Genomic DNA, 51,049 nt, shown 5'->3' on the forward strand with positions numbered 1-51,049 from the left:
GCGGGGGCCGGATTTGAACCGACGACCTTCGGGTTATGAGCCCGACGAGCTACCAGGCTGCTCCACCCCGCGTCCGATTGAGCGCACTATACTCTGGATGAGATCTGTTGCAAGTAGTTTTGCCACTTAATTATGGTAAAAATGGTTTTTCGATTAATTTATCAACTATCTGTTTCCTTTTTCCCCACAGCAGCATCAAGGGATTTTTTTCTGCATGCTGATTCCTTTATCTATAGGCGTTTGTTATCGTTCGCCGGTAGATAAAATCCGGTAGATAAAAGTAAGTAAGAGAAGAGAAGGCGTGAAATGACAAGTCGTTGGGGCAAATACCTACTGAGTGGAATAATGATTACTGTTCTGGCCGGTTGCCAATCTCGGCCAACCGATCGTGGGCAGCAATATAAAGATGGGCGTTTGGAGCATCCACTGGAGTTAGTGAATGAACCACACGCAACAGGTAAGCCAGTCAACGCCAAAGATTTCTCTGATCAGGTGAAAGTGATTAACCAATCTTCACCGGGTTTGTATAACCGCAACAGCAGCACATTCAATGCGGTGGAAAATTGGATGTTAGCCGGAGCAGATACCAGTAAGTTAAGTCTGTTTGGTTTGAATGCTTATCAGATGGAAGGTGTGGATAATTTCGGTAATGTACAATTTACCGGTTACTACACGCCGGTGCTTCAGGCTCGCTATACCCCACAAGGCGAATTCCGCCACCCACTTTATCGTATGCCTGCGAAAGGAAAACGTCGCCTACCTGATCGCGCAGCTATATATGCGGGCGCATTAGATGATAAAAATTTAGTTATCGCCTACACCAATTCGCTGGTAGATAACTTTATGATGGAAGTGCAGGGCAGTGGATATGTTGATTATGGTGATGGGCGACCACTGACTTTCTTCGGTTATGCAGGGAAGAATGGTCATGCTTATCGCAGTATTGGCAAAGTGCTGATTGACCGTGGGGAAGTGGCAAAAGCGGATATGTCGATGCAAGCTATCCGTCATTGGGCTGAAACTCACAGTGAAGCTGAAGTCAGGGAGTTATTAGAGCAGAACCCATCCTTTGTCTTCTTCAAACCGGAAATGTATGCGCCGGTAAAAGGAGCCAGTGCTGTGCCATTGATTGCTAAAGCCTCGGTTGCCTCCGATCGTTCACTGATTCCGCCGGGCACGACCCTGTTGGCCGAAGTTCCTTTATTGGATAATCAGGGTAAATTCACCGGACAATATCAGATGCGCTTGATGGTGGCACTGGATGTCGGTGGCGCGATTAAAGGCCAACATTTTGATATTTATCAGGGGATTGGTCATGAAGCAGGTCAGGCCGCTGGTTTCTACAACCATTATGGCCGCGTTTGGGTGTTAAAAAATGCACAAAGTAATGGGCCGCTGTTTACTGCTTATCAAAGTGGCAAAGCAACAGCTCAATCAGGTGATGGTTCCTCACTATTAGTCAGGAATCAAGGCCAGTAGGTCAGCGGTTGATGTGATTGATTCTACTCTTTCTCAGGCGGCCAATTGGCCGCTTTTGTATTCGTATTATTTCTACAGGTTATAAAGGTAAGTAAGTTATGAAGGTAGCAAGTCTATGAACACAGCCTATTCCGAATCTTATCAACAGCGATTTGGTGGTATTGCTCGTCTTTATGGGCAGCAAGCGCTGACACTTTTTTCGCAAGCGCATATTTGTGTTATCGGTATCGGTGGCGTGGGTTCATGGGCAGCTGAAGCACTGGCACGTACAGGTATTGGTGCGATCACCTTGATTGATATGGATGATGTTTGCGTCACAAATACTAATCGTCAGATCCATGCTTTACGCAGCAATGTCGGGCAGGCCAAAACAGAAGTGATGGCAGAGCGTATTTTAGCTATCAATCCTGAATGCCAAGTGACTTGTATTGATGATTTTATTACTGCTGATAATGTTGCCGAGCTTTTAGATAAAAACTTTAGCTATGTTATTGATGCTATTGATAGTGTTCGCCCCAAAGCAGCACTGCTGTCCTATTGCCGTCGGTATAAAATCCCGGTAGTGACCACCGGTGGTGCCGGCGGGCAAATTGATCCGACTCGCATTGAGGTAGTGGATCTGGCGAAAACCATTCAGGATCCGTTAGCGGCGAAGTTGCGTGAAAGGCTGAAGAATGATTTTAACGTGGTGAAAAACAGCAAAGGCAAATTGGGAATCGACTGTGTGTTCTCCAGTGAGCCATTAGTTTACCCGCAAAGTGATGGTTCGGTGTGTGCGTCGCGCAGCACTGCTGAAGGGCCGAAGAAGATGGATTGTACCTCCGGTTTTGGTTCGGCCACGATGGTCACCGCCACGTTTGGCTTTGTTGCCGTTTCTCATGCATTGAAGAAAATGATGGCGAAAGCCGCCCGTCAGGGGCAGTAGCCATCATTGCACATATTTAGCCGCAATCGCCCGCACACCCTGCGCCAGTGCTTGTAAACCGCTGGCGCGCGAGGTACTTAATTGCTGCCGTAACCCCAATTGGTCAAACAGTGCCAAGGGATCTTCTGCCAGTACCTGTTGGGGAGTTTTGCCTTCCACCGCTGTCAGAATAACGGCCAGCAACCCACGAACAATGCGGCCCTCGCTATCACCGTAGAAATGTAAGCGACCATCCGATAAGAGCTCATATCCCAGCCACACGCGGTTTTCACACCCCTTTAGTTCCAGTTCATTTTGCTTTAATGATTCGGGCAATGGCGGTAGTTGTTTGGCCAGCAAGATTAACTGGCGGTAGCGGTCTTCCCACTGTTTATAAGCGCTGAATGTCTCAAGCAGATGAGCGGCAGTGATATCGTGACCAAACGGGTGTGGGGCAATCATTATTTTTTCTCTTGTTAACGACGTTAATCTTGCAATAATTCCAGTGCCTTAGCGATCGCCGTGCACAAAGTTTCAATGTCGCTTGCTGTATTATAAGGCGCAAATGAGGCGCGCAGGCTACCGCTTATCCCCAATGCTGCCATTAATGGTTGAGCACAATGTTGTCCAGCGCGTAGCGCGATTCCTTGTTCTGCCAATAAAGTCACTAAATCGCTGTGATGAACGCCATCAAAAGTGAATGCCAGCAAACTTGATTGCTGGCAACGGAAACTACGAAAACCCGGCAATTGAGCCAGTTTATTCTCCGCTAATGTCGCCAGGTTTTGGCTATAAATTTCGGCTTCGTCCAGGTCGATATGTTCGAGCCAACTAAGTACTGCCGATAAACCAATCACGCCAGCAATATTAGGAGTCCCGGCTTCAAAGCGGTAGGGCACTTCGTGGGGGGTAAAACCGCCGAATGAGGCATGGGTTAGCATTTTACCGCCACCTTGCCAGGCAGGCATTTCTTTTAGCAGTTCAGATTTGCCATACAGTACGCCAATACCGGTTGGCCCATACAATTTGTGGGCGGAAAAAGCATAAAAATCAATATCAAGCGCTTGAACATCTGCTGGACTATGAACAATGCCTTGCGCGCCATCGACCATAACGACGCAGCCATGTTGATGAGCGAGTTCAATGGCTTCTGCTAATTGTGGACGACCACCTGTCACATTAGACATCTGACCTAACGCCAGGATACGGGTTTTATTGCTAAATAACTGCGGCAATAACGATAGGTTGGGTAGATGATCCATACCGATAGGCAACTTAATGATTCGAGCACCCGTTTGTTCGGCAACCATAAGCCAGGGTATTAAGTTGGCATGATGTTCTGCCTCGCTAACAATAATTTCATCCCCAGCGCGTAGGTGAGGGCGTGCATAGCTTTGCGCTACCAGATTAATGGCTTCAGTCGTACCGCGAGTCCATATGATATTTTCTGCGTCTGGCGCATTGATAAAGTCAGCTACCTGCTGGCGGGTCTCTTCAAAACGAGCGGTCAATGACAACGCCGATTGATGTTGACTACGATGCACCGTTGCGGCGTCTTGCTGATAAAATAACTGGGTCGCTTCAATCATAGCGTGCGGTTTCAGAGCCGTCGCTGCGCTGTCCAGATAGATTATTTCATCGTTAATTGCCGGGAATTCCTGGCGAAAATCCGTTGGATTAAAAGACTTCATTCTGTTGTTCGCATCCTTTGGTTCACTTCGGAACTGTCTCATTTTAGCCACAATTAGCCCACTAATGGCCTTGGTAGCTGGCAATATGTCTCAAGCGGGTTATGCTGAATAGTAACGGACATAACCATTTGTCTGGTAATGGAAACGATTTTTTTAGCATTTTAATCTGCAAGGAGTCACCCATGAAAAAGACAGCTGCCGTAATCTCTGCACTTATGCTCACTTTTACCTTAGCAGCGTGTTCAAGCAACTATGTCATGCACACTAATGATGGTCGCACTATCGTTGCTGATGGTAAACCTAAAGTAGATGATGAAACTGGGATGATAAGCTATACCGATGCCAATGGCACCGAACAGCAAATTAATCGTTCAGAAGTCAAAGAAATGGCTGAGGGCAAATAGTTAGACTGCGAAGTTGTTCTCAAAAAGAAGCCTGATCCGGTTTGGAAACCCGCTACAACAACTTAAATTTAAGCATAACTATGTGCAATGCAAAGTGGCGCTTACATTTAGTTTTTGAAAAAATAAGCAGGCTCTGAAAATAAGGCAAAAAAAAAGCACCGCGAAAATAGCGGTGCTGCATAAAATCACTATGGACAGACAGGGTAAATGTACAGGAAGTGAAAAAAAACAGTAGCATAGCTACTATGTCTGGCACACCAGACCATTTGCAAACACAACATCACAACCACAAAGCCAAAAGCAATTCAGTACCTGGATACTAAACCTACTTTTCGTTCCGGCTTGGGAAGTGCCGCCACTATAGGTATTTGCTGGCGCATCATCAACGGACAATTTATAATGTCTCGGATTACAAAAACTAATAAGTAAACAAAGGGTTTCATCTGAAGATGAGCCGTTATAAAAAAGTATCCAATTCATGTCAAAACGATTACCACCACTGAACGCCTTGCGGGTCTTCGATGCGGCCGCACGCCACCTGAGTTTTACTAAAGCGGCTGATGAATTATTTGTCACGCAAGCCGCTGTTAGCCACCAGATAAAATCACTGGAGGATTTTCTCGGACTAAAACTGTTCCGTCGGCGTAACCGTTCTTTGCTGCTGACCGAAGAAGGGCAGAGTTATTACCTCGATATCAAAGAGATTTTTACCTCCATCAATGAAGCCACTCGTAAATTGCAGGCACGTAGTGCTAAAGGTGCTCTGACCGTCAGTCTTCCCCCCAGTTTTGCTATCCAATGGTTGGTTCCTCGTCTGTCTGGATTTAATGCGGCTTATCCGGGCATTGATGTCAGAATTCAGGCGGTAGACCGAGAAGAGGATAAACTTGCTGATGACGTCGATGTGGCGATATTTTATGGTCGGGGAAATTGGACAGGCTTGCGCACTGAACGCCTGTATGCCGAATTCTTGCTTCCTGTTTGTGCTCCCAGCCTGTTGATGGGCGAGAATGGATTAAAAGTACCGGCAGATCTGGCTAATCACACACTATTGCATGATACTTCCCGCCGGGATTGGATGGCATATACCCGTCAATTGGGTGTACCGCAGATTAACGTACAACAAGGCCCAATATTCAGCCACAGTGCGATGGTAGTTCAGGCCGCTGTTCATGGGCAAGGTATTGCGTTGGTGAATAACGTTATGGCGCAATCTGAGATTGAAGCGGGCCGATTGGTGTGCCCGTTTAGTGATGTGCTAGTGAGTAAAAATGCTTTTTATCTGGTTTGTCATGACAGTCAGGCAGAACTGGGTAAAATAGCCGCCTTTCGTCAGTGGATACTGGCAAGAGCAGCTAGCGAACAGGAAAAGCTGCGCTTTCGCTACGAAAACTAATTTTAATGATTCCCAAACGATATTAATTCAAGGTTAATGGCGATGAATGGTCGTTTAATGCTGATATTTGCTGCCCTGAGCGGGTTTTTCTATGTTGCTTTTGGTGCCTTTGGGGCGCATGTATTGAGTGCCTCTTTGGGGGCGAATGAAATGGCTTGGGTTCATACCGGGCTGGAGTATCAGGGATTCCATACACTGGCTATCCTGGCACTCGCTGTTGCCATGCAACGGCAGATAAGTATTTGGTTTTACTGGAGTGGAGCCTTGTTAGCGCTCGGAACGCTACTCTTTAGTGGCAGTTTATACTGCCTGGCTCTATCGCACCTGAAACTATGGGTATATATCACGCCAGTAGGCGGAGTATGTTTTCTGGCGGGATGGATTTTGATGTTGATTGGCGCGCTGCGTCTAAGAAAAAGGGCAGAACGCCATGAATAATAAAATTGCTTTATATTGCCGCTCAGGTTTTGAGAAAGAGTGTGCGGCGGAAATTACCGCCAAAGCAGCACAGCTCGAAATTTTTGGTTTCGCGCGGGTAAAAGAAAATAGCGGTTATGTGCTGTTTGAATGTTATCAGTTGGAAGATGCAGATCGTTTGATTCGTGAAGTGCCATTCCGCGAATTGATTTTCGCCCGCCAAATGATGGTTGTGGGCGAGCTACTGAAAGATTTACCGCCGGAAGATCGCGTATCACCAATTGTTGGTATGCTAACCGGTGTTGTCGAGAAAGCCGGTGAGCTGCGAGTTGAAGTTGCTGACACCAATGAAAGCAAAGAGTTACTTAAGTTTTGCCGTAAGTTGACGGTGCCATTGCGTAATGCAATGCGTGAGCAAAAAATTCTGTCTGCTCGTGAGAATCCTCATCGGCCAGTGGTGCATGTATTCTTTATTGCATCGGGTTGCTGTTATGTCGGTTATTCTTATAGCAACAATAATTCCCCGTTCTATATGGGGATCCCGCGCCTTAAGTTCCCATCTGATGCCCCAAGCCGTTCAACTCTTAAACTGGAAGAAGCATTCCATGTGTTTATCCCTGCAGACGAATGGGAAGAGCGTTTAGCCAGTGGTATGCATGCTGTCGATTTAGGAGCTTGTCCCGGTGGTTGGACTTATCAGTTAGTCCAACGAAGCATGATGGTTCAGGCCATTGATAATGGTTCTATGGCGCAAAGTTTGATGGATACCGGGCAGGTTACGCATCATCGTGTGGATGGCTTTAAATATGAACCAACACGCAGCAATATTTACTGGTTAGTATGCGATATGGTGGAAAAACCAGCCAAAGTCACCCAACTTATTATCAAATGGCTAGTTAATGGTTGGTGCCGCGAGGCGATCTTCAATCTGAAATTACCAATGAAAAAGCGTTTTGAAGTTGTTTCGGAGAATCTGGAAATGATTGATGAACAGCTAAAAGAAAATGGTATTAATGCCCATATTCAGGCTAAGCAGCTCTATCATGACCGCGAAGAAGTTACTGTGCATGTACGGCGTATTTGGTCTGGTGTGCCAGGCCGCCGTGATGAGCGTTTTTAAAATTTGGTGATATATACCCTAAATAATTCGAGTTGCAGGAAGGCGGCAAGGGAGATAACCCCGATGAGCTTACTGTCGTAAGTGATTCGGGTTATTGAGCGTAGCTAACGCACATGCAGCTTGAAGTATGACGGGTATACACGCAAGGGGCCAGATGGCCCCTTCATTTTTATGTAGATATCACCGATTCAAACGTAGCTGCTGTAAGTTGCCACTTAATGGCAAATCAGTTTTCAGTGTCGCTATTTGCTTGCAAATAAAGGCTATTTCTTGATGCTGTTGCAACTTTTTACGCCATTTCTCTGGCACCGAGTCTAGCTCCTGATAGAGTTCCTCGAGACTGCTGGCTTGTTGCAGTAACAGTGCGGCAGTTTTTGCTCCAATACCGGCGACTCCCGGAATTTTACTGCTACTGATCCCAGCGAGCCCCCAGTAGTCAGGTAATTGGTGCGGCAAAACGCCAAACTCCTGCTTTACAAATGGCATATCCAACCAGCGTTTTTGGAAGTAATCACGAATCTGAACATTCGGTGCCAATAGTTGGCAGTAGCCTTTGTCGGTTGAAACAATAGTAACCTGATGCCCGGCTCCGCCAATTTTTATCGCCAACGTTGCAGCAAGGTCATCTGCTTCATTGCCCGGCGAGCTCCAGCAATTAACCCCCAATGAGTGAAATGCTTCACGGATCAGCGGCATCTCTTGCTGCAGATTATCTGGCATTGGTGAACGGCCCGCTTTGTAATCTGGCAGAGATTGATGACGCCAGCTATCCGAACGATCATCTTCATCAAAAACGGCAACAGCATGTGTTGGCTGGCTATGTGAAATTAGCTGTTGCAGCGCATGCTGGCAAGCATTCACACAAGGTGAACCTTGCACCGCATGAATGCGGCGAATCAGATTAAGGGCATCGACAATAAGAAGGTGGATTTGCATGGACTGTCTTAAAACCTATCCCGTAAGGGCTATTTTATTGGTACTACTTTGCTATAAAGAGCGAAACTAACGGTGCTCAAATAACCTTCAGATAGCGCCAGCCGAAAGTCAGTGCCAACGCTACCTCTGAGGGCTATTTATTCTTTAACTACAGATTTCATAGCAAGGTGTATAAGCACTGCCTGGTAACTTCATCCGTTGTTGGGTAATAAAACCTTGCAACAGTTGGTCCATATGTTTCATCAGTAAAGGGTCACCATGTAACTTGAATGGCCCATGAGCTTCAATGGCATGGATACCCACTTCTTTGACATTACCCGCAACAATACCTGAGAAAGCGCGGCGTAATGCGGCAGCTAATCTCTCAGGGGGTTGATTGTGGGACAAGTCCAGATTAGCCATGTTCTCATGAGTCGGCTCAAAAGGAAGCTGCAAGTCCGGTTCGATACGCATAGACCAGTTGAAGCTATAAGCATCACCGGTATTACGGCGATTTTCTTTCACCAATGGCATCGCTTTTTTCATCTGACGAGCGACTTCATCCGGGTCATCAATAATTATCTGGTAGTATTTGCGTGCTTCATCACCCAGAGTGTTCATGATGAATTCATCCACGACGCTGAAGTAATCTGCACTCTCTTTTGGCCCGGTTAGGATTAGGGGTAAAACCTGCTCCTTATTATGCGGGTTCATTAGAATACCTAACAAATAGAGCAACTCTTCTGCTGTTCCCACGCCACCCGGGAAAATAATGATGCCGTGGGCGATACGAACAAAGGCCTCTAACCGTTTCTCAATGTCTGGCATGATAATCAGTTCATTGACTAATGGATTTGGTGGCTCTGCAGCAATGATTGACGGTTCGGTCATACCGATAAAGCGGCCTTGTCTGTAACGTTGTTGGGCATGACCCACAGCCGCACCTTTCATTGGTGCTTCCATGGCTCCCGGCCCACAACCGGTGCAGATATTTAATTCACGCAAACCCAATTGGCTGCCGACTTTACGGGCATACAAGTATTCGGTTTCATTGATTGAATGGCCGCCCCAGCACACAATCATATTCGGATCTTCATCAAGATGTAGGGCTCGGGCATTGCGCAAAATTGAAAAGACCAAATTGGTCAAATGGCTGGAGCTTTCCATATTCAGATGTTGGAAACGCCCGGCGTTTACGATTTGACCATTCACAAACAGAATGTCACGCAAGACTGCGAACAGGTTTGCCTGCAAAGAGCGAATAATTTTACCATCAACAAAAGCATGCTCTGGTGGATTAACCAGTTCGAGTTTTACACCGCGTTCGCGGCGCAGCACATTGATATCAAAGGTTTCATTGCGAGATAAAAGCTCTTTACTGTTATCGGTCAGGCTACCTGAGTTGAGAACAGCCAATGAGCAATTACGGAATAAGCGGTACAGATCACTGCTGGCTGTACGTTTGAGCATATCCACTTCAAGCTGTGATAACAGATCCATTGAGCCGAGTGGGCTGACATGTGTAATCAAAGTTACTCCTTTACACCCCTGAGGGTGGTAGTGCCTGTGTATCAGAGTGCTGCTTTCTGTTTTCCGTGGAATATCAGAGAGGCCACTAAGTATCCATTACTGATTTTTATACTGAAAATAGCATAAGGAACCTATAAATAACCTTAACGTTGTCGCTCACTTTTTGCCAATACTAACGTGCTGCTGGTGATAAAGTTGCGCAGGTGTACGCATTTATTGTCGCGCCAGGCGGCCGGTTAATGGCACAAAATCAGTATTGGAACGCCATGGATTGATATCCAGCCCTCCGCGACGGGTGTAGCGCGCATAAACTGACAGTGTCTCAGGCCGACAGAAACGCATAATGTCATTGAAAATGCGTTCGACACATTGCTCGTGAAACTCATTATGATGGCGGAAAGAGATCAGATAGCGCAGTAAGGCTTCGCGGTTAATTTGCGGGCCACTGTAGCTGATTTGGACTGAGCCCCAATCTGGTTGGTGGGTTATCAGGCAGTTAGATTTGAGTAAATGGCTAACCAAACTTTCTTCCACACGGTTTTTACCCGCAGCACCTTGTAGATAATCGGCATTGAACTCATAGCTATCGATATGGATATCTTGCTCATCCAGACATTCTCCCGAGAAGTTGGCTATCGGTTTATGTGTCATTTCATTCAGATGATATAGCGTGACACTCACTTCTCCTTGAGCACAGGCGGATAAATCCTGTTGCAAAGTGGTGCGTACACTTTCCCAGTCAGTAAATGCAGTTTGATTAAAACTGTTGAGGTAAAGTTTAAAACTCTTTGACTCAATAAGATTAACGCTATCAGCATTTAGGCTAATTTCACCCACAGCAACTTGTGGTAAGCCCTTACTGTTTAGCCAGGATAGCTCATACAATGTCCAGATATCAGCGCCATGAAAGGGCAGGTTATCGGGATATAAACCGAGAGGTTCGCGGTTCATACTGCGTGGCACGGCCTGCAATAAGGTCACGTCGTAGTGATCGCAATAGGCGGTGGGTTTGCCCAGCGTCAGTTCCGCCAGAGCCTTGTGGTCTTGATATGAAGACATGCTGTTCCCATGATGAGAGAAAGGTACAATAGCTGTAGTTTATCAATTAATGCCGCGTTTAACTGCATTTCTAAGTAGGGCAATGCCTTTTACCTGGATGCAGCGCAAGCCGCCGCGATACAGAGAATAAGAATGGATCAGAACGTTTCAACGGCACTCAAGAGCTTTACTCAGCGCTATATTGACTTATGGCAGCAGAAAACTGGGCGGCCACCTGCCAGTGAGGAGCTCTATGGGGTTCCTTCTCCCTGTAATATAGAAACTCAGGATAATCAGGTGTTCTGGTTGCCGCAGCCTTTTGTAGGCGGTGCCAATCTTGCCAATATTGAACGGGCACTGGAGATTCAGCTTCATCCAGATATCCATGAGTTTTATACCCAGCAATATGCCGGGGACATGAAAGCTGATTTAGGTGATCACCGCTTTACCTTGCTTCAGGTCTGGAGTGAAGACGATTTCATTCGTTTACAGGAAAATCTCATTGGCCATCTGGTGACACAGAAAAGGCTGAAACTCTCACCGACTCTGTTTTTAGCGACAACGGAATCGGAAATGACCATGGCTTCACTGTGTAATGTCAGTGGCAATGTGGTGTTAGAGGAGTTTGGTAGCGGTAAACGGACATTACTGGCATCGACTCTTGCTCATTTTCTGGATGCATTACGTCCTGTATTTACTGAATAAAGATAAGATTATTGCCTATTCAAGCATAGCGTGTGTGAGACATCTCGCACACGCGCTGTGAGACATCACTTCTATTCCTTTTATGTGAAATTATTGTATTAGATTTATCTTCAATAAAATCATTTTGTTATAAACGTTCATTTTTTTATATATAAAAGCATCGCTCCCATTCTCCTTACAGTACCTTGTCTCTCTTTGTCGATTAAGCGATCCTTTACTCGCCCGATAGGATCTGGCGGAAAGGAGGGTATCAGGATGGTGCCACTTCAGGATGAAGAACACAGGGACTGCTTAGGATGAGTGAAGGGATGTTTCAGGAAGAAACAAAGGACACCTCCAGGATGGAGATTGAGAGCCAGTTCAGGATGATTGGTGGGTTAGGATAACTTCAGGATTGACGCCGGGATGGTGTAGAACAATGCGACGGATTGCTGGTTAGGATAACCGCACGGAAAAGTTTTCAAGGATTGAGCAGGGAGCATCACTTTTAGCTGGATTGCTATGAAACGAATAGAGGGGTACTGGTAAAACAGTACCCCTTTTTTTATCTTCATTTTGCTCAATACACTTCTGTCGACCAGGGGGGGAGTTTGGGCATCTTGTTCTTCAATGGTATGCTTGGCCGCCGTTGAACCAGCCCGGTGAATGGTTATTTTTTGGTTGAGAGCATAATCATGAATACAGAAAATCAGGTGCGCCAGAGCCTACAGAATATCGAGCTTGCCATGCGAGCCATTGATCTTTGGCAATCAGTTCCACCACAAGCCGAGGCTTTTGAAAGTAATGAGCCTTTTAGCATTGATACCATGGATGCTGAGCAGTGGTTGCAATGGGTACTTATCCCTCGGATGTATGCATTGTTGGAATCGAAAGGGCCACTCCCCACGCGTTTTGCTATTACACCCTATTTTGAAGAAGCGCTGACTGGTGAGGGGCGCCCAGATTGCACCTTGCTGCTGGTAGAATTACAGCGCCTCGATGACCTGCTGAATAAAGAAAATCACTAATGCTGGAAATACTCTATCAAGACGAACATATAGTTGCGGTAAATAAACCTGCCGGCTGGTTAGTTCACCGCAGTTGGCTGGATAGCAATGAAACCGTATTTGTCATGCAAACAGTACGTGATCAAATTGGCCAGCATGTTTATACAGTTCATCGCCTGGACCGCCCGACATCGGGTGTACTGCTAATGGCGCTGTCCAGCGATGTGGCTCGTGCCCTTTCGTTGCAATTTGAACAACATCAAATTCAGAAAGTTTATCATGCAGTTGTTCGTGGATATGTGTTAGACGATGGCACTATTGATTATGAGATGACTGAAGAGCTAGACAAGATTGCGGATAAATTCGCTCGCCCCGATAAGGCACCACAGCCTTCAGTGACCCATTATCAGGCCCTGGCTCAAGTAGAAGTACCTATTGCCATTGGGCGCTATGATACTGCGCGCTATAGTTTAATGGAGTTAAAACCAGAAACAGGCCGCAAACATCAACTTCGCCGGCATATGGCGCATATTCGCCACCCGATCATCGGTGATAGCACCCACGGCGATTTGCGTCAGAATCGTGGGATTGCAGAGCATTTTGATTGCTCACGACTCATGCTTCATGCCAGCCATTTGTATCTGAATCATCCTGTAACTGGAGTGCCACTCAGTTTGACTGCGCGTTGGGATGAGTCCTGGCATCATCTGATGTCACACTTTGGTTGGCTGGGTATTGTCCCTCATCTTGAAAAGGTTGAGTTTGCGGCAACAGCGAGTCAGGATAGCGCGTAACTTTTCTCGTTAAAGGAAATATCTTTTATGGCTCAGGTCGGGATTTTTGTCGGCACTGTGTACGGCAACTCACTGCTAGTCGCAGAAGAAGCTGAGAGTATACTGAAAGAACAAGGGCATGAGGTTAAAGTGTTCGATGAGGGCACGTTAGAGGCCTGGCAGTATTATCGTCAACATTATGCACTGGTGGTAACTTCGACAACCGGACAGGGTGATTTCCCAGATAGCATTGCTTCGCTTTTTGTCGCTGTCCGTGATCAGGTTGGATTCCAGCCAGAATTGCGTTATGGCATCATTGCGTTGGGTGACAGCAGTTATGATAACTTCTGCGGAGCCGGGCGCGCATTTGATGAATTACTGCAAGAGCAGGGCGCGACACGCATTGGCGAAAGGCTAGAGATTGATGCCATTGAACATCCGGAACCTGAGGTTGTTTCAGCTTCTTGGGTGGAGCAATGGGGTCGTCTACTTCAATAACTGTTTATTTCAATAATTATACCCACCATGCTTTAACTCGAACTATTTAGGGTATTAATTCTTTACTCATGAAGTTGCAGGTGAGAGCGATGTTTATTCACCTGCAACCCCCATGACTTTAGTGATACAACCTACGCCACTGATTTAGCGACCGCTGGTTAGTTTTTCCAGGTCAGCTTCAATCTCGGCAATCTTATTAGTCACTACACTCTCTAAATGACGTAAGTCATCCAGAATCTTACGTTTCAAATCAACTTCAACTTGATCGCGTTTACACAGTTGATCAAGTTCATCAATGACATAGCGTAGATTTGGGTTGATTTCATTGATTTCTTTATAGCCATGACCCGCATTATCAGCAACCACAGTTTTGCGTTGGCGTGGGTATTTGAACTTCACACTCTTAGCAAAAAATTCACCTTTATCTTTGCGGAAGTAAATTTTCAGAATGTCGTTATTGGCCTCCTGACGCAGGCTATAGCGATCGACATCTTCTGGTTGTGTGATTCCTAAGCTTTTCAGATTGTCATACATAGCGCCACCTTTTTAGTTTTATATTCCACAGTTTATGATTATGACGGTAATTTTCGCCAAAGAATGTGATTAACCCACAAGGCAAAAAAATAGCGGGGATTAGCCCGCTATTTTTAATCTTAGTCGATAGTGCGTAATAACTCATTGATGCCGACTTTTCCGCGGGTCTTCGCGTCAACTTTCTTCACGATAACCGCGCAGTACAGGCTATAGCTGCCGTCTTTCGATGGTAAATTACCCGAAACAACGACCGAGCCTGCGGGAACACGACCATAATGGATTTCGCCTGTTTCGCGATCATAAATACGGGTGCTTTGACCGATAAATACGCCCATGGAAATAACTGAGCCTTCTTCAACGATAACCCCTTCGACCACTTCTGAACGTGCGCCGACAAAGCAGTTGTCTTCGATAATAGTTGGGTTAGCTTGCAGTGGCTCCAACACGCCACCAATACCAACACCACCAGACAAGTGAACGTTCTTACCGATTTGTGCGCAAGAACCCACAGTTGCCCATGTGTCGACCATGGTGCCTTCGTCAACAAAAGCCCCGATATTAACGTAGGAAGGCATTAGTACAGTATTGCGCGCAATGAATGCGCCCTTACGCACGGTTGCCGGTGGTACTACACGGAAGCCTTCACGTTGGAAACGGGCTTCATCATAGCCAGCAAATTTCATTGGGACTTTATCGTAGTAACGCGTTTCTGCACCTTCCATGACTTGATTGTCATTGATGCGAAAAGATAGCAGCACGGCTTTTTTCAGCCACTGATGGGTAACCCACTGACCGTCAATCTTTTCTGCAACCCGCAGAGCACCGGTATCCAGTAAATCAATTACATGGTTAATCGCTTCGCGCGTGACGGTATCAACATTCGCCGGAGTTATATCTGCACGGCGTTCGAAAGCGGTTTCAATAACGTTCTGTAGTTGCTGCATACTGTTCTCTTTCCTGATGTTTTTACCCTTTGCTTGAAGCCATTGCAGTGTAAGCAATAACGTCAATGATCTTGGGTGGTCGATTGTAAGAAAATTAATGACTAAAAAGTTATTTGTATCACAGTTTATCGTTCGGATTGAGGGTATCTGTCAACCGTTGTGCTAATTCACGACGCGTTTCAATGCTTAAAGCACGGCGATCCTTATCAGCTAACACAAATAAATCCTCAACACGCTCGCCGATTGTGGTGATACGCGCACTATGCAGTGATAACCCTAAATCAGCGAAAATGTCACCGACGCGTGCCAGTAAGCCTGGCTGGTCTAGAGCAATAAGCTCCAGATAAGTCCGGCGTTCGTTGTGCGTTGGTAAGAAGTTGGTTTCAGTCGGTACACTGAAATGACGTAATTTGGGCGATAAACGTCTTACCCGTGGGTGTTGATAGTTTTGCCGGGTCATCGCTTGCTGCAAGGCATGGATGATTATAGGGTGCCTATCTTGCGCTAATGGGCTGCCATCAGGTTCCAATACAATGAAGGTATCCATCGCCATGCCATCCCGGTTGGTAAAAATCTGTGCGTCATGGACACTCAGGTTGCGGCGATCTAGCTCACCAACTACGGCGGCAAATAACGACGGGCGATCAGGGCACCAGATAAAGATTTCAGTCCCACCACGAGTTGCCTGGCGGCTTACCAATACCAATGGTTTTGTTGAGTCATGTTCCAGTAGATGGCGAGCATGCCAGGCTAATTGATTGGGTGAATGACGCAGGAAATAATCCGCCCGACAGCGGCTCCAGATATGGTGCAGCGCTTCTTCATCAATATTATCCATGCGCAGCAGTGCTAACGCCTGAAGCCGATGATGGCGGACGCGTTCACGTAAATCCGGGCTGTTTTGCATACCGCGACGCAGCTGTTTCTCTGTAGCGAAATAAAGTTCGCGCAGCAGGCTTTGTTTCCAGCTATTCCACAGGTTTTCATTGGTGGCACAAATATCAGCTACTGTCAGGCTGACTAAATAGCGCAAGCGGGTTTCACTTTGTACTTCTGCTGAAAATTGCTGAATAACCGCCGGGTCTTGAATATCCCGACGTTGAGCGGTTACTGACATTAATAAATGGCAACGGACTAGCCAGGCAACAAGCTGTGCCTCGCGGGAGTTCAGCCCATGCTGCTCGGCAAATTCCAGTACATCGTGCGCGCCCAATATGGAATGATCTCCCCCCCGTCCTTTGGCGATATCGTGGAACAGTGCTGCCAGTAACAACAATTCCGGTTGAGGCAAGCGCGGATAAAGTTCGACACAAAGAGGGTGACGCGGGCGGGTGGCTTCATCGGCAAAACTTTCGAGTTTAAGTAACACTCGGATTGTATGTTCATCGACGGTATAAGCATGAAACAGGTCAAACTGCATCTGCCCGACAATACTGCCCCACTGCGGCATATAAGCCCACAGCACACTGTGGCGATGCATAGGTAATAGCGCTCGGGAAACGGCACCCGGATGGCGTAAAATGGCCATAAACAGTTTGCGTGCTTCAGGGATATTACATAATGGCTGCTTCAGGTGCCGGCGCGCATGGCGTAAACGACGTACCGTGGTGGAGTAAATACCTTTAATATCCTGATTGCGCACCATGAGATAAAACATGCGCATAATGGCTTCAGGTTTCTCAACAAAGAGATTTTCATCACGCAAATCGATTAAATCGCCACGTAATTGAAATTCATCATCCAGCGGCCGCGGTTTCTCATTGGCATCCAGCGCCAATATGGCTTCATCAAATAGCTGTAACAGCATGTTGTTCAGCTCACTGACCCGGCGAGTCATACGATAAAAATCTTTCATCATGCGTTCGACTGGCTCATTCCCTTCGCCCTGATATTGCAAAAGTTGGGCAACACTCAGTTGGCGGTCAAACAGCAGGCGGTTATCGTAGCGGGTGAGTACCAAATGTAAGGCAAAGCGGATACGCCACAAAAAACTTTGGCTTTCAATCAGTTCGTTGCGCTCGGCTTTAGTGAGAAAACCAAAATCAACCATCTCACTTAATGACGTCGCGCCAAAATGGCGGCGGGCAACCCACTGAAGAGTATGAATATCCCTTAATCCACCGGGGCTGCTTTTGATATCCGGTTCCAGATTATAACTGGTGCCGTGATAACGTTTATGCCGCTCTTGTTGCTCCACCACTTTGGCATGGAAAAATTTTGGCGAGGGCCAGAAATTATCGCTGAAAATATGTTTTTGCATCTGTAGGAATAGAGCAACATCGCCACAAATGAGGCGCGATTCAATCATATTGGTAGCAACAGTGAGGTCAGCCAAGCCTTCCAGCAAACACTCTTCCAGTGTGCGTACACTATGGCCAACTTCCAGTTTCAGATCCCAGAGTAAGGTGATCAACTGGCCGACGCGCTGCGCGTGTTCATCATTAAGCCGCTGTTTGGACAGAATCAGCACATCAATATCTGAAAGCGGGTGCAGCTCGCCGCGGCCGTAACCACCGACGGCGACCAGAGCGGTTTCTGGCACGTCATCGAAGCCATAGAATGTCCACAGTCGGCCTAACAGGCGATCAATGTAATCACTGCGCGCAGCAATTAATGTCTCCGCGCTGATTCCTCCATTGAATGCATCCGCCAACCAGGACTGGAAAGTCTCCAATCGTTGCTTAAGTTCTGGGCAATTAAGCTCGCTATCAAGATATGTTGTCGGTGATGTGGGCTGCTCAGGAATGACCTTCGTTACCACGGGAGGTACAGAGTGCTCGGTGTGATTGTCAGACATATGCTTACCCGGTAAAAGACGCAGCCCATAAAAAAGCCGGCGGCTGCCGGCTTATCATTATTACTCGTGCGTTATGATGTTGGGGATGGTGTCATCCTTGCGCAACGTCATTATTTCGCAGCCGTTATCAGTTACCACAATAGTATGCTCATACTGCGCCGACAAGCTGCGATCTTTAGTTTTTACTGTCCAACCGTCTTTCATGGTGCGGATGCGGTAATCGCCAGCATTGACCATAGGTTCAATGGTGAAAGCCATACCGGCTTGCAGCACAACGCCACCATCATCAGCATCATAATGCAGAACCTGTGGCTCCTCATGGAAACCTTCACCAATGCCGTGACCACAATATTCACGCACCACTGAGAAGTTTTCTGCTTCTACAAACTTCTGGATTTCTTTGCCCAAGGTGCGCAGACGGATGCCCGGTTTAACCATTTTGATGGCCAGATACAGGCTCTCTTGTGTCACACGGCACAAGCGCTCACCAAGAATGGTTGGCTTACCGACAATAAACATTTTTGATGTGTCGCCATGAAAACCATCTTTAATCACGGTAACGTCAATATTGACGATATCGCCATCTTTCAGGACTTTTTCGTCACTTGGAATACCGTGGCAGATAACTTCATTTACCGAGATACAGACTGATTTCGGAAAACCGTGATAACCGAGACAAGCTGAAATGGCTTGCTGGTGGTTGGTGATATGGTCGTGACAAATACGATCAAGTTCGCCAGTGGTGACGCCTGGTTTGACGTGAGGCTCAATGATTTCCAGCACTTCAGCAGCCAAGCGGCCAGCAACGCGCATTTTTTGAATATCTTCAGGTGTTTTGATTGAGATTGCCATGCAAAAGTGTCCGTAGGGGCTATAAATGACCAGCCGCCGTTAGTAAATAGGTATAAATAAGCAGGTGAATATCGATTAATAAAAAATTTACGCTAAAAATCTGCGCTAATGGTATCAGCCCTGCAATTTACTGCCAAACTTTCGTTTGCGCTGACGAGACTAAATTCAACAAAAGTTGGTGTGTTGTGGCTGTTTATGGTATAAAGCGCGCCGGCGAACCGCACTCTCTTCCCGGACATGTTCTGGTAGGAAAGTGTCGTTTAGTCGAGTAATACCAATCGCACTCATATGTGTAAATAACACACACGTGTCGACACATACGCCGGGGTGCCCTAAAGTTTTTGATTATCATCAATCTCTTATGGGGTCGGCGTTATGGGACACGTGGAGGCATAACCCCAACTGATACTATAGAGGTTTTAATCATGGCAACTGTTTCCATGCGCGACATGCTCCAGGCCGGTGTTCACTTCGGTCACCAGACCCGTTACTGGAACCCGAAAATGAAGCCTTTCATCTTCGGCGCACGTAACAAAGTTCACATCATCAACCTGGAAAAGACCGTACCATTGTTCAACGAAGCTCTGGCTGAATTGAAAAAGATCTCTTCCCGTAAAGGTAAGATCTTGTTCGTTGGTACTAAACGCGCAGCAAGCGAAGCGGTAAAAGAAGCTGCCAACAACTGCGACCAGTTCTTCGTGAACCATCGCTGGTTGGGCGGGATGCTGACTAACTGGAAAACTGTTCGTCAGTCCATCAAACGTTTGAAAGATTTGGAAATCCAGTCTCAAGACGGCACCTTTGACAAGCTGACCAAAAAAGAAGCGCTGATGCGTACTCGTGAACTGAACAAGCTGGAAAACAGCCTGGGCGGTATCAAAGACATGGGCGGCTTACCAGACGCACTGTTCGTTGTTGATGCTGATCACGAACACATCGCTATCAAAGAAGCTAACAACCTGGGTATCCCGGTATTCTCTATCGTTGATACTAACTCCGATCCAGATGGCGTTGACTTCATCATCCCAGGTAACGATGACGCAATCCGTGCAGTTAAACTGTACCTGAGCGCTGTTGCTACTGCCGTCAATGAAGGTCGTTCTCAAGATCTGGCCGTTCAAGCGGAAGAAAGCTTCGTAGAAGCTGAATAATAAGTCAGGCTCGTCGTGAGCCCTTATTAACCAGGTATTGAATATGTTGGTTAGGGGGCCTTTTATAGGCCCCCTTTGCGTATCTAATGTGAGATCTTGTTTTCACAAGAGAACCGAGGAAATTGAAATGGTTGCTATTACCGCTGCTTTGGTAAAAGAACTGCGTGAGCGTACTGCCGCAGGCATGATGGAATGTAAAAAGGCGTTGGTTGAAGCTAACGGCGACATCGAGCTTGCCATCGACAATATGCGTAAATCTGGTCAGGCTAAAGCTGCCAAGAAAGCAGGCCGTATCGCTGCTGAAGGTATCATCCTGGCTAAAGTATCAGCCGACGGCAAATTCGGTGTGATTCTGGAACTGAACTGCGAAACTGACTTCGTTGCTAAAGATGCTGGCTTCAAAGCATTCGGCGAAGAAGTTATCAACGCAGCTCTGGCTGACAAAATCGCTGATATCGACGTTCTGAAAGCTAAGTTCGAAGAACAACGCGCTAACCTGGTTGCTAAAATCGGTGAGAACATCAACATTCGTCGTGTTGCTGTTCTGGAAGGCGATGTTCTGGGTACTTATCTGCACGGTGCACGTATTGGTGTTATGGTTGCGGCAACTGGCGCTGATGAAGAGCTGGTTAAGCACATTGCTATGCACATTGCTGCAAGCAAGCCTGAATACGTTAAGCCAGAAGATGTTCCTGCTGAAGTTGTTGCTCGCGAGCACCAAATCCAGTTGGACATCGCTATTGAATCCGGCAAACCACGTGAAATTGCTGAGAAGATGGTTGAAGGCCGTATGCGTAAGTTCACTGGCGAAGTTTCTCTGACTGGTCAGAACTTCGTTATGGACCCAAGCAAAACTGTTGGCGATCTGTTGAAAGAAAACAACGCTGACGTTGTAAACTTCATCCGCTTCGAAGTGGGCGAAGGCATTGAGAAAGTTGAGACTGACTTTGCTGCTGAAGTTGCAGCAATGAGCAAACAGTCTTAATGCTAAAAATGGGGCCGCCACCAGGCGGTTCCATTTTATCCATTCGATACCCGTTATACTTCAGGCTACAGGTGCGTTGACAGCCTCAATCTAGCCAGTTTTCAACGTGCAAAATTACCTGAAGTTCTGATGGTCAATTCCCCAATATTATTACTGCTGCTTAGGACAGAACACCATGGCAACCAATGCAAAACCCGTATATCAGCGTATCCTGCTTAAGCTTAGTGGCGAAGCCCTGCAAGGTGCAGAAGGTTTTGGTATCGACGCAAGCGTTTTGGATCGCATGGCTCAAGAAGTGAAAGAGCTGGTCGAATTGGGCATCCAGGTCGGTGTGGTAATTGGCGGTGGTAACTTATTCCGCGGTGCCGGTTTGGCACAAGCTGGGATGAACCGTGTAGTGGGCGACCACATGGGAATGCTGGCTACCGTAATGAACGGCCTGGCAATGCGAGATGCACTGCACCGTGCCTATGTGAACGCCCGCCTGATGTCTGCTATTCCACTTAATGGTGTGTGTGATAATTACAGCTGGGCTGAAGCAATCAGCCTGCTGCGCCACAACCGCGTGGTTATTTTTGCTGCGGGTACGGGTAACCCATTCTTCACTACAGATTCTGCGGCTTGCCTGCGCGGTATCGAAATTGAAGCCGATGTTGTGTTGAAAGCAACAAAAGTCGATGGGGTCTACTCCGCAGATCCGGTGAAAAATCCTGACGCAACACTGTACGAACAGTTAACCTATCAGGACGTTTTAGAGCGTGAGTTGAAAGTTATGGATCTGGCAGCCTTCACTTTGGCCCGTGACCACAACCTGCCAATTCGTGTCTTTAACATGAATAAACCTGGCGCTTTACGTCGCGTGGTGATGGGTGAGAATGAAGGGACGTTGATCACTAAAGAAGTGGCAGCGGTAGCTAAATAAGCGACTTCCCGCACTGTCAGGGGCATCTGAACTGAACGTTTGCCCCTTTAACCAGCAACTGTTGGTTTGTATATTCACCGGCTATACTTAAGTTATGGCCTGACAAGTAACCAGTTTTCAAGGGTTCACAACGTGATTAACGAAATTAGAAAAGATACCGAAGTACGCATGGAGAAATGCTTAGAAGTCTTCCAGAATCATATTAGTAAGATTCGTACTGGTCGCGCTTCTCCAAGCATTCTTGATGGCATTCAGGTTGAGTATTACGGCACTGCTACGCCATTGCGTCAGTTGGCTAACATCGTTGTTGAAGACTCCCGTACTCTGGCGTTGACCGTCTTTGACCGCAGCTTGAGCGCCGCCGTTGAGAAAGCAATCATGACCTCTGATTTAGGTCTGAATCCTTCTTCTGCGGGTACTGTTATTCGTGTTCCACTGCCAGCATTGACTGAAGAGCGTCGTAAGGACTTAATTAAAGTTGTTCGCGCAGAAGCAGAGCAGGGCAGGGTTTCTATCCGGAACGTGCGTCGCGATGCAAACGAAAAAGTGAAGGCTTTGTTGAAAGATAAAGAGATCAGTGAAGATGAAGATCGCCGTTCTCAAGATGATATACAAAAGCTGACCGATGCTTTCATCAAGAAAGTTGATGCAGCATTGGCGGCCAAAGAAACCGAGTTGATGGATTTCTAATCCTCGCCGACAGCAACATAGCGTCGCTTAGGCGGCGCTTTGTTTTTAGATGGCCCAATGTTTTATTGAATTGATGCTTCATTCAATCAATATGTCATTAAAACAAAATGTTATCGGCAGTAAAACGCCATAAGTTGGGTTTGGGGATAATCGTTATACTGCCTGCTATGCAGGTTGGTGAATGCCTCACCTATCATAAAAACAGTTATTCAGAGTACTCTCATGAAGCAACTGACTATTCTTGGTTCTACAGGTTCCATCGGCAACAGCACTCTGGGTGTTGTGCGCGCTAATCCCGAATTATTCAAAATCACCGCATTGGTAGCTGGTCGCAATGTCCACCAGATGGCACAACAATGTCTTGAATTTGCCCCCCGTTATGCATCCATGTCCGATGAAACCTCGGCTAAAGCGTTGCGCCTGTTATTGGCCGAAAATGGTTCACGAACTGAGGTTTATTCCGGCGAGAAAGCGGCGTGTGAACTGGCAGCGATAGACGATGTCGATCAGGTGATGGCCGCTATTGTCGGAGTCGCAGGATTGCCTTCCACGCTGGCGGCTATCCGTGCAGGTAAACAAGTATTACTGGCTAACAAAGAGTCGCTGATTACCTGCGGCAAGATTTTTATGGATGAAGTAAAGCATAGTCGCGCACAATTGCTGCCCATCGACAGTGAACATAATGCTATTTTTCAGAGTTTACCTGAAAAGGTTCAGTCTCAATTAGGCTATTCTTCACTGAGTGATAATGGTGTTTCCCGCATTATTTTAACAGGCTCTGGTGGCCCACTGCGTGAAACGCCACTAGCACAATTTGCAGATGTCACTCCAGATCAGGCTTGTGCTCATCCAAACTGGTCTATGGGACGTAAGATTTCAGTCGACTCTGCGACAATGATGAACAAAGGGCTAGAGTATATTGAGGCGCGTTGGTTATTTAACGCTAGCGCAGAACAGGTGGAGGTTATTTTACATCCTCAATCTGTTATTCACTCGATGGTGCGCTACCATGATGGCAGTGTATTGGCACAGATGGGCACCCCAGATATGCGGACACCTATTGCACATGCGATGGCGTATCCAATGCGTGTGAATTCAGGTGTTGCACCGCTGGATTTCTGCAAAATACGTGAACTGACGTTTGCTGAACCGGATTATCAACGTTATCCCTGCCTGAAGCTGGCTATCGATGCTTCTAATGCAGGTCAGGCCGCAACCACAGCACTGAATGCCGCCAATGAAATTTCTGTCATGGCATTTTTAGATTCGAGAATTCGTTTCACCGACATTGCAGTCATTAATCGTATTGTAGTGGAGCAGTTATCATTACCAGAGCCAGCCAGTGTAGATGAAGTATTGGTGATTGACCGTAAAGCCCGTGATGTAGCCGTTCAAGCAATAGCAAAACTGAATAATTAAAAGCCTCATTGGCTGATGTGGGAATTTGTTAGGGCAAGGCTGAGATGATATAGTCTGCACCGTCAATGGACAGATAGACTGTTGATTAGTGGCCCAATAGGTATTTAAACCGTCTATTTTGGCTGTCACTTAAGAAGCCGTGACTTGGTACACGGCTTTTTTTGTGCGCTTGCTGCCTAATGTTCGGGACGAACAATTGGTTTATTGAGGAAATGAGTTCGCATTATGTCGTCTGTAAATGAAGATAGGGCTAACTTGTCCCCCCTGACTCCACGTCATGTTGCCATCATCATGGATGGTAATGGGCGTTGGGCTAAAAAACAGGGTAAATTAAGAGTTTTCGGTCATAAAGCGGGAGTGAAATCGGTTCGTAGAGCGGTCAGTTTTGCCGCCACTCATCAGTTAGATGCGCTCACGCTTTATGCTTTTAGCAGTGAAAACTGGAATCGCCCTGCTCAAGAAGTCACCGCACTGATGGAGCTTTTTGTTCGTGCGCTGGACAGCGAAGTAAAAAGCCTGCATAAACATAATGTTCGTTTATCGATCATTGGTGATATCAGTCGATTTAGTGAACGTTTGCAGCAACGGATCCGTCGCTCAGAAGAGTTAACGGCAAATAATGACGGTCTGAGACTTAACATTGCTGCCAATTATGGTGGCCGTTGGGATATTATTCAGGGAGTGCGTCACTTAGCTGAACAGGTACAGCGAGGAGAATTGCAACCCAAAGATATCTGTGAAGAATCGCTAAACTCATATATCTGCCTGCATGAACAATCTGAGGTAGATTTAGTGATCAGAACCGGTGGTGAACATCGCATCAGTAATTTCTTGTTGTGGCAAATCGCCTATGCTGAACTTTACTTTACTGATGTACTCTGGCCTGATTTTGATGAACATGTCTTTGAAGGTGCGCTGAATGCATTTGCACAACGAGAGCGTCGCTTCGGGGGAACTACACCTATCGATGCCACTGCATCCTAGGGGGAACTTTTGCTGAAGTATCGTCTCATAACTGCTTTGATTTTGATTCCGGTTGTCATTGGTGCACTGTTCCTGCTTCCGCCGGTTGGTTTTGCTATTGTCACTCTCGTCGTCTGTATGCTTGCAGCGTGGGAATGGGGGCAATTAGCCGGGTTTGCCAGCCGTTCTCAGCGTATTTGGCTGGCCATACTTTGTGGCTTTTTACTGGTCTCAATGCTGCTTAGTGTACCAGCGTACCAGCATTCAGCTCATCTTCCACAAGTGAGTGTCCCTCTCTGGCTCTCTATGGGGTGGTGGATTGCAGCACTGCTGTTGGTACTAACCTATCCACGTTCAGCGGCAGTCTGGCGCGACTCCCGTCTATTACGTATAATTTTCGGCATTCTGACCATTGTCCCATTCTTCTGGGGTATGGTTGCATTGCGCCAGTATGGCTATGAACAGGATCACAATATCGGCGCCTGGTGGCTGCTGTATGTGATGCTCTTGGTGTGGGGAGCCGATTCTGGCGCTTACATGTTCGGTAAATTATTCGGTAAACATAAATTAGCGCCTAAAGTCTCACCGGGTAAAACGTGGGAAGGATTAATTGGCGGTTTACTGACATCAGCTCTGATATCATGGTTGTTTGGTCGATATGCTCCGTTGGATATCATCCCAGAAATACTGTTAATCTGTTCCGTGGTTGCGGCATTGGCCTCGGTACTCGGCGATTTGACCGAAAGTATGTTTAAACGTGAAGCGGGAATCAAAGACAGTGGTCATTTGATTCCTGGTCATGGTGGGATACTGGATCGTATCGATAGCCTGACCGCAGCTGTGCCGGTATTTGCCTGCTTAATGCTGTTAGTGTTTTAATCCGTCACTGACGGGGAGTTTAGGGAATATGATGAGCATACTCTGGAGCCTGGCCGCGTTTATTGTCGCACTGGGGATCTTAATTACAGTGCATGAGTTCGGCCACTTTTGGGTGGCACGGCGCTGTGGTGTCCGTGTTGAACGCTTTTCGATTGGTTTTGGTAAAGCGCTATGGCGTCGGACTGATCGTCAGGGAACCGAGTATGTTATCGCCCTTATCCCGTTGGGCGGCTATGTTAAAATGCTGGATGAGCGCGTAGAGGCAGTTGCTCCTGAATTTCGCCATCAATCTTTTAACAATAAAACCGTCTTACAACGTGCTGCAATCGTCAGTGCTGGCCCTATTGCCAATTTCCTTTTTGCTATTATTGCTTACTGGCTGGTGTTTATCATTGGTGTCCCAAGTGTGCGCCCGGTTGTGGGTGATATTTCGCCACAATCCATTGCTGCGCAAGCCAATATTTCTCCGGGAATGGAACTTAAGTCTGTAGATGGTATCGAAACGCCTGACTGGGATTCTGTTCGTTTGGCTTTAGTTAGCAAAATTGGCGACAAACAAACGCAAGTCGGTGTTGCCCCATTTGGTTCTGTCAATGTGGTGCAAAAGACACTTGATTTGCGTCAGTGGCAATTTGAGCCTGATAAACAAGATCCGGTGGTTGCGCTAGGCATTATCCCACGTGGCCCGCAGATTGAATCCGTCTTGGCAGAAGTTCAACCAGGGTCAGCGGCAGAAAAGGCGGGTTTACAAGCAGGGGATAGGGTAGTTAAAGTTAACGGACAGTTGCTGGATCGTTGGCAAACATTTGTTTTACAAGTTCGAGATAACCCCGGTAAAGCGCTGGTGTTAGATATTGAAAGGGGCGGTACCCCCTTGTCTTTAACCTTGATACCAGATACAAAATCGGTTGGAGAAAACCGCAGTGAAGGTTTTGCGGGTGTAGTGCCGAAAGTTATACCGCTTCCGGATGAATATAAAACGATTCGCCAATATGGCCCGTTCACTGCACTCTACCAAGCTGGGGATAAAACCTGGCAGTTGATGCGGTTGACGGTCAACATGTTGGGTAAACTGATTACTGGTGATGTTAAGCTGAATAACTTGAGTGGCCCGATATCTATTGCACAAGGTGCTGGGGTTTCAGCTGAGTACGGGTTGGTGTATTACCTGATGTTTTTGGCACTGATCAGTGTCAACTTAGGGATTATCAATTTGTTCCCGTTACCGGTGTTAGATGGTGGACATCTGCTCTTCCTGGCGATAGAAAAGCTGAAGGGTGGGCCGGTTTCTGAGCGAGTACAAGACTTCAGTTATCGCATCGGCTCGATTTTGCTGGTGTTATTAATGGGACTTGCACTTTTCAATGATTTCTCCCGTCTTTAACGGCAGGGGATAGGTTAGGAAGAACGCATAACAACGATGGCGATGAAAAAGTTGCTCATAGCGTCGCTGCTGTTTGGCAGCGCCACCGTATACGGTGCAGACGGGTTCGTAGTGAAAGATATTCATTTCGAAGGCCTGCAACGGGTCGCCGTCGGTGCGGCGTTACTTAATATGCCGGTTCGCGTAGGCGATACCGTCAGTGATGATGACATCGGTCAAACTATCCGTGCGTTGTTTGCTACAGGCAACTTTGAGGACGTTCGCGTCCTGCGCGATGGTGATACGCTGATTGTTCAAGTCAAAGAACGCCCAACGATTGCCAGCATCACTTTCTCCGGTAATAAAGCGGTGAAAGATGACATGCTTAAGCAGAATCTGGAAGCCTCTGGCGTCCGGGTTGGTGAAGCCTTGGACCGTACCACTATATCCAACATTGAAAAAGGACTCGAAGACTTCTACTACAGCGTGGGTAAATACAGTGCTTCAGTGAAGGCTGTCGTTACGCCATTGCCACGTAATCGTGTCGATTTAAAACTGGTCTTTACCGAAGGTGTGTCTGCGAAAATTCAGCAGATCAACATTGTAGGTAACCACAGTTTCACAACGGATGAACTTATCTCACGTTTCCAATTGCGTGATGAAGTGCCGTGGTGGAACGTGGTTGGTGATCGTAAATATCAGAAGCAGAAACTGGCTGGTGACCTCGAAACTTTGCGCAGTTTCTATCTGGATCGTGGTTATGCCCGATTTAATATTGATTCAACCCAGGTGAGTTTGACACCAGATAAAAAAGGTATCTACATCACGATCAATATTACTGAAGGCGATCAATACAAACTTAACAGTGTGGTTGTGAGTGGTAATCTTGCGGGCCATCAATCTGAAGCGGATAAACTGACTAAGATTGAGCCAGGTGAACTGTTTAACGGCAGTAAAGTTACACGCATGGAAGAAGACATCAAGAAGATGTTAGGCCGTTATGGCTATGCTTATCCACGTGTCGTATCTCAGCCTGAAATTAACGATGCTGATAAAACAGTCAAACTGCATATCAATGTAGATGCGGGTAACCGTTTCTATGTTCGTAATGTCCGTTTCGAAGGCAATGACACCAGCAAAGATTCCGTATTGCGCCGTGAAATGCGTCAAATGGAAGGTGCATGGCTGGGTAATGACCAAGTTGAAGTGGGTAAAGAACGTCTGAACCGTTTAGGCTATTTCGAGACTGTTGATGTTGAAACTCAACGTGTCCCGGGAACGGCTGATCAGGTTGATGTTACTTACAAAGTTAAGGAACGAAACACCGGGAGTCTGAACTTTGGTATCGGTTATGGTACTGAAAGTGGTGTGAGCTTCCAGGTCGGTGTGCAGCAAGATAACTGGTTGGGTACGGGTAATACTGTCGGCATTAACGGCACGAAAAACGACTATCAGACCTATGCTGAATTTACCTTGACTGACCCTTACTTTACCGTTGATGGTGTAAGTCTGGGCGGGCGTATTTTCTACAATGATTTTAAAGCAGATAACGCAGATCTGTCTGGCTATACCAACAGTAGTTATGGCGTCGACGGTACTCTAGGTTTCCCAATCAATGAAAATAACTCATTGCGTGTTGGCTTAGGTTATGTTCATAACGATTTGTCTGATATGGAGCCGCAAGTTGCGATGTGGCGTTATCTTGAATCAGTAGGCGAACGCCCTGACTATACTAGTCGTACGGGCTTTACTACTGATGACTTTACGTTGAATCTGGGTTGGACATATAACAACCTTGACCGTGGCTTCTTCCCGACGTCGGGTGTGAAATCATCGGTGAATACGAAAGTAACTGTTCCTGGCTCAGATAATGAGTTCTACAAAGTGACATTCGATACATCAGCATACCAGCCATTAGATGAAGATCGTTCATGGGTGCTGCTGGGGCGTGGTCGCTTGGGTTACGGTGGCGGTATCGGCTCGAAAGAAATGCCATTCTATGAAAACTTCTATGCCGGTGGTTCCAGTTCCGTTCGTGGTTTCCGCTCTAATAACATCGGTCCAAAAGCTGCATACTATAATGCTGATGGATCTATCAGAAACTCAACCGATGCGGTTGGGGGTAACGCGATGGCGGTGGCCAGTTTAGAACTGATTACACCAACACCGTTCATTAGTGAGAAATACTCGAACTCCGTACGTACTTCCGTGTTCATTGATTCGGGTACAGTATGGGATACCAATTGGGAAAATACTGCTCAAACACGTGCCGCAGGTATTCCTGATTATAGTAAAGCCAGCAATATTCGTGTCTCTGCCGGTGTGGCACTACAATGGATGTCACCATTAGGGCCTTTAGTGTTCTCATATGCTAAACCGGTTAAAGATTACGAAGGCGATAAGTCAGAGCAATTCCAGTTTAACATTGGTAAAACTTGGTAATTGATTGGCAAAGTAATACTGAATTTTAAAGACAGCACTGGTAGTTGAAATAACCTAAAGCAGCGTCGGCTTAGGCTGGCGCTATCTTTGGTATTATTCTGTATTAAGTGCACTTCAAAGTGTCTCTGACACAAACAGGTAATGGTAAGGAGTTTATAGTGAAAAAGTGGTTGTGTGCCGCAGGTCTTGGTTTAGCACTGGCAGCTTCTGCCAGCGTTCAAGCCGCAGACAAGATTGCTATTGTTAACGTTTCCAGCATTTTCCAACAATTACCTGCGCGTGAAACCGTAGCTAAACAGCTGGAGAATGAATTCAAAGGCCGTGCAACCGAACTGCAAGGAATGGAGCGCGATCTGCAGACTAAAATGCAGAAACTGCAACGTGACGGTTCTACCATGAAAGCCAGTGATCGTACCAAACTGGAAAACGACGTAATGAAACAGCGTGAAACTTTCTCTACTAAAGCCCAGGCTTTTGAGCAAGATAATCGCCGTCGTCAGATGGAAGAGCGTAATAAAATCCTGAGCCGTATCCAGGATGCTGTTAAATCTGTTGCTAGCAAAGGCGGTTATGACGTCGTGATTGATGCAAATGCTGTTGCATATGCAGACCCTTCTAAAGATATCACTGCTGACGTGCTGAAACAGGTTAAATAAAACATGCCTTCAATTCGACTGGCTGATTTAGCTCAGCAGTTGGATGCACAGGTGCACGGTGATGGCGATCTCGTCATCACCGGCATCGCTTCTATGCATTCTGCCGAGCCATCGCAAATCACATTTTTGTCAAACAGCCGTTATCAGGAACAACTGGCAACTTGCAATGCAGGTGCTGTCGTGTTGACTGAGGCTGACTTACCGTTCTGCAAATCTGCGGCTCTGGTGGTTAAAAACCCTTATTTAACCTATGCACGCATGGCTCAGATAATGGATACCACACCTCAACCTGCGCAAGATATTGCTCCAAGTGCGGTAATTTCTCCACAAGCAACGCTGGGTAAGAATGTTTCTATCGGTGCAAATGCAGTGATAGAGTCCGGTGTAGTGCTGGGTGATAACGTGGTTATCGGTGCGGGCTGTTTTATTGGTAAGAATACTCACATTGGTGCTGGTAGCCGTTTGTGGGCCAATGTTTCCGTTTATCATGAAGTTGTAATCGGGCAAAACTGTCTGATTCAATCCGGTACGGTCATTGGTGCAGATGGTTTTGGCTATGCAAATGATCGTGGCAACTGGATAAAAATACCACAGCTCGGTTCTGTACATATTGGCGATCGGGTTGAGATTGGCGCCTGTACAACGATTGACCGTGGTGCACTGGATAATACGATTATTGGCAATGGCGTCATCATTGATAACCAATGTCAGATTGCACATAACGTTGTGATTGGCGACAATACCGCAGTTGCGGGTGGTGTTATCATGGCAGGTAGCCTCAAAGTTGGGCGCTATTGCATGATTGGCGGCGCAAGTGTGATCAATGGTCATATGGAGATTTGTGACAAAGTCACAATCACCGGAATGGGAATGGTGATGCGTCCAATCACTGAACCTGGGTTATACTCCTCCGGTATTCCGCTACAACCCAATAAAGTTTGGCGTAAAACCGCTGCTTTGGTGATGAATATTGATGGAATTAATAAACGCTTAAAAGCTATTGAGCGCAAAATCGATAAAGAATAATCACTTAAGCCCGAAACTCTGAGCAAATAATCAAACTTATTGGCAATTGATGCCAAAAGTAGATACCCAAAGAAGTTAGAGTTGCGAATCGGAAGCTGGCGAATGAACGCAGCTGACACCGTTGCAACTTCAAGTCCGAAGGGTGTAAAGAGTTCCTAATTTGCGGCCTGCCTAATGCCTCCCTTTTGGGGCAGTGCAGGCCGTGTTGTTGATAGCATCAGTTTTTTAGACAGGAAGAGTATTTTGACTACTGACACTCATACTCTGCACATTGAAGAGATTTTGGATCTACTGCCGCACCGTTTTCCGTTTTTGCTGGTAGATCGCGTCCTTGATTTTGAAGAAGGAAAATTTCTGCGTGCAGTGAAGAACGTCTCTTTCAACGAGCCATTTTTCCAAGGCCATTTCCCGGGTAAGCCAATCTTCCCTGGCGTGCTGATATTAGAAGCGATGGCTCAGGCTACCGGGATTTTGGCGTTTAAGAGCCGTGGTAAACTTGAACCAGGCGAGCTTTATTATTTTGCTGGTATCGATGAAGCCCGCTTTAAACGTCCAGTAGTGCCTGGCGACCAAATGATCATGGAAGTTGAGTTTGTTAAAGAACGCCGTGGTCTGACCCGTTTTACTGGTGTTGCGAAAGTTGATGGTGAAATTGTTTGTACGGCAACCATGATGTGCGCTCGTAGCAAACCAGCAACAGCTGTAGTTACAAAGCCTGAAGTTAAGGAGTCCTGATACGTGATTGACAAAACCGCCGTTATCCATCCAAGTTCTATCGTCGAAGAAGGTGCAATTATTGGCGCTGGTGTTCATATTGGCCCCTTCTGCTTTGTCGGATCCCAGGTGGAAATCGGCGCTGGCACGGAACTGAAATCCCATGTCGTCGTTAATGGAATAACAAAAATCGGCTGTGATAATCAGATTTATCAATTTGCTTCCATTGGTGAAGCAAATCAGGATCTGAAGTATGCAGGCGAGCCTACTCGTGTTGAGATCGGTGACCGTAACCGTATCCGCGAAAGTGTTTCTATCCACCGTGGTACTGTGCAAGGTGGTGGATTAACGAAAGTAGGCAGCGATAATTTACTGATGATCAATGCCCACATCGCTCATGACTGCATTATTGGTGATCGTTGTATTCTTGCGAATAATGCAACATTGGGTGGTCATGTAGAAATCGACGATTTTGCCATTATTGGCGGAATGACTGCTATCCATCAATTCTGCGTGATTGGTGCGCATGTGATGGTGGGTGGCTGTTCCGGTGTTGCTCAAGATGTGCCTCCTTTTGTCATCGCTCAAGGTAACCATGCGACACCTTTCGGTATCAATATCGAAGGGTTGAAGCGCCGTGGTTTCGACAAAGAATCACTCCATGCTATCCGCAATGCCTACAAATTATTGTATCGCAGTGGTCGGACGCTGGATGAAGTGAAGCCCGAAATTGCTGAATTGGCAGAGCAACATCCGGCAGTTCAAGCATTCATTGATTTCTTTGCTCGTTCGACTCGCGGCATTATTCGCTGACTTATGCAAAATACCCCATTATCTGTTGATCGACCGTCAAGCGGTGTACGCCCTTTAACTATAGGTTTAGTCGCTGGAGAAACATCTGGTGATATCTTAGGTGCCGGATTGATTCGTGCACTGAAAGCTCAGGTTCCAGATGCCCGTTTTGTTGGTGTGGCTGGGCCTCTGATGCAAGCTGAAGGATGTGAAGTCTGGTTTGAGATGGAAGAATTGGCAGTGATGGGTGTTGTTGAAGTGTTAGAGCGTCTGCCAAGACTACTGAAAATCCGAAAAGAGCTGACTCAGCGTTTTAGTGAGCTCTCGCCGGATGTTTTTGTCGGTATCGATGCTCCTGATTTCAATATTACCCTTGAAGGGCGTTTGAAACAGCGTGGTATCCGTACTGTTCACTATGTCAGTCCATCCGTGTGGGCCTGGCGGCAAAAACGTGTTTTCAAAATTGGCAAAGCCACCGATATGGTGCTCGCTTTCCTTCCTTTTGAAAAAGCGTTTTACGATCGTTTCAATGTTCCCTGCCGTTTCATCGGACATACCATGGCTGATGCCATGCCGCTGACACCTGATAAAAACGCGGCAAAAACAGAGCTTGGTATTGCAGCAAATATACCTTGTTTGGCCTTATTGCCTGGTAGTCGCCATTCAGAAGTAGAAATGCTTAGCGGTGATTTTCTGCGCACGGCCGCTATTCTGAAACAACAGTTGCCTAATCTGGAAGTGTTGGTTCCTTTGGTTAATAGCAAGCGGCGTGAGCAATTTGAGCGAATTAAAGCCGAAACTGCACCTGACCTGGCGGTGCACATACTTGACGGCAATGCTCGTCTGGCAATGATTGCTGCTGATGCGACATTGCTGGCTTCCGGTACTGCCGCGCTAGAATGTATGTTGGCTAAGTGTCCTATGGTTGTCGGTTACCGTATGAAGCCTTTTACGTTCTGGTTGGCTGAGCGGCTGGTCAAGACCCCTTACGTCTCATTGCCTAATTTGTTGGCTGGCGAAGAACTGGTGACAGAACTGTTGCAGCAAGAATGCCAACCGCAAAAATTAGCCGATGCGTTATTACCGTTATTGCAAGGTGGTGCGGCGGTAGAGGCCTTGAAAGAGCGTTTTCTGATTTTACATCAGAGCATCCGTTGCGGTGCAGATGAACAGGCAGCACAGGCTGTATTGGAGTTAGCAGGACGATGACTGATATCTTTATTTACCCACAAGCAAATCTGATTGCGGGTGTGGATGAAGTAGGACGCGGCCCTTTAGTGGGGGCGGTGGTCACTGCTGCGGTCATTCTCGATCCTAAACGGCCAATAGTGGGCTTAGCTGACTCAAAAAAACTGAGTGAAAAGCGTCGTTTATCACTTTACGACGAAATCACGGACAAGGCCTTATCGTGGAGCCTTGGGCGCGCTGAGCCTGAAGAGATTGACCAGCTTAATATTTTGCACGCCACTATGCTGGCAATGCAAAGAGCGGTAGCAGCGCTGCATATTGCTCCCGATTATGTCTTGATCGACGGTAACCGTTGCCCAAAACTGGCTATGCCATCATTGGCTGTTGTGAAAGGTGATAGTCGGGTGGCTGAGATAAGCGCCGCTTCAATTTTGGCTAAAGTCACACGTGATCGTGAAATGACTGAGCTGGACCTCCAATTCCCTGAATATGGTTTCGCACAGCACAAAGGTTATCCAACCGCGGTTCATTTAGAAAAGTTGACAACTTTTGGGGCAACTGAGCATCATCGTCGCAGTTTTGGCCCGGTTAAACGTGTGCTGGGTTTAGTGTAAACAGCTGTTTGCACTCATAAACGAAGCAACATCCATAACGTATGGATATAATTCCTTAGCAATGAGCTGCTGGGGATGTGATTCAATCCACTAATTTCTGGTGTCTGGATATGGCCGAACCTCGTTTTGTCCACCTGCGTGTTCACAGCGATTACTCCATGATCGATGGATTAGCCAAGATTGGACCCTTGGTGAAGAGAGCTGCCGCATTAGGCATGCCCGCTCTGGCCATTACCGATTTTACCAACCTGTGCGGCTTGGTAAAATTCTACGGTAGCGCTCATGGTGCTGGGGTTAAACCCATCATCGGCGCAGACTTCTATGTGCAAAGTGAAATCTTAGGTGATGAATTAGCTCACTTGACTGTCCTGGCACGCAATAATGATGGTTATCAAAATCTTACTTTACTGATATCTGAAGCCTATCAACGCGGCTATGGTGCAGCTGGCCCTATTATTGACCGTGACTGGCTGATTAAGCACAAAGAAGGTTTGATTCTGCTATCCGGTGGTCGGATGGGGGATGTGGGTAAGTTTATTCTGCGTGGCAACCATGCTCAGGTTGATCAGTGCCTTGAGTTTTATCAAGAGCATTTCCCTGATAGTTACTATCTGGAGTTAATTCGTACTGGTCGCCCGGATGAAGAAAACTACCTTCATGCTGCTGTGGCATTGGCAACCGAACGTGGCTTGCCGGTGGTGGCGACTAATGATGTGCGTTTTATCGATGAGTCAGACTTTGATGCTCACGAGATCCGCGTGGCTATCCACGACGGCTTTACGCTAGTTGACCCTAAACGACCTAAAAACTATAGCCCGCAACAGTTTATGCGTGATGAAGAGCAGATGTGTGAGCTGTTCGCGGATATTCCTGAGGCGCTGATCAATAGTGTTGAAATCGCTAAACGTTGTAACGTAACGATCCGGCTTGGGGAATATTTTCTACCCCAATTCCCAACCGGGGATATGAGCACAGAAGACTTTCTGGTTGAAAAATCTAAACAAGGCTTGGAAGAGCGACTGGAGTTCTTATTCCCTGATCCTGAAGTTCGGGCACAAAAGCGCCCTGCCTATGATGAACGTCTGGAAATAGAACTAAAAGTTATTAACCAGATGGGCTTCCCCGGCTACTTCTTGATAGTAATGGAATTTATCCAGTGGTCAAAAGATAACGGCGTGCCGGTAGGGCCAGGCCGTGGTTCTGGTGCCGGTTCTCTGGTTGCTTACGCACTGAAGATTACCGATCTTGATCCGCTGGAATTTGACCTTCTGTTCGAACGTTTCTTAAACCCAGAACGTGTATCAATGCCTGACTTCGACGTTGACTTCTGTATGGAGAAACGCGATCTGGTGATTGAGCATGTTGCGGATATGTATGGTCGTGATGCTGTTTCGCAGATAATTACCTTTGGTACTATGGCAGCCAAAGCGGTTATCCGCGATGTGGGCCGAGTACTGGGCCATCCTTATGGTTTTGTCGATCGTATCTCCAAACTGGTTCCACCAGATCCGGGTATGACATTGGAGAAGGCTTTCGCAGCGGAACCACAACTGCCTGAAATTTATGAGGCAGATGAAGAGGTCAGAGCGCTAATTGATATGGCGCGCAAGTTGGAAGGGGTAACGCGTAACGCCGGTAAGCATGCCGGTGGGGTGGTTATCGCACCAACAAAAATTACCGATTTCGCCCCACTATACTGTGATGCGGAAGGGAATAACCCGGTTACACAGTTCGATAAGAATGATGTGGAATATGCCGGCTTGGTGAAGTTTGACTTCCTTGGTTTGCGAACGCTCACTATCATTAACTGGGCGTTGGAGATGATCAACGCCCGCCGCGCGAAAACCGGATTAGAGCCGATTGATATTGCGTCTATTCCTCTGGATGATAAAAAAAGTTTCGATATGCTGCAACGTTCTGAAACGACAGCGGTATTCCAGCTTGAATCCAGAGGCATGAAGGATCTTATCAAGCGCCTAAAACCTGACTGCTTCGAAGATATGATCGCACTGGTGGCATTATTCCGCCCCGGCCCGTTGCAATCAGGGATGGTTGATAACTTTATTGACCGTAAACACGGACGCGAAGCAATATCCTACCCTGACATTGAATGGCAGCATGAATCGCTAAAACCAGTGCTTGAGCCAACCTATGGTATCATTTTGTACCAAGAACAGGTTATGCAGATTGCGCAGGTTCTGTCTGGTTACTCACTCGGCGGCGCAGATATGTTGCGGCGTGCGATGGGTAAGAAAAATCCGGCAGAGATGGCGAAACAGCGCTCTGTGTTTGAAGATGGTGCGAAAAGCCAGGGAGTTGATGGTGAACTGGCAATTAAAATCTTTGACCTGGTAGAGAAATTTGCCGGTTATGGGTTTAACAAGTCACACTCTGCAGCTTATGCATTGGTTTCTTATCAAACGCTATGGTTGAAAGCTCATTATCCAGCTGAATTTATGGCTGCGGTAATGACGGCCGATATGGATAACACTGACAAAGTGGTTGGTCTGGTTGATGAGTGCTGGCGGATGGGGCTGAAAATTCTGCCACCTGATATCAACAGCGGCCTGTATCATTTCCATGTAAATGATGATGGCGAGATTGTTTATGGCATCGGCGCAATTAAAGGTGTTGGCGAAGGCCCCATTGAGGCTATGTTGGAAGCCCGTAAAGAGGGCGGCTATTTCAAAGAACTCTTTGATTTATGTGCCAGAGTTGACACTAAAAAACTCAATCGTCGAATTTTAGAAAAACTTATTATGTCAGGCGCTTTTGACCGTTTGGGGCCACATCGCGCTGCGCTAATGAGTTCGTTAGGCGAGGCTTTGAAAGCAGCTGACCAGCATGCCAAGGCAGAAGCCATTGGTCAGGTTGATATGTTTGGCGTATTGGCTGATGCGCCAGAGCAGATTGAACAATCTTATGCTAATGTGCCGCCGTGGCAGGAACAGATCGTTTTAGATGGTGAACGGGAAACGTTGGGCCTATATCTGACCGGCCACCCGATTACCCAATATCTTAAGGAAATAGAACGTTATGCCGGCGGGCTGCGTTTGAAAGATATGCACCCGACGGAGCGGGGCAAAATGACCATGGCTGCGGGGCTGGTTATCGCGGCCAGAGTTATGGTGACAAAACGCGGAAATCGTATTGGCATTTGTACTTTGGATGACCGTTCCGGGCGTCTTGAGGTCATGCTATTCACTGATGCGTTGGAAAAATATCAGCATTTGTTGGAAAAAGACCGTATCCTGATAGCCACCGGACAGGTCAGCTTTGATGACTTTAGTGGTGGACTTAAAATGACCGCCCGTGAGTTAATGGACATCAGTGAAGCTCGTGAAAAATATGCCCGTGGGCTTGCTATATCGCTGACCGACAGGCAAATTGATGACCAGCTTTTGAACCGTCTCCGTCAGTCGTTGGAACCCCATCGAGCGGGGACGATCCCAGTGCATCTTTATTACCAACGGGAAGATGCTCGTGCCAGGCTGCGGTTTGGAGCTACATGGCGCGTGACGCCCACTGATCGCTTATTGATAGATTTGCGAACTCTGGTAGGTAATGAGCAGGTGGAACTGGAATTTGACTAAAATAGGAATGCTATGAGTCTGAATTTTCTTGATTTTGAACAGCCGATTGCAGAGCTGGAAGCGAAAATTGACTCGCTGACCGCAGTCAGCCGTCAAGACGAAAAATTAGATATTAATCTGGACGAAGAGGTTCAGCGTCTACGTGAGAAAAGTGTCGAGCTGACGCGGAAGATATTCTCGGATCTCGGTGCATGGCAGATTGCCCAACTGGCACGCCATCCTCGTCGCCCTTATACCCTGGATTATATCGCTAATATATTTACCGATTTCGAAGAACTGGCTGGTGATCGTGCCTATGCCGACGATAAAGCTATCGTCGGTGGCATCGCTCGTCTGGATGGTCGCCCGGTGATGATCATTGGTCATCAAAAAGGCCGTGAAACCAAAGAGAAGATTCGCCGTAACTTTGGTATGCCAGCACCAGAAGGTTATCGTAAAGCATTGCGTCTGATGGAAATGGCTGAGCGCTTTAAGCTGCCAATCATTACTTTCATTGATACCCCTGGAGCCTATCCAGGTGTCGGCGCTGAAGAGCGTGGTCAATCTGAAGCCATTGCGCGTAACCTGCGTGAGATGTCTCGCCTGAATGTACCTATCGTTTGTACAGTCATTGGTGAAGGTGGTTCCGGTGGCGCATTGGCAATCGGTGTGGGCGATAAAGTGAATATGTTGCAATACAGCACTTACTCCGTTATCTCACCAGAAGGCTGTGCCTCTATTTTGTGGAAAAGTGCTGATAAAGCGCCTCTAGCCGCAGAAGCAATGGGTATTACCGCTCACCGTTTAAAAGAACTTAAGATGATCGATTCCGTCATTCCTGAACCTTTGGGTGGTGCGCATCGTGATTATCTGGCGATTGCCGCTTCACTAAAAGCACAGCTTCTGGCTGATCTCAGTGATCTGGATGTTCTGAATAACGAAGAGTTACTAAATCGTCGTTATCAACGTCTGATGAACTATGGCTATTGCTGAGTAACTCCGTCCACATTAGTGGTCATTTAAGTTACCAATTGAAATCCGGTGCATATATTGTGTACCGGATTTTTTGTTTATAGGCATGTCCAATCACGGCTAAATTATCGCGATTATGGGGCTGAGGAAGGTTTACTCTTAAGAGGAGTTATTCGCAAGTTGAGCAACGCCCTGCTCGCCAGGCATTATCAGCTAATCTATTCTATGCATTGCGATGATGGTGTTAATAAATACAAAAGACTAAGTTGGAGTAATATATGCTGGCAATACGTCAGGTTCATCATATTGCGATAATTGGTTCAGATTATCAGGCGAGCAAAAAATTCTATTGTGAGGTTTTAGGGTTTAGCCTCATGAGTGAAGTTTATCGTGCAACACGGGATTCCTGGAAAGCTGATCTGGCGCTAAACGGTCAGTATACGATTGAACTTTTTTCCTTTCCTTCTCCTGCCGCGCGACCCAGTCGCCCGGAAGCATGTGGCTTACGGCATTTGGCCTTTCAGGTCGATGACATTGAACTGGCGGTGCGGGAACTTGAAGGCGCAGGTGTAATTTGCGAAGCAGTTCGCATTGATCCCTACACACAATCACGTTTTACTTTCTTTAATGATCCAGATGGTTTACCTCTGGAGCTTTATGAATTGACAGCGGAATAAGATGAACACCACTCCTGCTACACCAAATATTTTGCTTAACCCACTGTTCGCGCAGTTGGGCGAACAGCGGCATGTGCTGGTCGGGTTCAGTGGTGGCTTGGATTCCAGTGTACTGCTGCATTTATTGGTTTGCCTGCGTGATCAACTTATCCCTGACTTGATGATTCGCGCTATTCATATTCACCACGGTTTAAACCCATTGGCAGACAGTTGGGTAAAACATTGCCAGCAGCAATGTGAGCAATGGAAAATCCCGCTCGAAGTGGTGCGAGTCACTATTGATGCACGTCATGCTGGCATTGAGGCGGCGGCGAGAACGGCGCGTTATGAGGCTTTTACCTCACATTTAGCTGCTAATGAAGTGTTAGTTACCGCCCAGCATTTAGATGACCAATGCGAAACTTTCTTACTGGCACTCAAACGCGGCAGTGGCCCGGCAGGTCTATCCGCTATGGCGGCTAGAATGCCTTTTGCGCATAGCCAATTATGGCGGCCATTATTGGCATTTTCCCGTGAGACACTTGAGAATTATGCTCAAGTGCAGCGATTACAGTGGATTGAAGATGACAGTAATCAGGATGATCGTTTTGATCGCAATTTCCTGCGATTAAGAATATTACCTTTGCTAACTCAGCGTTGGCCGCACTTTGCTCAAGCCACAGCACGCAGCGCCGGTTTGTGTGCTGAGCAGGAGCAACTATTGGATGAGTTGTTGGCGGATAATTTGCAACAGCTGCAAAATGCAGAAGGAGCACTGTCTGTCGAGGGGTTATTAGGGGCTTCAGAGGCTAAACGTGCGGCAATACTGCGTCGTTGGTTAGCACAATGGGGAGCCACAATGCCATCGCAGAGCCAACTGCAACGTTTGTGGTTGGAAGTGGCTATGGCCAGACAAGATGCTGAACCTCAATTAACTCTCGGCGCACATCAGGTTCGCCGCTTCCGGCAATATTTGTACCTGTCATCGCCACTGACAGAGATACCCATGTCACATCTGTCCTGGGCTAAAATTCAGTCAGGATCTGACCAGGAGGCGGTTAGGCCAGCCCCTTTGATTTTGCCTGCGGGCCTTGGGGTCTTGAGCTTTGCAATCGAGGGTGGGCAAGCCATTAAAGCTCCAGCCATTGGCGACGAAATAAGTATAGGTTTTGGTTTGCAAGGGGATATTAAAATTGTCGGACGACAGCATTCACGCCAAAGCAAGAAAATATGGCAAGAGCTAGGCATCCCGCCATGGCAGCGAGAGCGCATTCCACTGCTGTATTTTGGTGAGCAATTGATTGCCGCGGCAGGCGTCTTTGTCACTCAAGCTGGGCAGGCTAAAGAAAACGAACCGTGCTGGCACCTTCATTGGGTCAGACCGGAATTAAATAATAAGAATAAGTAAGAGCGTTTATTTTGAGGAGCAATGATGAAACGAATTGTGGGCATAGTGATATTCAGTTTGTGTAGTTTTTCGGTACTGGCAAAAAATGATATAGAAGCGGGGCGGGCAAAGTCAGCCAGCTGCGTGGCTTGTCACGGTGCTCAGGGCAAGGTTTCCGTTCCTATGTATCCTAATTTGGCTGGGCAAAATGCCATGTATTTAGAGCAATCATTAAAAGCGTATAAAAAAGGAGAGCGAACAGGTGGGCAAGCTGGAGTGATGCAGGCTTATGTTACGCCTTTAACCGATGATGATATCTCTGATCTGGCAGCCTATTATGCGAGTTTAAAGCCTTAAAGCAGATTGGGCAGCCTTGAATGCAAAACGGGCCACTTCTCAGCGGCCCGTCAGTAAAGGTGTAGAAACTATGATGCACTTACTACTTATGATGCACTTACTACTTATGATGCACTTACTACCACAGTCCCGATTTCGGGGTGACTGAAGCTGGCTATATGGTCAAGACGTAACTCACGCATTGTCCCTTCTTGCTCGACAATCAGGTATTCGACCTTTTTTCTCAGCAGCAGATCGCATGCTTTACCTTCTACGATCTCACCGCCTCTCAACTTCAACGTCAGTATCAGGTGATGTTGGCAGGCGAGTTCCAGATTATCGTAGTCATCACAATTGATGGGTTGATACTCTTCACTCATCGACATAATCGCTCACCAATAAGTTAGCGGCGGCAAAGGCCGCCTGTTCCCTAACGGAGGACGGGAGTGCGTCATTAGCCGCAACTTCGTCCAATGCTTTCAATACACAACCCAGTGCATCTGACACGTAGCCCTGGTCACCACTAGCAATTTGTGCATAAAAACGGCGCACTAATTCACAGTATTGCTGCACAGTAATCCTCCCGGAAAAGTTTAACCCAGTAGATTCTCTGCGGAAACGTCGCGCTGTCAACCTACGAAGATAAACTCTGAACTTATAAGGACTATAGCACAGGAGTGATAGAGATATTAGAGTCAGAACTCAGCTTTCTTTTTAGTATTGACCCCACCAATAACTCTATTTTCTCCGGGCTGGCTGCAAGTAGACCTAATCAAGTACACTGTCAGCCAGATAATTAAGAGGTCACTCATGGCGCTAAAAGCAACCATCCATAAAGCCGCAGTTAACATCGCCGATATGGATCGTAATTTCTTTCAGGATGTTAACCTGACTATTGCACAACACCCCTCAGAAACTGACCAACGTATGATGTTGCGTTTATTGGCGTGGGTTTGCCATGCTGATGAGCGCTTGCAGTTTACCAAGGGCTTGAGCGCTGATGATGAGCCAGAAATTTGGCGTCATAATGATCACAATGGCATCGAACTGTGGATCGAATTGGGGTTGCCCGAGGAAAAACGGTTGCGTAAAGCGTGTAACCAATCACAGCAAGTTGTGCTCTATGCTTACAGCGAAAGGGCCGCTAAAGTGTGGTGGCCACAAGTTAAGGAAAAGTTGTCTGGGCACCGTAACCTTCGGGTACGCTTCCTGGATGATGAGCAAATGGCAAAATTGGCGGCGCTGTCTAATCGCAATATGTCATTGCAGGCTACGTTGCAAGAGGGAAATATTTGGTTATCTGATGATAAGAATAATCTGGAAATTAGTTTTGATGAATGGCAAGGCGATGGGCAATAAGCGTGTTGATTATATCCAATAATGTCAGCTTACCCGACAGCGAGATTGAGTTGACGGCTATTCGCGCCCAAGGCGCAGGTGGGCAGCACGTTAATAAAACCTCAACAGCCATCCATTTGCGCTTTGACATTAAGGCTTCCAGCCTGCCAGAGTACTATAAAGAAAGGCTATTATCGCTCAATAGCCATTTGATGACCGCCGAAGGTGTCATCATTATCAAAGCACAAGAATACCGTAGCCAGGATATGAATCGCGAGGCTGCGCAGCAGCGGCTGGTGGCATTAATTCGCCAATCGATGGTGGTAGAAAAAACACGCCGGGCGACGAAACCAACTAAAGGTTCAAAAATCAGGCGCGTTGAAAGCAAAGTCCGCAAAGGGGCAACAAAAGCACTGCGCGGTAAAATACATCAGGATTGATGCTGATTAAGCCCTATGGCGAATAAGGCGGTTTCATCCTTTTATATCGGACACAGTATGGGAGAATGACTGTGAGTAAATTAACAATAACGCTATTTTTGGCAGTAGGTGCACTGTCACTATTAGGTTGTAATAATCGGTATCAGCCGGTTGAGCAGGTTTTACAACCGATGCAGCAAAGCTATCAGGGTGTTTTACCCTGTGCAGATTGCAGTGGTTTGGATACCTCGTTATTCCTCGACAGCGATGGAACATTTGTCTTGAAAGAGATTTATCGGGGAAGTAAAGAAGGCGATCAGGCTTTTGCCGAATATGGTAAGTGGGCACGGACGGCAGATAAATTAGTGTTAACTACCGGGCAGGGAGAGAAACGTTATTTCCGGCCGGTCGGTAAAAATTTGGTGATGCTTGATCAGCAAGGCCTGCCGATTGAATCTAATTTGAATTATCAGTTAGTACCCAGCGAACAACCTTTACCTAAAACCCCGATGCCACTGAGCGGCATGTATAAATATTTCGCTGATGCTGCGGTGTTCACCGATTGTGTCACGGGCAAAACTTTCCCGGTGGAAAATAATATCGCGTTGGAAAAGGGATATCTAAAAGCCCGTAAAAATGTGGGTGAGCCGGTATTCCTGACTCTCAATGGTCATTTTGATATTCGACCTTCCATGGAAGAGGGGCAGTCCGATAAAATGCTGATCCCGGCAGGAGATATCCAGTTTAATGCCAATAAGAGCTGCGAGAATCAATAACGGCTATTGGTGAGATAATAAAAAACCGCTGGCAGTGATTCACTAACCAGCGGTTTTTTTAACGTGTAACCAATTAGCGTTTGATTTGGCTCAGCAAGAAATCAATAATTTCGCTGGTTTTAATCATTTGCTTTTCACCGGCACGGCGATTTTTGTATTCCACTTCTTCGCTGTCGAGATTGCGATCACCAATCACGATATTGTGTGGCACGCCAATCAATTCCATATCAGCAAACATCACGCCCGGGCGTTCTTTACGATCGTCGAGAATCACGTCAATACCGTGTAAGCGCAGGGTGGCATACAACTCTTCCGCCAGTTCTTTGACACGGAAAGATTTATGCATGTTCATTGGCAAAATGGCTACCTGGAATGGGGCAATAGCATCCGGCCAAATAATACCGCGATCATCATGATTCTGTTCAATTGCTGCTGCAACCACACGGGATACCCCAATACCGTAACAACCCATGGTCATCACTTGATTGCGGCCATCTTCACCCTGAACCGTGGCTTTCATCGCTTCCGAGTATTTAGTGCCTAACTGGAAGATATGACCGACTTCAATGCCGCGCTTGATTTGCAAAGTGCCTTTGCCATCTGGGCTGATATCGCCTTCAACTACGTTACGCAAATCAGCAACCTGAGGCAGCGGCAAGTCGCGCTCCCAGTTAATGCCAAAGTAATGTTTGCCATCGATATTGGCACCGGCACCGAAATCACTCATTACCGCGACACTGCGATCAACCACAACAGGCAGTGGCAGATTAACCGGGCCTAATGAACCTGGGCCTGCACCGATAATTGCACGAATCTCTTCTTCGGTGGCGAAGGTGAGTGGCTTGGCCACTTGTGGCAATTTCTCGGCTTTGATTTCATTCAATTCATGATCACCACGAACCAACAAAGCAACCAACTTATGGCCACTCTCTTCATGAGCATGAACCATTAAGGTTTTCACTGTTTTCTCAATCGGCAGGTTGAACTGCTCAACTAATTCAGCGATGGTTTTTGCATTCGGAGTATCAATGATACGCAGCTCTTCTGTTGCCGCAGCTCGTGGTTCAGACGGTGCCAGCGCTTCAGCAAACTCAATGTTAGCGGCATAATCTGACTCGGTTGAGAACACGATATCGTCTTCACCACTGTCTGCCAGCACCTGGAATTCGTGAGATGCACTGCCACCAATTGAGCCGGTATCTGCCAGCACAGCGCGGAAATTCAGATCCATACGCTCGAAGATTTTACTGTATGCGGCATACATCGCATCGTAAGTTTCCTGCAATGATTCCTGTGTGGTGTGGAAAGAGTAAGCATCTTTCATCAGGAATTCACGAGCACGCATCACGCCAAAACGTGGACGAACTTCATCACGGAATTTGGTTTGGATTTGGAAGAAATTCAGCGGCAACTGTTTGTAAGAGTTAATCTCACCGCGAATCAGGTCAGTAATGACTTCTTCATGAGTTGGGCCAAGCACAAAAGGTCGCTCGCCACGATCAACAAAGCGTAACAGCTCGGGGCCATATTGTTCCCAACGGCCACTTTCTTGCCATAAATCAGCCGGTTGTACCACTGGCATTGAAACTTCGATTGCACCGGCGTTATTCATTTCTTCACGCACAATGTTTTCGACTTTCTTCAATACCCGAACCCCGGTTGGCAACCAGGTATAAAGACCTGAGGCCAGTTTACGGATCATCCCGGCGCGGAGCATCAGCTGGTGACTGATCACTTCAGCATCAGCAGGTGTCTCCTTCAAAGTGGAGAGCAAATATTGGCTAGTACGCATGATGTTTTGATTCCATTAGCGCTGCAACAAATAGAGGCAGCCAAAAAGTAAAAAGTGGTTTAGTTTACCAGCGAGTACCGGTTGTCAAAAGAGAGCAGGGTGAAATTTAGCATGGGTCGAGTGATAACACTTCCGTTTGCTCTCCAATAACCCGCCAGCGCACATTAAATTCCAGTAACAGAACAGCATATTCTCGGCTTTCACTATCGCCTTTGCGGTAGGCTGGACGCGGGTCTTGTGCTAAAACCTGGGTAATAAAACGTCGTAGGTGCGGGTAACGCTGTTGTTGCTGTACTAACTGTTGTTCAGCGATGCTGGAAAAGCAAACTTGCATGTCTGCATCAGGTGCAGCTTGAGCAAAACCCGCTCGGGCATGGGGCTGACTCTCCGCAAAAGGCAAATAGGGTTTGATATCAATTACGGGCGTACCATCAACCAAATCCAGACTGCCTAACACCAAAGTTACTTCACCTCCCTGGCATCGCACCTCTTTCAGCTCAATCAGGGACATGCCAATCGGGTTAGGTCGAAAAGTGGATCGGGTGGCAAATACCCCCATTCGGGCATTACCACCTAAGCGCGGTGGGCGAACTGTAGGCCGCCAACCACCATTCATCGTTTGATGAAATACGAACATCACCCATAAATGGCTAAAATCAGATAAGCCGCGAACCGCTTCTGCTTGATTATAGGGCGCTAAGAGTTGTAACTCACCACCGCCATCTTCAATCAGACCAGGCTGCCGCGGTACAGCGAACTTTTCTTTATAGGGCGAGCGGATAACGCCAATCTGATTAAAGGAAAACACACTCATTTTGATGAAACATTCAGTGCAGAACCCTGACATACGGCTTGCTGATAACAGCCAGGAACTCCGCTAAGTATTTCGCATTGATGCAGCAAGACCGCATTGGCTTTCATATACGATGCACGAGTCTGCATTCTTTTACGGGCGGTTGTAATGCTCGGTGGGGAGTCCTGAACGGTGGATTGGCACGACTCGCCGGACACTTCCCCTAAGTCACGGAAAGGCTTACCAACCAGTTCTTCTGCACTTTTATAAAGTTTTACCGCTGCCGGGCGCTGGGCTGCCGTAGGGCTGGGTTTGGTAACCGGAGGCGGTTGCTTAACCGGATTTTCTGTGGTGGATGGCTTTGATTGAAGCATGGAACATCCAGTTAGCGAGAGGGCTAACAGACACAGAGGTAACGCACGCATAGAAATTCCTCAGCCTTTTTATTTAAGAGGCGCTATTGAAGCAATCTATTATGCAAATAACAAGACGGGCTGTTGCCCGTCTTGCAATATATTTAGCAAACACTGAATTTAGGAAACCTAATATTCAGCAAAATGGCCCATTGGCTATTACCAGCCTTTAACAGCGCCACCGTTGAATGCTTTATTTGCTGCATCATTAACTTCATCAGACTGATAAGCCTGGACGAATTTCTTCACGTTTTCCGCATCCTTATTATCTTCACGGGCAACGATCAGGTTAACGTAAGGTGACTCTTTGTCTTCAACAAACAGACCATCTTTAGCAGGTGTCAGACCGATTTGGCTTGCATAAGTGGTGTTGATAATCGCCAGAGCGATTTGTTGGTCATCCAAAGAACGTGGTAACTGAGGGGCTTCCAGCTCGACCAATTTCAGGTTTTTAGGATTCTCAACCACATCCAGTACGGTTGGCAGCAGACCAACACCGTCTTTCAGTTTAATCAGACCGACTTTTTCCAGCAGCAGTAGAGAACGGCCCAGGTTAGTCGGATCATTTGGCAGTGCTACCTGAGAGCCAGGTTGCAGTTCTTCCAATGATTTAATTTTTTTAGAGTAACCAGCAATTGGGTAAACGAATGAGTTACCCACTGAAACCAGTTTGTAGCCACGATCTTTAATTTGCTGATCCAGATAAGGTTTATGCTGGAAAGCATTCAGATCAATGTCACCTTTACTCAGCGCTTCATTTGGCAATACATAGTCGTTGAAAGTGACTAATTCAACATCCAGTCCATACTTGTCTTTTGCAACTTTTTGAGCAACTTCAGCAACTTGCTGTTCAGCACCTACAATCACACCGACTTTAATGTGATTTGGATCTTTTTCCGCTGGGCCACAACCCACCAGGGCCAGAGTACCAATCAATGCACTGACTGCCGCGATAGATTTGAATTTTAAAGACATATCCTTTCCTCTATAGACGTTCGTTAAGATGCGCCGCTGTGTGAGGCAGTCGCTATACCCTTCATACTTTGGGTAATATATATGTTAATAACTATTTGTGAGTAACCGCTTTTACGATCCGATCGCCACTGAACTGAATCAGGTAAACCAAAATGACTAATAATACCAACACCGTATTCATTACAGTGGCATTGTAACCAATGTAACCATACTGGTAACCGATTTGGCCTAAGCCACCGGCACCTACTGCACCCCCCATAGCGGAATAGCCCACCAGGGTAATTAGGGTAATAGTTGCTGCATTCACCAAGCCGGGTAGGGCTTCAGGCAACAATACTTTTTTGATGATTTGCATTGGAGTAGCCCCCATTGCACGGGCTGCTTCAACCAAACCCGATGGTATCTCCAGCAAAGCATTCTCCACCATACGAGCAATAAATGGAGCGGCACCCACTGTAAGTGGCACGATTGCTGCCTGTAGGCCAATAGATGTACCAACGATCATCCGCGTGAAAGGAATCATCCATACCAATAAGATAATGAAAGGTATGGAACGGAAGATGTTCACTACCCCAGACAGGGTGCGGTAAATCTTATTGTTCGCAATAATTTGCCCTGGACGGGTGACATATAACAGAACCCCAACCGGTAGCCCCAAAACAAAACCAAAGAAGCCAGAGACAAACGTCATCATTAGAGTTTCCCAGACACCTCGGCCCATTAACCACATCATTGCCTCAGACATAACCCAGAACCTCTACTTTTACATGATGATCTTGCAAGAACTTGATGGCAGCGAGGCCATCCTGATTGTCGCCATGCAGTTCAGCCAGCATGACACCAAATTTAACGCCGCCGGCATAGTCCATTTGCGAGCTAAGGATACCGATATCAATATTAAAGCGACGTACTGCCTGTGATATTAACGGGGCATCAACTGACTGACCGGTAAATTCCAGTTTCAGCAGTGGAACCCGATCTTTGGTGGGTTCTTGAGTCATACGCAGTGCGTAATCTTCTGGAATATCCAAATGCAGAGTTGATTGAATAAATTGCTGAGCCAGCGGGGTTTTCGGATGAGAGAACACTTCGCTGACGCTGTCTTTTTCAATCAATTTGCCTTCGCTGATAACCGCAACCTGATCACATATACGTTTCACCACGTCCATTTCATGGGTGATAAGTAGAATGGTCAGGCCCAAACGACGATTAATGTCTTTAAGCAGTTCCAGAATTGAGCGGGTGGTCGCTGGGTCTAATGCGCTGGTGGCTTCATCACATAGCAGAACCTTAGGATTACTCGCCAAAGCACGGGCGATTGCAACGCGTTGTTTCTGTCCACCGGACAAATTTGCTGGATACGCGTCTTGCTTATCGGCAAGCCCGACTAAGTCCAACAACTCGGTGACTCTCTTCTTTATATCTGCGCGTGGTGTGTTGTCCAGCTCGAGCGGCAGCGCGATATTGCCATACACCGTGCGGGAAGAAAGTAGATTGAAGTGCTGGAAAATCATGCCAATCTGGCGGCGTGCGCGAGTCAACTGCCCTTCAGATAAGGTAGTGAGGTCTTGTCCATCGACCAATACTTGTCCGCTGGTTGGGCGCTCTAACATATTGGCGCATCGAATCAATGTACTTTTACCGGCACCGGAGGCACCAATGACGCCATAAATTTGCCCAGCAGGGACGTGTAGACTCACGTCTGAAAGCGCGGTAATCGTGCGCGATCCCTGCTGAAACTCTTTGCTGATGTGAGAAAGTTTAATCATATTATTCTTATTTTATCGTCATTTCCGTGGCTAAATAAAAAGTAAACTTTGGCAAAACCAAAGTATGGATTGGATGTTAAGGCGTCTAGACGGCTAAGTCAACTGGCAACACTGATTCTCTTCCATTCTCAATCGGTAATAAAACATGCGATACTAGTGGCGTTAACAGCCCTCAGGAGTAGATAAGTGACTCAGCCCGTCCCCGCAATATTTTTAGATCGTGATGGTACAATTAATGTCGACCACGGTTATGTCCACGAAATTGATAATTTTCAGTTTATAGACGGTGTTATTGATGCTTGCCGTGAATTGAAAGAAATGGGCTTTGCTCTGGTTTTGGTCACCAACCAATCGGGTATCGCACGCGGTATCTTTACCGAAGAGCAATTCCTGAGCCTCACCGAGTGGATGGATTGGTCGCTGGCTGATCGCGGTGTTGATTTGGATGGTATCTATTTCTGCCCGCATCACCCTGATGGCAGTGTAGCGGAGTTCCGTGAAACATGTGAATGCCGTAAACCATTGCCAGGCATGTTACTGCAAGCACAAAGTGAATTGAACATCGATATGGCTGCTTCTTATATGGTTGGCGACAAAATTGAAGATATGCAGGCAGCATTGGCTGCAAATGTCGGTACTAAAGTATTGGTTCGCACTGGCAAACCTGTGACCGCGGAAGGTGAGGCAGCAGCTGATTTGGTATTAAATAGTCTGGCTGACCTGCCGAAAGCCATAAAAATGCGTCATAAGTAGTCGTAACGTTCAAATAATCGGCAGTCAGAAAAAACTTTAAGATAAACCCTTGCCATTCTGAAGCGGCTCCCTATAATGCGCATCCATCGACACGGCGCTGTGAGCAACTTCACAGAGTGGCCGGGAAGAGCAGAGAAGATTAACTAATTAAGTAGTTGACTCTGTAGCGGGAAAGCGTATTATCTGCCTCCCGCGTTACCGTAAGATTTGCCGCAAGGCAAGCGGGTAACGAACGCTCTTTAACAATTTATCAGACAATCTGTGTGGGCACTCGCAAGACGATATCGAAGCCTGTTTCGACAGGCAGAAGA

At 46.9% G+C, this 51,049-nt stretch carries 51 protein-coding genes; 34 read left to right on the plus strand and 17 right to left on the minus strand.

Annotation, left to right across the window (positions count from 1 at the left end; all coding sequences use genetic code 11):
- Positions 1–306: 306 nt before the first annotated feature.
- On the plus strand, positions 307–1,479 hold the full coding sequence (mltA, locus tag FTB31_RS06405; RefSeq protein WP_050078643.1) for a murein transglycosylase A: 1,173 nt from the start codon (positions 307–309) through the stop codon (positions 1,477–1,479).
- Positions 1,480–1,594: 115 nt separating this feature from the next.
- On the plus strand, positions 1,595–2,404 hold the full coding sequence (tcdA, locus tag FTB31_RS06410) for a tRNA cyclic N6-threonylcarbamoyladenosine(37) synthase TcdA (protein ID WP_050078642.1): 810 nt from the start codon (positions 1,595–1,597) through the stop codon (positions 2,402–2,404).
- A 3-nt stretch (positions 2,405–2,407) separates the two neighbouring features.
- Here tcdA and csdE read toward each other — a convergent pair whose 3' ends face one another.
- Together csdE and csdA are read right to left on the minus strand one after the other, a co-directional pair.
- A complete protein-coding gene (gene csdE, locus FTB31_RS06415) occupies positions 2,408–2,845 on the minus strand; it encodes a cysteine desulfurase sulfur acceptor subunit CsdE (RefSeq protein WP_227731232.1) in 438 nt (145 codons plus the stop codon).
- A gap of 23 nt (positions 2,846–2,868) precedes the next feature.
- Positions 2,869–4,074 carry a cysteine desulfurase CsdA gene (gene csdA / locus FTB31_RS06420; RefSeq protein ID WP_227731233.1) on the minus strand — a complete coding sequence of 402 codons (1,206 nt, stop codon included), beginning with the start codon at positions 4,072–4,074 and terminating at the stop codon, positions 2,869–2,871.
- A gap of 182 nt (positions 4,075–4,256) precedes the next feature.
- Here csdA and FTB31_RS06425 point away from each other — a divergent pair, with 182 nt between their 5' ends.
- From FTB31_RS06425 to rlmM, 4 genes are all read left to right on the plus strand, one after another.
- Positions 4,257–4,478: a YgdI/YgdR family lipoprotein gene (locus FTB31_RS06425; protein ID WP_005166349.1), complete on the plus strand. Its 222-nt coding sequence runs from the start codon at positions 4,257–4,259 to the stop codon at positions 4,476–4,478.
- 478 nt (positions 4,479–4,956) lie between these two features.
- Positions 4,957–5,874, plus strand: coding sequence for a transcriptional regulator GcvA (locus FTB31_RS06430; RefSeq protein ID WP_005166353.1), 918 nt, complete (start codon positions 4,957–4,959; stop codon positions 5,872–5,874).
- 42 nt (positions 5,875–5,916) lie between these two features.
- A complete protein-coding gene (locus FTB31_RS06435) occupies positions 5,917–6,312 on the plus strand; it encodes a DUF423 domain-containing protein (protein WP_072081953.1) in 396 nt (131 codons plus the stop codon).
- Positions 6,305–7,411 carry a 23S rRNA (cytidine(2498)-2'-O)-methyltransferase RlmM gene (gene rlmM / locus FTB31_RS06440; RefSeq protein ID WP_077175354.1) on the plus strand — a complete coding sequence of 369 codons (1,107 nt, stop codon included), beginning with the start codon at positions 6,305–6,307 and terminating at the stop codon, positions 7,409–7,411. The genes FTB31_RS06435 and rlmM overlap by 8 nt, the downstream gene beginning before the upstream one ends.
- A 180-nt stretch (positions 7,412–7,591) precedes the next feature.
- On the opposite strand, the gene xni is transcribed toward rlmM, so the two are convergent.
- The 3 genes from xni to queF all read right to left on the minus strand — a co-directional run bounded on the left by xni (position 7,592) and on the right by queF (position 10,915).
- On the minus strand, positions 7,592–8,347 hold the full coding sequence (gene xni / locus FTB31_RS06445) for a flap endonuclease Xni (RefSeq protein ID WP_077175355.1): 756 nt from the start codon (positions 8,345–8,347) through the stop codon (positions 7,592–7,594).
- Between the two features lie 144 nt (positions 8,348–8,491).
- Positions 8,492–9,856 carry a nucleotide 5'-monophosphate nucleosidase PpnN gene (gene ppnN / locus FTB31_RS06450; RefSeq protein WP_050078636.1) on the minus strand — a complete coding sequence of 455 codons (1,365 nt, stop codon included), beginning with the start codon at positions 9,854–9,856 and terminating at the stop codon, positions 8,492–8,494.
- A 213-nt stretch (positions 9,857–10,069) separates the two neighbouring features.
- Positions 10,070–10,915 (minus strand): NADPH-dependent 7-cyano-7-deazaguanine reductase QueF, encoded by an 846-nt coding sequence (gene queF, locus FTB31_RS06455; RefSeq protein ID WP_077175356.1) that lies wholly within the window; start codon positions 10,913–10,915, stop codon positions 10,070–10,072.
- A 132-nt stretch (positions 10,916–11,047) separates the two neighbouring features.
- Here queF and syd point away from each other — a divergent pair, with 132 nt between their 5' ends.
- The 4 genes from syd (at position 11,048) to FTB31_RS06475 (ending at position 13,856) form a co-directional block, all read left to right on the plus strand.
- A complete protein-coding gene (gene syd, locus FTB31_RS06460; RefSeq protein WP_050078634.1) occupies positions 11,048–11,599 on the plus strand; it encodes a SecY-interacting protein in 552 nt (183 codons plus the stop codon).
- Positions 11,600–12,273: 674 nt separating this feature from the next.
- Positions 12,274–12,606 carry a YqcC family protein gene (locus FTB31_RS06465; RefSeq protein WP_050078633.1) on the plus strand — a complete coding sequence of 111 codons (333 nt, stop codon included), beginning with the start codon at positions 12,274–12,276 and terminating at the stop codon, positions 12,604–12,606.
- A complete protein-coding gene (gene truC, locus FTB31_RS06470; RefSeq protein WP_077295467.1) occupies positions 12,606–13,379 on the plus strand; it encodes a tRNA pseudouridine(65) synthase TruC in 774 nt (257 codons plus the stop codon). Before FTB31_RS06465 ends, truC begins: the two co-directional genes overlap by 1 nt.
- Before the next feature lie 27 nt (positions 13,380–13,406).
- Positions 13,407–13,856 carry a flavodoxin gene (locus tag FTB31_RS06475; protein ID WP_050078631.1) on the plus strand — a complete coding sequence of 150 codons (450 nt, stop codon included), beginning with the start codon at positions 13,407–13,409 and terminating at the stop codon, positions 13,854–13,856.
- A 144-nt stretch (positions 13,857–14,000) separates the two neighbouring features.
- Here FTB31_RS06475 and FTB31_RS06480 read toward each other — a convergent pair whose 3' ends face one another.
- From FTB31_RS06480 to map, 4 genes are all read right to left on the minus strand, one after another.
- Positions 14,001–14,390: a DUF3461 family protein gene (locus tag FTB31_RS06480; RefSeq protein ID WP_005164058.1), complete on the minus strand. Its 390-nt coding sequence runs from the start codon at positions 14,388–14,390 to the stop codon at positions 14,001–14,003.
- 119 nt (positions 14,391–14,509) lie between these two features.
- Positions 14,510–15,334: a 2,3,4,5-tetrahydropyridine-2,6-dicarboxylate N-succinyltransferase gene (dapD, locus tag FTB31_RS06485; RefSeq protein WP_004391708.1), complete on the minus strand. Its 825-nt coding sequence runs from the start codon at positions 15,332–15,334 to the stop codon at positions 14,510–14,512.
- 118 nt (positions 15,335–15,452) lie between these two features.
- Positions 15,453–18,131, minus strand: a complete 2,679-nt coding sequence (gene glnD, locus FTB31_RS06490; protein WP_050078630.1) for a bifunctional uridylyltransferase/uridylyl-removing protein GlnD — start codon at positions 18,129–18,131, stop codon at positions 15,453–15,455.
- A gap of 60 nt (positions 18,132–18,191) precedes the next feature.
- Positions 18,192–18,983, minus strand: coding sequence for a type I methionyl aminopeptidase (gene map, locus FTB31_RS06495; RefSeq protein ID WP_050078629.1), 792 nt, complete (start codon positions 18,981–18,983; stop codon positions 18,192–18,194).
- A 425-nt stretch (positions 18,984–19,408) separates the two neighbouring features.
- Here map and rpsB point away from each other — a divergent pair, with 425 nt between their 5' ends.
- The 20 genes from rpsB (at position 19,409) to FTB31_RS06595 (ending at position 41,731) form a co-directional block, all read left to right on the plus strand.
- Positions 19,409–20,134: a 30S ribosomal protein S2 gene (rpsB, locus tag FTB31_RS06500; RefSeq protein WP_004706703.1), complete on the plus strand. Its 726-nt coding sequence runs from the start codon at positions 19,409–19,411 to the stop codon at positions 20,132–20,134.
- A gap of 127 nt (positions 20,135–20,261) precedes the next feature.
- Positions 20,262–21,119, plus strand: a complete 858-nt coding sequence (gene tsf / locus FTB31_RS06505) for a translation elongation factor Ts (RefSeq protein WP_050078628.1) — start codon at positions 20,262–20,264, stop codon at positions 21,117–21,119.
- Positions 21,120–21,294: 175 nt separating this feature from the next.
- A complete protein-coding gene (gene pyrH, locus FTB31_RS06510; protein ID WP_050078627.1) occupies positions 21,295–22,041 on the plus strand; it encodes a UMP kinase in 747 nt (248 codons plus the stop codon).
- A 132-nt stretch (positions 22,042–22,173) separates the two neighbouring features.
- The gene (gene frr / locus FTB31_RS06515) at positions 22,174–22,731 is read left to right on the plus strand and encodes a ribosome recycling factor (protein ID WP_005164052.1); all 558 of its coding nucleotides are present in this window, start codon (positions 22,174–22,176) and stop codon (positions 22,729–22,731) included.
- A gap of 222 nt (positions 22,732–22,953) precedes the next feature.
- Positions 22,954–24,150, plus strand: coding sequence for a 1-deoxy-D-xylulose-5-phosphate reductoisomerase (gene ispC / locus FTB31_RS06520; protein WP_050078626.1), 1,197 nt, complete (start codon positions 22,954–22,956; stop codon positions 24,148–24,150).
- A gap of 225 nt (positions 24,151–24,375) precedes the next feature.
- Positions 24,376–25,134, plus strand: a complete 759-nt coding sequence (ispU, locus tag FTB31_RS06525; protein ID WP_050078625.1) for a (2E,6E)-farnesyl-diphosphate-specific ditrans,polycis-undecaprenyl-diphosphate synthase — start codon at positions 24,376–24,378, stop codon at positions 25,132–25,134.
- 9 nt (positions 25,135–25,143) lie between these two features.
- Positions 25,144–25,992: a phosphatidate cytidylyltransferase gene (gene cdsA / locus FTB31_RS06530; protein WP_077295465.1), complete on the plus strand. Its 849-nt coding sequence runs from the start codon at positions 25,144–25,146 to the stop codon at positions 25,990–25,992.
- Positions 25,993–26,020: 28 nt separating this feature from the next.
- Positions 26,021–27,376 (plus strand): sigma E protease regulator RseP, encoded by a 1,356-nt coding sequence (gene rseP, locus FTB31_RS06535; RefSeq protein WP_050078623.1) that lies wholly within the window; start codon positions 26,021–26,023, stop codon positions 27,374–27,376.
- Between the two features lie 36 nt (positions 27,377–27,412).
- A complete protein-coding gene (gene bamA, locus FTB31_RS06540) occupies positions 27,413–29,797 on the plus strand; it encodes an outer membrane protein assembly factor BamA (RefSeq protein ID WP_050078622.1) in 2,385 nt (794 codons plus the stop codon).
- Between the two features lie 158 nt (positions 29,798–29,955).
- Positions 29,956–30,453 (plus strand): molecular chaperone Skp, encoded by a 498-nt coding sequence (gene skp / locus FTB31_RS06545; RefSeq protein ID WP_011816966.1) that lies wholly within the window; start codon positions 29,956–29,958, stop codon positions 30,451–30,453.
- Between the two features lie 3 nt (positions 30,454–30,456).
- The gene (gene lpxD, locus FTB31_RS06550) at positions 30,457–31,479 is read left to right on the plus strand and encodes a UDP-3-O-(3-hydroxymyristoyl)glucosamine N-acyltransferase (RefSeq protein ID WP_050078621.1); all 1,023 of its coding nucleotides are present in this window, start codon (positions 30,457–30,459) and stop codon (positions 31,477–31,479) included.
- A gap of 243 nt (positions 31,480–31,722) precedes the next feature.
- A complete protein-coding gene (gene fabZ / locus FTB31_RS06555) occupies positions 31,723–32,214 on the plus strand; it encodes a 3-hydroxyacyl-ACP dehydratase FabZ (protein ID WP_050078695.1) in 492 nt (163 codons plus the stop codon).
- Positions 32,215–32,217: 3 nt separating this feature from the next.
- On the plus strand, positions 32,218–33,006 hold the full coding sequence (gene lpxA, locus FTB31_RS06560; protein WP_050078620.1) for an acyl-ACP--UDP-N-acetylglucosamine O-acyltransferase: 789 nt from the start codon (positions 32,218–32,220) through the stop codon (positions 33,004–33,006).
- 3 nt (positions 33,007–33,009) lie between these two features.
- A complete protein-coding gene (gene lpxB / locus FTB31_RS06565) occupies positions 33,010–34,194 on the plus strand; it encodes a lipid-A-disaccharide synthase (RefSeq protein WP_227731234.1) in 1,185 nt (394 codons plus the stop codon).
- On the plus strand, positions 34,191–34,787 hold the full coding sequence (gene rnhB / locus FTB31_RS06570; protein ID WP_050078618.1) for a ribonuclease HII: 597 nt from the start codon (positions 34,191–34,193) through the stop codon (positions 34,785–34,787). The genes lpxB and rnhB overlap by 4 nt, the downstream gene beginning before the upstream one ends.
- Positions 34,788–34,897: 110 nt before the next feature.
- Positions 34,898–38,380 (plus strand): DNA polymerase III subunit alpha, encoded by a 3,483-nt coding sequence (gene dnaE, locus FTB31_RS06575; RefSeq protein WP_050078617.1) that lies wholly within the window; start codon positions 34,898–34,900, stop codon positions 38,378–38,380.
- A gap of 12 nt (positions 38,381–38,392) precedes the next feature.
- Entirely contained in the window at positions 38,393–39,352 is a 960-nt protein-coding gene (accA, locus tag FTB31_RS06580; RefSeq protein ID WP_077175360.1) for an acetyl-CoA carboxylase carboxyl transferase subunit alpha, read from the plus strand.
- A gap of 257 nt (positions 39,353–39,609) precedes the next feature.
- Positions 39,610–40,008, plus strand: a complete 399-nt coding sequence (locus FTB31_RS06585) for a VOC family protein (protein ID WP_077295463.1) — start codon at positions 39,610–39,612, stop codon at positions 40,006–40,008.
- A 1-nt stretch (position 40,009) separates the two neighbouring features.
- Positions 40,010–41,395: a tRNA lysidine(34) synthetase TilS gene (gene tilS, locus FTB31_RS06590; RefSeq protein ID WP_050078614.1), complete on the plus strand. Its 1,386-nt coding sequence runs from the start codon at positions 40,010–40,012 to the stop codon at positions 41,393–41,395.
- A 21-nt stretch (positions 41,396–41,416) separates the two neighbouring features.
- Entirely contained in the window at positions 41,417–41,731 is a 315-nt protein-coding gene (locus tag FTB31_RS06595) for a c-type cytochrome (protein ID WP_077295459.1), read from the plus strand.
- A gap of 104 nt (positions 41,732–41,835) precedes the next feature.
- On the opposite strand, the gene rof is transcribed toward FTB31_RS06595, so the two are convergent.
- Together rof and FTB31_RS06605 are read right to left on the minus strand one after the other, a co-directional pair.
- Positions 41,836–42,096, minus strand: a complete 261-nt coding sequence (rof, locus tag FTB31_RS06600) for a Rho-binding antiterminator (protein ID WP_032817050.1) — start codon at positions 42,094–42,096, stop codon at positions 41,836–41,838.
- A complete protein-coding gene (locus FTB31_RS06605; protein ID WP_004391680.1) occupies positions 42,083–42,283 on the minus strand; it encodes a YaeP family protein in 201 nt (66 codons plus the stop codon). The genes rof and FTB31_RS06605 overlap by 14 nt, the downstream gene beginning before the upstream one ends.
- Before the next feature lie 237 nt (positions 42,284–42,520).
- On the opposite strand from FTB31_RS06605, the gene FTB31_RS06610 reads away from it, so the two are divergent.
- From FTB31_RS06610 to nlpE, 3 genes are all read left to right on the plus strand, one after another.
- Positions 42,521–43,069 (plus strand): YaeQ family protein, encoded by a 549-nt coding sequence (locus FTB31_RS06610; protein WP_077175363.1) that lies wholly within the window; start codon positions 42,521–42,523, stop codon positions 43,067–43,069.
- 2 nt (positions 43,070–43,071) lie between these two features.
- Entirely contained in the window at positions 43,072–43,488 is a 417-nt protein-coding gene (gene arfB, locus FTB31_RS06615) for an alternative ribosome rescue aminoacyl-tRNA hydrolase ArfB (RefSeq protein WP_046050359.1), read from the plus strand.
- A 71-nt stretch (positions 43,489–43,559) separates the two neighbouring features.
- On the plus strand, positions 43,560–44,243 hold the full coding sequence (gene nlpE / locus FTB31_RS06620; RefSeq protein ID WP_227731235.1) for an envelope stress response activation lipoprotein NlpE: 684 nt from the start codon (positions 43,560–43,562) through the stop codon (positions 44,241–44,243).
- 73 nt (positions 44,244–44,316) lie between these two features.
- On the opposite strand, the gene proS is transcribed toward nlpE, so the two are convergent.
- The 6 genes from proS to metN all read right to left on the minus strand — a co-directional run bounded on the left by proS (position 44,317) and on the right by metN (position 49,985).
- Complete coding sequence (gene proS, locus FTB31_RS06625) at positions 44,317–46,035, minus strand: proline--tRNA ligase (protein ID WP_050078610.1); 1,719 nt, start codon at positions 46,033–46,035, stop codon at positions 44,317–44,319.
- A gap of 106 nt (positions 46,036–46,141) precedes the next feature.
- Complete coding sequence (gene tsaA, locus FTB31_RS06630; protein ID WP_077175364.1) at positions 46,142–46,849, minus strand: tRNA (N6-threonylcarbamoyladenosine(37)-N6)-methyltransferase TrmO; 708 nt, start codon at positions 46,847–46,849, stop codon at positions 46,142–46,144.
- Entirely contained in the window at positions 46,846–47,253 is a 408-nt protein-coding gene (rcsF, locus tag FTB31_RS06635; protein WP_050078609.1) for an Rcs stress response system protein RcsF, read from the minus strand. Before rcsF ends, tsaA begins: the two co-directional genes overlap by 4 nt.
- A 147-nt stretch (positions 47,254–47,400) precedes the next feature.
- Positions 47,401–48,216, minus strand: coding sequence for a MetQ/NlpA family lipoprotein (locus FTB31_RS06640; protein WP_005163992.1), 816 nt, complete (start codon positions 48,214–48,216; stop codon positions 47,401–47,403).
- A gap of 91 nt (positions 48,217–48,307) precedes the next feature.
- On the minus strand, positions 48,308–48,961 hold the full coding sequence (locus FTB31_RS06645; protein ID WP_050078607.1) for a methionine ABC transporter permease MetI: 654 nt from the start codon (positions 48,959–48,961) through the stop codon (positions 48,308–48,310).
- Positions 48,954–49,985, minus strand: a complete 1,032-nt coding sequence (gene metN, locus FTB31_RS06650; protein WP_050078606.1) for a methionine ABC transporter ATP-binding protein MetN — start codon at positions 49,983–49,985, stop codon at positions 48,954–48,956. Before metN ends, FTB31_RS06645 begins: the two co-directional genes overlap by 8 nt.
- Positions 49,986–50,171: 186 nt before the next feature.
- On the opposite strand from metN, the gene gmhB reads away from it, so the two are divergent.
- On the plus strand, positions 50,172–50,738 hold the full coding sequence (gmhB, locus tag FTB31_RS06655; RefSeq protein ID WP_050078605.1) for a D-glycero-beta-D-manno-heptose 1,7-bisphosphate 7-phosphatase: 567 nt from the start codon (positions 50,172–50,174) through the stop codon (positions 50,736–50,738).
- The last annotated feature ends 311 nt before the right edge of the window (positions 50,739–51,049 follow it).

This window comes from Yersinia proxima (assembly GCF_902170785.1).
GTDB classification, from domain to species: Bacteria; Pseudomonadota; Gammaproteobacteria; order Enterobacterales; family Enterobacteriaceae; genus Yersinia; species Yersinia proxima.

Excerpts from the sequence above, each read along its gene's own strand:
- tsf (WP_050078628.1), top strand. The coding sequence starts at position 20,262 with ATGGTTGCTATTACCGCTGCTTTGGTAAAAGAACTGCGTGAGCGTACT.
- rnhB (WP_050078618.1), top strand. The coding sequence starts at position 34,191 with ATGACTGATATCTTTATTTACCCACAAGCAAATCTGATTGCGGGTGTG.
- FTB31_RS06425 (WP_005166349.1), top strand. The coding sequence starts at position 4,257 with ATGAAAAAGACAGCTGCCGTAATCTCTGCACTTATGCTCACTTTTACC.
- tsaA (WP_077175364.1), bottom strand. The coding sequence starts at position 46,849 with ATGAGTGTGTTTTCCTTTAATCAGATTGGCGTTATCCGCTCGCCCTAT.
- dapD (WP_004391708.1), bottom strand. The coding sequence starts at position 15,334 with ATGCAGCAACTACAGAACGTTATTGAAACCGCTTTCGAACGCCGTGCA.
- bamA (WP_050078622.1), top strand. The coding sequence starts at position 27,413 with ATGGCGATGAAAAAGTTGCTCATAGCGTCGCTGCTGTTTGGCAGCGCC.
- FTB31_RS06435 (WP_072081953.1), top strand. The coding sequence starts at position 5,917 with ATGAATGGTCGTTTAATGCTGATATTTGCTGCCCTGAGCGGGTTTTTC.
- rpsB (WP_004706703.1), top strand. The coding sequence starts at position 19,409 with ATGGCAACTGTTTCCATGCGCGACATGCTCCAGGCCGGTGTTCACTTC.
- pyrH (WP_050078627.1), top strand. The coding sequence starts at position 21,295 with ATGGCAACCAATGCAAAACCCGTATATCAGCGTATCCTGCTTAAGCTT.
- queF (WP_077175356.1), bottom strand. The coding sequence starts at position 10,915 with ATGTCTTCATATCAAGACCACAAGGCTCTGGCGGAACTGACGCTGGGC.
- rseP (WP_050078623.1), top strand. The coding sequence starts at position 26,021 with ATGATGAGCATACTCTGGAGCCTGGCCGCGTTTATTGTCGCACTGGGG.
- FTB31_RS06475 (WP_050078631.1), top strand. The coding sequence starts at position 13,407 with ATGGCTCAGGTCGGGATTTTTGTCGGCACTGTGTACGGCAACTCACTG.
- rof (WP_032817050.1), bottom strand. The coding sequence starts at position 42,096 with ATGTCGATGAGTGAAGAGTATCAACCCATCAATTGTGATGACTACGAT.
- csdA (WP_227731233.1), bottom strand. The coding sequence starts at position 4,074 with ATGAAGTCTTTTAATCCAACGGATTTTCGCCAGGAATTCCCGGCAATT.
- FTB31_RS06610 (WP_077175363.1), top strand. The coding sequence starts at position 42,521 with ATGGCGCTAAAAGCAACCATCCATAAAGCCGCAGTTAACATCGCCGAT.
- FTB31_RS06595 (WP_077295459.1), top strand. The coding sequence starts at position 41,417 with ATGATGAAACGAATTGTGGGCATAGTGATATTCAGTTTGTGTAGTTTT.
- truC (WP_077295467.1), top strand. The coding sequence starts at position 12,606 with ATGCTGGAAATACTCTATCAAGACGAACATATAGTTGCGGTAAATAAA.
- map (WP_050078629.1), bottom strand. The coding sequence starts at position 18,983 with ATGGCAATCTCAATCAAAACACCTGAAGATATTCAAAAAATGCGCGTT.
- FTB31_RS06480 (WP_005164058.1), bottom strand. The coding sequence starts at position 14,390 with ATGTATGACAATCTGAAAAGCTTAGGAATCACACAACCAGAAGATGTC.
- FTB31_RS06645 (WP_050078607.1), bottom strand. The coding sequence starts at position 48,961 with ATGTCTGAGGCAATGATGTGGTTAATGGGCCGAGGTGTCTGGGAAACT.
- rlmM (WP_077175354.1), top strand. The coding sequence starts at position 6,305 with ATGAATAATAAAATTGCTTTATATTGCCGCTCAGGTTTTGAGAAAGAG.
- csdE (WP_227731232.1), bottom strand. The coding sequence starts at position 2,845 with ATGATTGCCCCACACCCGTTTGGTCACGATATCACTGCCGCTCATCTG.
- ispC (WP_050078626.1), top strand. The coding sequence starts at position 22,954 with ATGAAGCAACTGACTATTCTTGGTTCTACAGGTTCCATCGGCAACAGC.
- proS (WP_050078610.1), bottom strand. The coding sequence starts at position 46,035 with ATGCGTACTAGCCAATATTTGCTCTCCACTTTGAAGGAGACACCTGCT.
- FTB31_RS06585 (WP_077295463.1), top strand. The coding sequence starts at position 39,610 with ATGCTGGCAATACGTCAGGTTCATCATATTGCGATAATTGGTTCAGAT.
- mltA (WP_050078643.1), top strand. The coding sequence starts at position 307 with ATGACAAGTCGTTGGGGCAAATACCTACTGAGTGGAATAATGATTACT.
- ispU (WP_050078625.1), top strand. The coding sequence starts at position 24,376 with ATGTCGTCTGTAAATGAAGATAGGGCTAACTTGTCCCCCCTGACTCCA.
- FTB31_RS06640 (WP_005163992.1), bottom strand. The coding sequence starts at position 48,216 with ATGTCTTTAAAATTCAAATCTATCGCGGCAGTCAGTGCATTGATTGGT.
- lpxB (WP_227731234.1), top strand. The coding sequence starts at position 33,010 with ATGCAAAATACCCCATTATCTGTTGATCGACCGTCAAGCGGTGTACGC.
- FTB31_RS06430 (WP_005166353.1), top strand. The coding sequence starts at position 4,957 with ATGTCAAAACGATTACCACCACTGAACGCCTTGCGGGTCTTCGATGCG.
- lpxD (WP_050078621.1), top strand. The coding sequence starts at position 30,457 with ATGCCTTCAATTCGACTGGCTGATTTAGCTCAGCAGTTGGATGCACAG.
- metN (WP_050078606.1), bottom strand. The coding sequence starts at position 49,985 with ATGATTAAACTTTCTCACATCAGCAAAGAGTTTCAGCAGGGATCGCGC.
- dnaE (WP_050078617.1), top strand. The coding sequence starts at position 34,898 with ATGGCCGAACCTCGTTTTGTCCACCTGCGTGTTCACAGCGATTACTCC.
- syd (WP_050078634.1), top strand. The coding sequence starts at position 11,048 with ATGGATCAGAACGTTTCAACGGCACTCAAGAGCTTTACTCAGCGCTAT.
- rcsF (WP_050078609.1), bottom strand. The coding sequence starts at position 47,253 with ATGCGTGCGTTACCTCTGTGTCTGTTAGCCCTCTCGCTAACTGGATGT.
- tcdA (WP_050078642.1), top strand. The coding sequence starts at position 1,595 with ATGAACACAGCCTATTCCGAATCTTATCAACAGCGATTTGGTGGTATT.
- accA (WP_077175360.1), top strand. The coding sequence starts at position 38,393 with ATGAGTCTGAATTTTCTTGATTTTGAACAGCCGATTGCAGAGCTGGAA.
- FTB31_RS06465 (WP_050078633.1), top strand. The coding sequence starts at position 12,274 with ATGAATACAGAAAATCAGGTGCGCCAGAGCCTACAGAATATCGAGCTT.
- tilS (WP_050078614.1), top strand. The coding sequence starts at position 40,010 with ATGAACACCACTCCTGCTACACCAAATATTTTGCTTAACCCACTGTTC.
- glnD (WP_050078630.1), bottom strand. The coding sequence starts at position 18,131 with ATGTCTGACAATCACACCGAGCACTCTGTACCTCCCGTGGTAACGAAG.
- xni (WP_077175355.1), bottom strand. The coding sequence starts at position 8,347 with ATGCAAATCCACCTTCTTATTGTCGATGCCCTTAATCTGATTCGCCGC.